This is a genomic window from Serratia marcescens (assembly GCF_001902635.1).
Taxonomy (GTDB): Bacteria; Pseudomonadota; Gammaproteobacteria; order Enterobacterales; family Enterobacteriaceae; genus Serratia; species Serratia marcescens_F.
Genome location: NZ_MJAO01000005.1, coordinates 1 through 57,267, shown reverse-complemented (window position 1 = coordinate 57,267; position 57,267 = coordinate 1). Strand labels below are relative to the sequence as shown.

Sequence of the window (57,267 nt, the reverse complement as noted above, 5' to 3'; positions counted from 1 at the left end):
AACGATTAAACCAGTGTTTTTAACCCGAAGAACTTCCGGGCCGTCACCACATCATTGGCGATTTGCTGCTTCAGGGCATCGAGCGAAGCAAACCGTTGTTCATTGCGCAATTTTGCGCGGAGCACCACCTCAATATGGCGCCCGTAAAGATCCATTGTGACATCCAGCAGATGCACTTCCAGCTGCTGGCGCACGCCGGCGACGGTCGGGCGCGTACCGATATTGGCCACGCCCGGCAGCGGCTGCGGCCCCAGGCCGTAAACTTCCACCGCATACACCCCTTTCACCGGCGCCACCAGGCGCTTGAGCGGCAGGTTAGCGGTCGGGAAGCCGATGGTGCGCCCTAGCTCGTCGCCGTGCACCACGCGCCCGGAGATGCTGTAAGGGTGGCCCAACAGGGTCTCCGCCAGCGGCAGATCGTCCTCGCTCAGCGCGGTGCGGATCGCGGTGCTGCTGATGCGCCGATCGCCTTCACGGAAGGTCGGGGTGCTGACCACCTCGAAGCCGTACTCTTTTCCGGCCTGCTGCAATAGCGGGAAATCGCCCTGACGCCCGGCGCCAAAACGAAAATCATCCCCCACCATCAGGAATTTAACGCCGAGTTTTTCCACCAGCAGCTCGGCGACGAACGCCTGTGCGGTGTTGGCGGCGAAACGCGGATCGAACTTGACGCACAGCAGGTAATCAACGCCCGCCTGCGCCAGGTATCTGGCCTTGTCGCGCAGGCGCGTCAGCCGGGCCGGCGCCTTGTCTGCGGCGAACATCTCCAGCGGCTGCGGCTCAAAGATCATGACCATCACCGGTAGCCCGAGGCGTTGCCCTTGCTGCTTCAACTGCTCCAGCAACGCCTGATGGCCGCGATGCACGCCGTCAAAGTTGCCGATAGTGAGCACGCAACCATGGTGGCGCGCCCGGATATTGTGAATGCCGCGAATTAGCTCCATAGCTGGCTCAAAACAGTGGAAATCGGCGGATTATACCTTGTACAGCCGGTAAGGTTAACCCGCGATTGGTGCCTTTATGTAATAGACATACCATACCGGAGATAATCTGCGCGTGAAACGGCTTCGCCGCAGTTTATCCGGCGCCGCCGAGCCGTTTCTCGACCGCGACCAACGGCTTGCATCCGCCGCGGCAATTCATTGGCGAATTTTCTCGCGAAACACTGTATTCCCAAGAGCGAAGCTGGTAAAATCCTGCGCCATCACAACGTAGCGAGTGCCGCCTGTACAAACGGCGCTTATTTGCACAAATCCATTGACAAACGAAGGCTAAAAGGGCATATTCCTCGGCCTTTGAATTGTCCTCAATAGAATATATTTGGGAGTTGGACCTTGGCTAATATCAAATCAGCTAAGAAACGCGCCGTACAGTCTGAGAAACGCCGCAAGCATAACGCTAGCCGTCGCTCAATGGTGCGTACCTTCATCAAGAAGGTAGACGCAGCTATCGCAGCTGGCGACAAAGAAGCAGCACAAACTGCATTCCTGGTAATGCAGCCACTGGTGGACCGTCAGGCAGCTAAAGGCCTGATCCACAAAAACAAAGCAGCGCGTCATAAGTCAAACCTGACTGCACGCATCAACGCAATGCAATAAGCATTTCGTTATCTGCTTGATAAAAGAACCGGCTCAGGCCGGTTTTTTTATGCCCTGCGTTCAGTGAACCGCTAGCAGGAAAACAGCGCCGAGAAGTCTTTGTTGCACACGCGCTGCACCGCCGGGTGCTGGATCATGCGCTCGGCGAAGATGATGTAATACTCCTCCTGCACGCTGTCGATACGCCCGATCTCCACCACGTTGTCATCGTTGTAGGTATCCTGCGCATACAGCGTCGGCGCCACGAAGATCGCATTGTGGTACATGCCGAAGGCCTTCATCAGCGCCGCATCGTCGAACTCGCCCAGAATCTCCACCTGAATGCCCTGCGTATTGAACCAGTTGAGCAGTTTGCGCCCCAGCATCGAGCGGCGGCCGGGGATCAGCAGCTTACGCTGTTCCAGACAGGCCGGAAACGGCAGCTCCGGCGCCGGCTGGCGGCAGAAGAAGCTGATGCCGCACTCGCCCAGCTTCAGCGAGAACAGCCCTTCCTGCTGGCTGGAGTCCACCGGGCAATCCGACAGGATCATATCCAGCTTGTGCTGGCTGAGCTGCTCCAACAGCATCTCGTGCGTCGATTCAAAACAGCGCAGGTGAATCTGTTCATTGTCCACCACCACCGCCGTTTCCAATACCTGGCTGACCAGCCGCTTCGACAGCGCATCCGCCACGCCGACGTCGAACAGCAGGTTGGACTCCTTGCGGTAGTTGACGATATCCAGCATTTCCTGGCTGAGCATAAACATCTTGTCGGCATAGCGGAAAACCAACTGCCCCAGCTCCGAAGGCACCAACCCACGCCCCTGACGCTTGAACAGCTTGCCGTCCAACCGCTCTTCCAGCGCCTTGATCTGGCCGGTGATGGTCTGCGGCGTCAGAAACAGCGCTTCGGCGGCACCGACCACGGAACCGGCCTTGCAGACCTGCCAGAAATAGTAAAGGTGATTAAAGTTGATATGCGACATCCTCACGAGCGGCTCTCCTTAACAACGTTTCGCAGCGGCAAACGGTGTGCCGTGACGAGCGACAAACTTCCTTTCCCTGCTTCAGACAACGTATAACCCCATTAGTCCCAACTAAAAACGGCCGGAGCTGCACATATTTTATACCGCACAGCTCCGACCAGCCATTTTATTGTGCGCCCCAGCCGGGCGCACTCAGGATTAACGCACGCGCGGCAACGCCAGACGCAGCAATCCGTACCCCGCCACCGCAGCGGCGGTGGAGCCCAACAGGATCCCCAGGCGGGAATAAGTGCTGAGCGCCGCATCTGCATCGCCGAACGCCAACGAAGCGATGAAGATCGACATGGTGAAACCAATACCACAGAGCACTGAAACGGCAAACACCTGTTTAAAACCGATGCCCTCAGGCAAGCGGGCGATGCCCATTTTCACCGCCACCAGGCTGAAGAGGAAAATCCCCAGCGGCTTGCCGATAAACAGGCCGGCTGCAATCCCCAGCGGCAGCAGCGACGTCAGCCCTTCCAGCGACACGCCCTGCAAAGAGACCCCGGCGTTGGCGAAAGCGAACAGTGGCAGGATCATAAACGCCACCCACGGATGCAGCTCGTGCTCCAGCGTCTCCGACGGCGATGGCCCCTTCTTGACGTTCAGCGGGATCATAAAGCCGACGATCACCCCGGCCAGCGTCGCGTGCACCCCGGACTTGAGGATCGCCACCCACAGCACCAGGCCGACCATCATGTACAGCGAAGTCTTGCCCACACCGCGCCAGTTCATCACCGCCAGCAACGCGATCGCCGCCGCCGCCACGCCCAGCGCCACCATCGACACTTCATGGGTGTAGAACAGCGCGATAATGATAATCACGCCCAGGTCATCGATGATCGCCAACGCCAGCAGGAACACTTTCAGGCTGGTCGGCACGCGGTTGCCCAGCAGCGCCATCACGCCCAGCGCGAAAGCGATGTCGGTGGCGGCCGGGATCGCCCAGCCCTGACGGGTGACGTCATCCGCGCCGTTGAACAGCAGGTAGATCAGCGCCGGCGCCAGCATGCCGCCCAGCGCGGCAATCGCCGGAAACACCGCCTTGTCGCGCCCGGACAGCGATCCTTGCATCAGCTCGCGCTTGACCTCCAGCCCCACCACCAGGAAGAAGATGGCCATCAGGCCGTCATTGATCCACAGCAGCAGCGGCTTGGCGATCTCCAGCGAAGCGATTTTCACCATCACCGGCAGGTTAAGAAATGCCTGATAGATCCCCTGCGCCGGGGTGTTGGCCATGATCAGGGCGACGATCGCCGCCGCGATCAGAATGATGCCGCCCGCGGCTTCCTGACGTAAAAATTGACGAATGATGTTGGTCACAATACGTCTCTCCAAATCTGTGCAGGGCGTAGCGCCCTGCGAACCACAGTCATGAAGTGAGTATAGATGCCGTTTTACTTCGAAAAAATAAGTTTATAAATGCTAAATAACTCGGAAAAACCGATCAAAAGCACAAATAAGTCACACTATTTTTATGGAATTAACGGGTGGCGCGCAAATAAAAACCCCGGGACAGAAGCCCGGGGTTCATATCTAAACCAAAAGAAACAGCACGTTAGCGAGTCAGGTCGTCAAAGAACTTCTTCACCCCGTCGAAGAAGCTCTTCGAACGCGGGCTGTTCTTGTCGCCGGACGGGCCGCCCAGGCTCTCTTCCAGCTCACGCAGCAGCTGCTTCTGCTTGTCGTTCAGGTTGACCGGGGTTTCCACCACCACGCGGCACAGCAGGTCGCCCTGGCTGCCGCCACGCACCGATTTCACGCCCTTGCCGCGCATGCGGAACAGCTTGCCGGTTTGGGTCTCCGAAGGCACCTTCAGCTTCACCCGGCCATCCAGCGTCGGCACTTCAATCTCGCCGCCCAGCGCCGCCATAGCGAAGTTGATCGGCACCTCACAGTACAGGTTGTTGCCTTCACGCTCGAAGATCGGGTGCGCCTTCACCTGCACCTGAACGTACAGATCACCCGCCGGTGCGCCGTGCTCGCCGGCTTCGCCCTCACCCGCCAGGCGGATGCGGTCGCCGGTATCCACGCCGGCCGGAATTTTCACCGACAGCGTTTTGGATTTCTCTACCCGGCCGTGGCCGTGGCACTTGTTGCACGGATCTTTGATGATCTGACCGCGGCCATGGCAGTGCGGACACGCCTGCTGCACGGTGAAGAAGCCCTGACGCATCTGCACCTGGCCCTGGCCATGACAGGTTGGACAGGTGACCGGCGAGCTGCCCGGCTTGGCGCCGCTGCCGTGGCAGACGTCGCACTCTTCCAGCGTCGGGATGCGGATCTCTTTGGTGACGCCACGTACCGCTTCCTCGAGGGTCAGCTCCATGTTATAGCGCAGATCGGAACCGCGGCTGGCGCGCTGACGGCGGCCCCCGCCGAAGATGTCGCCAAACACGTCGCCAAAGATATCGCTGAAGTCTGCGCCGCCGCCAAAGCCGCCGCCGCCCATGCCGCCTTGTTCAAAGGCCGCGTGCCCATACTGGTCGTAGGCCGCGCGTTTCTGGTCGTCGGTCAGCACTTCGTAAGCTTCTTTAACTTCTTTAAACTTGGTTTCGGCGTCCTTTTCCTGGTTGCGGTCAGGATGGTATTTCATCGCCAGGCGTTTGTACGCCTTTTTGATCTCACGTTCATCCGCCGTCTTGCTGACGCCGAGAATCTCGTAATAGTCTTTCTTCGCCATTCTTTCGCTTACCCTTAACATGCGTGCACGGGCGCAGAGTTGCCTCGACGCCCGTGCTGGTTTCCGGGAGCGGCCTCGCGGCCGCCCCGTGCCCGCTTAAGGGCGATTATTTTTTGTCTTTAACTTCTTCGAACTCAGCGTCAACCACGTCGTCGTCTTTCTGCGCCGCGTTGTCCGCGCCGGCGTCAGCACCCTGCTGAGCCTGCTGCGCCTGAGCCATTTCCAGCAGTTTGCCGGAAACCTGCACCAGAGCCTGGGTCTTCGCTTCGATCTCGGCTTTGTCTTCGCCTTTCACCGCCGCTTCCAGATCTTTCAGCGCCGCTTCGATCGCCGTTTTGTCTTCCGCCGGCAGTTTGTCGCCCGCTTCTTCCAGCTGCTTGCGCGTGCCGTGGATCAGGTGATCCGCCTGGTTACGCGTCTGTACCAGCTCTTCGAACTTGCGGTCGGCTTCAGCGTTCAGCTCGGCGTCGCGCACCATTTTCTGGATTTCGTCTTCGTTCAGACCAGAAGATGCCTTGATGGTGATCTTCTGCTCACGGCCGGTGTTCTTGTCTTTGGCAGACACGTGCAGGATGCCGTCGGCATCGATATCGAAGGTCACTTCGATCTGCGCCATGCCGCGCGGTGCCGCCTGAATGCCGTCCAGGTTGAACTGGCCCAGAGATTTGTTATCGCTGGCGCGCTTACGCTCACCCTGCAGCACGTGGATGGTTACCGCAGACTGGTTGTCTTCAGCGGTAGAGAACACCTGGCTGTGCTTGGTCGGGATAGTGGTGTTTTTGGTGATCAGCGGGGTCATCACGCTGCCCATGGTTTCGATACCCAGCGACAGCGGGGTCACGTCCAGCAGCAGAACGTCCTTCACATCACCAGCCAACACGCCGCCCTGTACCGCAGCGCCCACGGCAACCGCTTCGTCCGGGTTCACGTCTTTACGCGGCTCTTTGCCGAAGAAGTCTGCGACTTTCTTCTGCACCATTGGCATACGGGTCTGGCCGCCCACCAGGATCACGTCCTGAATGTCGGAAACCGACAGACCGGCGTCTTTCAGCGCCACTTTCAGCGGCTCGATAGAACGCGCTACCAGATCTTCAACCAGCGACTCGAGTTTGGCGCGAGTCACTTTGATGTTCATGTGTTTTGGACCGGTCGCGTCTGCAGTGATGTACGGCAGGTTAACGTCGGTCTGCTGAGCGGAAGACAGTTCGATCTTCGCTTTCTCAGCGGCTTCTTTCAGACGCTGCATCGCCAGCGGATCGTTGCGCAGATCGATACCTTGCTCTTTCTTGAACTCTTCCACCAGGTAGTTGATCAGACGGCTGTCGAAGTCTTCGCCGCCCAGGTGGGTGTCACCGTTGGTCGCCAGCACTTCGAAGGTTTTTTCGCCGTCAACGTCGTCGATTTCGATGATGGAAATATCGAAAGTACCGCCGCCCAGGTCATAAACCGCGATGGTGCGGTTGCCGACTTCTTTGTCCAGGCCGTAGGCCAGGGCCGCTGCGGTCGGTTCGTTGATGATGCGTTTTACTTCCAGGCCCGCGATGCGGCCGGCGTCTTTGGTCGCCTGACGCTGGGCGTCGTTGAAGTAAGCCGGTACGGTGATAACCGCTTCAGTTACCGGTTCGCCCAGGTAATCTTCCGCCGTTTTCTTCATTTTTTTCAGCACTTCCGCAGAGATCTGCGGCGGAGCCATTTTCTGGCCTTTCACTTCAAGCCAGGCGTCGCCGTTGTCGGCTTCGACGATTTTGTACGGCATGATCGCTTTGTCGCGCTGCGCTTCTTCATCCTGGAAACGGCGACCGATCAGGCGCTTGATGGCGAACAGGGTGTTTTCCGGGTTGGTCACTGCCTGACGCTTAGCCGGCTGGCCAACCAGAATCTCACCGTCTTGGGTATAGGCGATAATAGAAGGAGTGGTGCGGTCGCCCTCGGCGTTTTCCAGCACGCGTGCCTTGGCACCATCCATAATTGCTACGCAAGAGTTGGTAGTACCCAGGTCGATACCAATAATTTTGCCCATCTAAACGTCTCCACTAAAAAATTCATAATCAGTCAGGTTGCTAACCTATATGCGGGCGATTTTTTGCTTTTCAACTGCCCGATATCTCAGTGTGACCCGCGGTTAGCAACTGCGGTTGCAAATAAGATGGGGCCATCCAATCCGGCATCAAGGGGCAAGGCGAAAAAAATTTCTTTTTTTATCGTCATTCAGATCATTGTTTCCGGCTGCGGGGATCATTATGATGCGCGCGCTCTGATGGAAAACTTCGATTTTTTGGCCATTCAGACCATTTATTATTTTACTTCGCTGTTTCCGTTAATTTTCTGTTATCGCAGAGGACTTATGCACACCAACAAGTTGGCGAATCCCGGCCCTCTCGGCCTGATGGGCTTCGGGATGACCACCGTCTTGCTGAACCTGCACAACGCGGGCTTTTTCCCACTGAACTCCGCCATCATCAGCATGGGGATTTTCTTCGGTGGCCTGGCCCAGATCCTGGCCGGTCTGCTGGAATACAAGAAGGGCAACACCTTCGGCATGACCGCGTTCACCGCCTACGGCAGCTTCTGGCTGAGCCTGGTCGGCCTGCTGCTGCTGCCGCGTCTGGGCCTGGCGGAAGCCACCGAGGCGCACGTGCTGGGCATCTACCTGGCGCTGTGGGGCGTCTTCACCCTGTTCATGTTCTTCGGCACCCTGGCCGCCAACCGCGTGCTGCAGTTCGTGTTCGCCAGCCTGACGCTGCTGTTCGCCCTGCTGGCCGTCGGCAACATCACCGGCAACCACGCGCTGCTGACCTTCGCCGGCTATGAGGGCATCATCTGCGGCGCCAGCGCCATTTACCTGGCGATGGCCGAAGTGCTCAACGAGCAATATGGCCGCAAGGTGCTGCCGATTGGCGAGCCGGCTCCGGCCCGCGTCGCGGCCTCACCGATCACGGCGTAATTGCCCTCCCCTGACGAAAAAGCCCTGCAGTGCAGGGCTTTTTTTTAGCTGTAGGAATCGGCTCGCCGCTCCCCGGCTTCACTGTTTAGATCGCGATGCAGGTAGAGACCGAGCAGCAGCCCGATGAGCGACAGCGCCAGCACGTAGTAAGCGGGCGCTAACGGAGTCAATTTCATGATCAGCGTCACAAAAATAGGGGTTAAACCGCCAAAAATAGCGTACGAGACGTTATATGAGAACGAGATGCCGGTAAACCGCACTTCCGCAGGAAATGCCCGCACCATCACGTACGGCACGGCCCCCACCACGCCTACGCTGAACCCCACCAGGGCATAGCAGGCGAACAGCATTTCCGGGCGCACGCCCACCGTCTGATAGAACAGCCAGCTGCAGCCAGCCAGCAGTACACTGCCGACCACCAGCGTTTTGCTGGCGCCGAAACGATCGGCCGACAAACCGGCGACGATGCAACCGGCGATCAGCATGATGGTAGCGATACTGTTAGCCTGCAGCGTCAATGCCGGCGCGATGCCGAACTGCTTTTGCAGATAGGTCGGGGTCATCAGGATCACCACCACGATGCCGGCGGAGAGCAGCCAGGTCAGCAGCATCGACACCGCCACTTCCCGCTTGTGATTGAACACTACCGACTTCAGCGGCAGTTCCTCTGCCAGCGCTTTACGTGCCTGCATCTCGATGAAGATCGGTGTTTCCTGCAGCCAGCGGCGCAGGTACATCGCCACCAGGCCGAACATGCCGCCCAGCAGGAAAGGAATGCGCCAACCGCCGCCGGCGATGCTCTGTGGGCTGAGCGTGGTGTTGATCACCGTCGCCACCACAGAGCCCAACAGGATACCCACCGTCAGCCCGGCGGTCAGCGTGCCGCAGGCGAATCCGATGCGCCGGCGCGGCACATGTTCGGCAACGAAGACCCAGGCGCCCGGCACCTCACCGCCGATCGCCGCCCCCTGTAGCACGCGCATCAGCAGCAGCAACAGCGGCGCGGCGATGCCAATGCTGGCGTAGGTCGGCAGCAGGCCCATCGCCAGCGTCGGCAACGCCATCAACAAGATACTGAGGGTAAACATCTTTTTGCGGCCGACCAGATCGCCGAAGTGCGCCATCACGATGCCGCCCAGCGGGCGGGCCAGATAGCCGGCGGCGAAGATGCCGAAGGTTTGCACCAGCCGCAGCCACTCCGGCATGTCCGCCGGGAAGAACAGATCGCCGACCACAGCGGCGAAGAACACGAAGATGATGAAGTCGTAAAACTCCAGCGCGCCGCCCAACGCGGCCAACGTCAGCGTTTTGTAGTCTTGCCGGTTCAGCCGGCGATTATTGTCGTGAGGCATAGGGCACCGTCGGTAAAGGCTGTAAAAATAAAAGCCGCAGGCTTTCTGTAAAAGAATCCTTACTATAGCGGCAAATTATTTTCACACCAGACGGGCTGAGGCCAATCTCGCAGAATGCTGAAATTTAGAGGTTTATCTCGCGACGCGCGCTCTTTGGCCGAAATGCTGCTACCACTGCGGCATGCGTTTCGACGTAAGGCCCATCGAGCAGTTGAATGCAATAAGGCACGCTGGCGAAGATGCCGTGCACCACCGCATTGCCCTGTTCATCCTTCACCCCTTCCAGCGTTTCCTTGATCGACTTCGGCTGGCCGGGCAGGTTGATGATCAACGCCTGTTTGCGGATCGCCCCCACCTGGCGAGAAAGAATTGCCGTTGGCACATAGTGTAGGCTGATCTGACGCATTTGCTCGCCGAAGCCGGGCATCACGCGATCGGCGATCGCCAGCGTGGCGTCGGGCGTAACGTCGCGGCGCGCCGGCCCGGTGCCGCCGGTGGTCAACACCAGATGGCAACCCATTTCGTCCACCAGTTCGCACAGCGTCTGTTCTATCTGCGTTTGCTCATCGGGGATCAAGCGGGTTTCCAGCTTGAACGGCGTCGCCAGCGCGCCGGTCAGCCACTCTTCCAGCGCCGGGATGCCCTTGTCCTGGTAAACGCCGCCGGAAGCGCGGTCGGAAACGGAAACCAAACCAATACGTAAAATATCCATGCGTAACCTCTACAGCCTGATGGGGTTCGAACGGGTTCGTCTCCCGCTCTGTTGTCGTTGCCGAGAGTATAAGGGCTTCACCCGCCGCCGGGAGCCGCAGGCATAAAAAAAGGTGGCCTGAGCCACCTTTTTAGTGCGCGAGCTGCCGAAATTACAGCAGGTCAGCGATCATTTTTTCCAGTTTACCTTGGTCTACGGCGAACTTGCGGATGCCGTCGGTCAGTTTCTCAACCGCCATCGGATCCTGGTTGTGCTGCCAGTAGAACTCAGGTTCGGTCAGTGCGGCAGGACGCGCCTTCACTTCACCGGTATAAGACAGTTTACGCTCCAGCGCGCCTTCGCTCTCCGCCAGCTCTTTCAGCAGCGCAGGGGCGATGGTCAGGCGGTCGCAGCCGGCCAGTTCGATGATTTCGCCGACGTTACGGAAGCTGGCGCCCATCACCACGGTGTTGTAACCGTGCTGTTTGTAGTACTGGTAAATCTCGGTCACGGAGATCACGCCCGGATCTTCGTGCGGCGCGAACTCTTTCTTGTCGCCGTTGGCTTTGTACCAGTCGAGGATACGGCCGACGAACGGTGAAATCAGGTAAACGCCGGCTTCGGCACAGGCGCGAGCCTGAGCGAAGGAGAACAGCAGCGTCAGGTTACAGTTGATACCTTCTTTCTCCAGCTGCTCCGCCGCGCGGATGCCCTGCCAGGTCGAAGCCAGTTTGATCAGGATGCGATCGTTGCTGATGCCGGCTTCGTTGTACAGTTTGATCAGGCGCTTGGCTTTGGCCACGCTGGCGACGGTGTCGTAAGACAGACGCGCATCCACTTCGGTGGAGATGCGGCCCGGAACCAGTTTGAGGATCTCCAGACCGATGTTGACCGCCAGCTTGTCGGCGGCGTCGGCGATCTGCTGCTCGCGATCGCTGCTCTGGCCGCGCGCCCAGGCGATGGCTTCGTCAATCAGTTTGCGGTATTCAGGAATTTGGGCTGCATTGAGGATCAGCGAAGGGTTGGTTGTAGCGTCCTGCGGTTGATACAGCTTCATTGCCGCGATATCACCCGTATCTGCAACCACCGTGGTCAGCTGGCGCAGGGAAGTTAATTTGTCGGTCATGTTGGCATTATCTCATCGTGTGTGCATGAACTTTTGGCATTGTTCAACCATGCCCTACCCTGATAATAACATGCGCCAAGCCCGGTGCAAGGCTGGAAAACCGCGGCGCGCAAGCATCTGTTTTATCCTTGGGCGAGCAACCGTTTACGCCGATATCTTTCGCCATTGCCGAGCGGATGGAAAGGCAATAACGTGCTATTGTCCGAATAAATTATGTTAAATTCGAAAAAATTGATGCAATTCGTCCGCTAATCTGCGAAAAATCTTAATCGACTGACGCCGGACCGACTCCAGCTAAGCTCTTGTAAAAAATAGGCCAATGTTTTTCACCTGCGGTGGATGCTGCAAGGTGCGCATTAAATTTCGATTAGAGGAGGGATCCCTTGACGGACCTGATGAACTTTATAAACAACATTTTGTGGGGTTCGGTGCTGATTTATCTGCTGCTCGGCACCGGCATTTATTTCACGTTGCGCACCCGCTTTATCCAGCTCCGCCACTTCAGCCACATGTTCTCAGTGTTGAAAAACAGCAATAAAAGCGACAGCGCCGGCATTTCCTCCTTTCAGGCATTGTGCACCACGCTGGCGGCGCGCGTCGGCACCGGCAACCTGACCGGCGTCGCCATCGCTCTGACTGCCGGCGGCCCCGGCGCCATCTTCTGGATGTGGGTGGTAGCGTTTATCGGCATGGCCACCTCGTTCGTGGAAAGCTCACTGGCGCAGCTCTACAAAACCAAGGACGATAACGGCAACTATCGCGGCGGCCCAGCCTACTACATGGAAAAGGGCCTCGGCATGCGCTGGATGGGCGTGCTGTTCTCCATCTTCCTGATCATCGCTTTCGGCCTGGTGTTCAACGCCGTGCAGGCCAACTCCATCGCCCAAGCCTCTGCCGTCGCCTTCCACTTGCAGCCGCTGCACGTCGGCATCGGCCTGGTGCTGCTGAGCGGCGTGGTGATCTTCGGCGGCATCCGTTCCATCGCCAAAGTGGCCGAACTGGTGGTGCCGCTGATGGCCGGCGCCTATCTACTGCTGGCCCTCTGGGTCATTGGCCACAACATCGAACACATACCGGCGATCCTGATGCTGATCTTCAAAAGCGCTTTCGGCCTGCAGGAAGCGGCGGCCGGTGCCGTCGGTTACGGTATCTCCCAGGCGATGACCCAGGGCGTGCAGCGCGGCCTGTTCTCCAACGAAGCCGGCATGGGCTCGGCGCCCAACGCCGCGGCGTCCGCTTCGCCTTATCCGCCGCACCCCGCTTCGCAGGGCTACGTGCAAATGCTCGGCGTATTTATCGATACCATCGTCATCTGCAGCGCTACTGCGGCGATCATTCTCTCTTCCGGCATTCTCGATCAGCCGACCGACAGCATCAGCGGCATCGATTTGACCCAGCGCGCGCTGTCGGCCGCCGTCGGCAGCTGGGGGACACCGTTCGTCGCCATCGCCATTTTCTTCTTCGCCTTTACTTCGATCATCGCCAACTACGCCTATGCCGAAAGCAACCTGGTGTTCCTCGAGCGCAACCACCCGGGCGGCCTGCTGATTTTCCGCTGCGTGGCGCTGGGCATGGTGATGTTCGGCGCACTGGCGGAGCTGCCGCTGGTGTGGAAAATGGCGGATACGTCGATGGCGCTGATGGCGATCACCAACCTGACGGCGATCCTGCTGCTGTCCCGGGTGGCGCTGAAGCTGGCCGATGACTATCACCGCCAGCGCCGCTTAGGCAAGCTGCCGACTTTCGATGCCAACCGTTACCCGGAGCTGAAATCGCAGCTGGAGCCAGGCGTGTGGGACGATCAACAGCCGCCGCGCTGAGTTTGCGGGGCGCGTGCGATGCGCGCCCCACCTATTGGACCGATTGCCCCTTTTTCCCGCGCTTTTTGCTACAGTACCCGCACTTGGATAAACAGGATCTGGCCATGCTCGTTATTATTTCACCTGCAAAAACTCTCGATTACGAAAGCCCGCTGGCGACAGAACGCTTCACGCAGCCCGAACTGCTGGATAAGTCTCAGCGGCTTATCAAAATTTGCCGCGAGCTGACGCCGGCGCAAATCGCCAGTCTGATGAGCATCAGCGACAAGCTGGCCGGGCTGAACGCAGCACGCTTTAGCGAGTGGCAGCCCAAATTTACCCCAGACAACGCACGTCAGGCGCTGCTGGCGTTCAAGGGCGACGTTTACACCGGCCTGCAGGCGCAGGATTTCAGCGAAGCCGATTTCGACTTCGCCCAGCAGCATCTGCGCATGCTGTCCGGCCTGTACGGCGTGCTGCGCCCGCTCGATCTGATGATGCCATACCGGCTGGAGATGGGTATCAAGCTGGAAAATCCGAAAGGCAAAGACCTGTACAGCTTCTGGGGCGAGCAGATCACCCAAAAACTCAACGAAGCGCTGGAGCAACAGGGTGACGACGTGGTGGTCAACCTGGCGTCCGACGAGTATTTCAAGGCGGTGAAGCCGGCCAAACTGCACGGCGCACTGATCAAACCGGTATTCCTCGACGAGAAGAACGGCAAGTACAAGGTCATCAGCTTCTACGCCAAGAAAGCGCGCGGGTTGATGAGCCGCTTTATCATCAAAAACCGCCTGACGCGCAGCGAGCAGCTGGTGGACTTCAACCTGGAAGGCTACGCCTTCGACGAAGCCGCCTCGCAGGGCAATGAACTGGTGTTCAAACGCCCGGAGCAGCCATAAAAAAAGCCGTCGCAAGACGGCTTTTCGCATTCTAGCCTGCCGAACTTCAGGCCGGCAGCCCCATCAGGAACTTGCGCAACTCGCCGAAGCTGGCCGGCAGCGTGTGCGACAGCAGCGGCAGATCGGCCCGCAGCGCCAGCGCTTTCGGCAACGGCAGCTCCTGGCCGAGGATCGCTTCTACGCTCTCTTTAAACTTGGCCGGATGCGCGGTGCCGAGGAACAGACCGAACTCCCCTTCCTGCAGCTGATCGCGCAGCGCGCGGTAGGCGATGGCCGCGTGCGGTTCAGAGATATAGCCCAGCTCGGCCAATTCACGCATCGTTTCTTTGGTGGTCTCATCGCTAACCGCCGCGTGGCCCAACTCTTTCAGCTGCCAGACCTTGCGACGGAACAGCTCTTCCACGCGCGGCCAGTTGTTTGGCTGGCTGACGTCCATGGCGTTGGACAACGTCGCTACCGTGGCGTGCGGCTGCCACTGGCCGCTGGTCAGGAAGCGTGGCACGGTGTCGTTGGCGTTGGTGGCGGCGATAAAGCGCTTCACCGGCAGGCCCAGCGACTTGGCCAGCAGCCCGGCGGTCAGATCGCCGAAGTTGCCGCTCGGCACCGAAATCACCAGCTGGTTGCGCGCTTCCTGCGGCAGCTGCGCCACCGCTTCGAAGTAGTAGCAGATCTGCGCCAGCAAGCGGCTAATGTTGATCGAGTTGGCCGAGTTCAGGTGCAGCGCATCTTTCAATTCCTGATCGTCGAACGCCTGCTTCACCAGCGCCTGACAGGCATCGAAGTCGCCATCGATCGCCACGGTGTGAATGTTGCCGCCCAGGGTGCAGAACAGTTTTTCCTGCAGCGGGCTGATTTTGCCCTGCGGATAGAGGATCACCACCCGCACGTTTTTCAGGCCGTAGAAGGCATGCGCCACGGCGGCACCGGTGTCGCCGGAGGTGGCGGTTAAAATGGTCACCGGCTGCTCGCCGGCCACTTCCGCCAGCATCTGCGCCATAAAGCGGCCGCCAAAATCTTTGAACGCCAGCGTCGGGCCGTGGAACAGCTCCAGGCAGGAGACGTCCTCTGTCACTTTCGCCACCGGCGCCGGGAACTCAAAGGCGGCCTGCACGCGTTTCTTCAGCGCCGCTTCCGGCACTTCTTCGCCGATAAACGCCGACAGAATGCGGCTGCTGCGGGTAACAAAGTCCTGCTCCAGCAGTTGGTCGATCTCGGTCAGTTCGAACTCCGGCAGCTCCAGCGGGAAGAACAGCCCCTGCTGCTTGCCCAGGCCTTGTTTGATCGCCTGCGCGAAGCTGACCTGCTCGTTGTGATCCTTAAGGTTGTACAGTTTCATGCGTTATCCCAGTAGTCGAGCGCCTGCGGTGTCCAGACGGCAAATATGAACAAAACCTTCGTCGTTTTGCAGATAATGTTGTTGCAGCCAGGCAGCCATGCGTTGCGCGGTGGCGCCGTCGTTGCAAACGGCGAACAGCGTCGGGCCGGAGCCGGAGATGCCGCAGGCCAGCGCGCCGATCTCCTGCGCCGCCTTGCGCGCTTCGGCGAAGCCTGGCAACAGCCGGGTGCGGTACGGTTCGGCGATCACGTCCTGCATCAATTTGGCGGCCAGCTGCGGCTGCCGGGAGTGGCAGGCGTGGATAAAGCCCGCCAGGTAACGGCCGTGGCTGATGCAATCCTGACGACGGTATTGCGCGGGCAAAATCGCGCGCGCTTCGGCGGTGGAAACCTTGATGCCCGGATAGGCCATGACCCACAACCAATCGTCGAAGCACGGCACTTCCTGGCTGATGATGCCTTCTTCTTCCAGCATCAGCTGCAAACCGCCCAGGTAGCAAGGTGCCACGTTGTCGTAATGCACGCTGCCGGAAATGCGGCCTTCCAGCTCGCCCATCAGGCCGAGCAGCGTCATCTTATCCAGCGGACGATCGCAGAATTCGTTCATCGCCATCAGCCCGGCGACCACCGAACAGGCGCTGGAGCCCAGCCCCGATCCGATCGGCATGTTCTTTTCCAACCGCATCGCCACCGGCACTTCGCGGCCAATCTCCTGGCAGAAGCGCTCCCAGCATTGATACACGATGTTCTCTTTCGGCTCGGCCGGCAGCTTGCTGACGAAGCGCCCGGCATTTTGCAAACTGAACGTCTCGGCGGCTTCAACGCTGACGCAGTCGCCCAGCAGCGTGCCGTCGATCGGCGAAACCGCCGCGCCCAGCACATCGAAACCGACGCTGACGTTACCGATCGAGGCCGGTGCATACACCTTAACCATATTAAACTCCCAACTTCCATGACAGTGTGCGCAGCAGATCGGCGAACACGCCCGCTGCGGTCACATCGTTACCGGCGCCGTAGCCGCGCAGCACCAACGGCAGCGGCTGGTAGTAGCGGCTGTAGAAGGCCAGCGCGTTCTCGCCGTTCTTCACTTTATACAACGGATCGTTGCCGTCCACCGCCTCAATGCGCACCTTGCAGCGCCCTTCGTCGATCAGGCCGACATAGCGCAACACCTTGCCCTGCTCGGCGGCGTTGGCCACGTTACGCGCGAACTCTTTATCCAGCTCCGGCAGCCGCGCCAGGAAATTGTCCACGTCGCCCGAGGCGTCGAAGGACGGCGGCAACACCGGCTCGACCTCGATATCGCTCAGCTCCAGCTTGTAACCGGCCTCGCGCGCCAGGATCAGCAGTTTGCGCGCCACGTCCATACCGGACAGATCGTCGCGCGGATCCGGCTCGGTGTAGCCGTTGGCTTTGGCCTGCAGCGTCGCCGCCGACAGCGACAGCCCTTCGTCCAGCTTGCCGAAGATAAACGACAGCGAACCGGACAAGATGCCGGAGAAACGCACCAGCTCATCACCAGCATTCAGCAAGTTTTGCAGGTTCTCAATCACCGGTAAACCGGCGCCGACGTTGGTGTCGTAGAGGAACTTGCGATGCGAACCGGCCGCAGCGGCGCGCAGTTGCTGATAATAGTTCATCGACGAGGTGTTGGCCTTTTTGTTCGGCGTCACCACGTGGAAACCGTCCGCCAGGAAGTCCACGTATTGATCGGCCACCGCCTGGCTGGAGGTGCAATCGACGATCACCGGGTTCAGCAGGTGATACTCCTTCACCAGCCGGATCAAACGGCCGAGGTTGAACGGCTCCTGTGCGCCGGCCAATTCGTCGCGCCAGCTGTCCAGCGCGATGCCGTGCACGTTGGTCAGCATCACCCGCGAGTTGGCGATGCCGCACACCCGCAGGTCGATATGTTTTTGCTTCAACCACGGCTGCTGACGGTAGATCTGCTCGATCAGCGCCCCGCCGACGCCACCGACGCCGATGACGAACACTTCGATCACCTGGTCGGTGTTGAACAGCATTTGGTGGCTGACACGCACGCCGGTGGTGGCGGAGTCATTGCTGACCACCACCGAGATCGAGCGCTCGGAAGAGCCCTGGGCGATGGCGACGATATTGATGTTGGCGCGCGCCAGCGCGGAGAAGAAGCGCGCGGAGATGCCGCGCAGGGTGCGCATGCCGTCGCCGACCACCGAGATGATCGCCAGGCGCTCCATCACGTCCAGCGGATCCAGCACGCCGTCTTTCAGTTCCAGATAGAACTCCTCTTCCAGCGCACGGCGGGCACGCTGCAGTTCGCCCTGAGGCACGCAGAAGCTGATGCTGTATTCGGAAGAGGATTGGGTGATCAGCACTACCGAAATGCCGGCACGCGACATCACGGCGAACACCCGCGCGGCCATGCCGACCATGCCCTTCATGCCTGGGCCGGAGACGTTGATCATCGCCATGTTGTTCAGGTTGGTGATGCCTTTCACCGGCATCTCGTCATCGGTGCTGTCTTTGCCGATCAGCGTGCCGGGGGCCTGCGGGTTAGAGGTGTTTTTGATCAGGCAAGGTATTTGGAACTGGGCAATCGGGGTGATGGTACGAGGGTGCAGCACTTTGGCACCGAAATAGGAGAGCTCCATCGCCTCCTGGTACGACATCGATTTCAGCAACCTGGCGTCCGGCACGGTGCGCGGATCGCAGGTATAGACGCCGTCGACGTCGGTCCAGATCTCGCAACAGTCGGCGCGCAGGCAGGCGGCCAGCACGGCGGCGGAGTAGTCGGAGCCGTTGCGGCCCAGCACCACCAGCTCGCCCTTGTCGTTACCGGCGGTGAAACCGGCCATAAGCACGATGTGGTCGGCCGGGATCGCCGCGGCGGCGATGCGCAGCGTGGACTCGGCGATGTCCACGGTGGACTCCAGATAGTGGCCCTGCGCCAGCAATTTCTCTACCGGGTTGATCACCGTGACCGGGTAGCCCTTGGCGCGGAACACACCTTCCATGATGGCGATGGAGAGCTTTTCGCCACGACAGATGATCGCCGCGTTCACGCTGTCCGGGCACTGCCCCAACAGCGAGACGCCGTGCAGCACCTGTTTGAGCTGAGCGAATTCCTGATCGACCACGCCCTTCAGACGAGCATACTCGAAGCCTGGCAGCACCTGCGCCAGGCCGCTCAGCAGATCGGCGAAGATGCGTTCGGCGTCGCTCATATTCGGCAGAATGTCCTGGCCCGCCACCGTTTTGTCGATCATCGCCACCAGATGGTTGGTGATCTTTGCGGGGGCGGACAAGACCGTAGCCACCTGTCCCTGACGCGCGTTACTCTCCATGATGTCGGCGACGCGCAGAAAACGTTCCGCATTCGCCACCGAGGTTCCGCCAAATTTCAGCACTCGCATTTGTCATCTCTCCGAATTTAAGCCGAAAAAAAAGCCCGCACTGATTAGGTGCGGGCTTTTTTCTGTGTTTCCTGTGCGCGTCAGCCCGCCCCGTTACCTGTGGTATCGGTGGTGGTAATAATTGTGGTATTCAGGCTGATATTGCGCATGTTGTCTGTCTGTCTCATGAAATACTCTGTCCCCTCTATTGGTTAAAGCAATCGTGATCCCAAGTCAAACTATTTCTTTTTTTTGCTTATTTTCCATTCAGCGGCGACATTGCGCGATGCAACAGGCGAAAAGCAAAATGACAGGACAAAAAAACAGCTTAAAGCCGATTTAATAGTGGATCACACTGGATAACCGGCTGATGTAGCCGCTATCACTTGGCGAGTTTTTTTTCGATGTCGTGCAGCAGCGTGTGCAACATCGCCGTATCCCGCTGTTGCAACGCGCCGAGGCGCTGGTGCAGCCAGTCGCGCAATTTTTGGTCATCGCCGACATCCAATGCGTTCAACAAGGCGTCGGCGCGGCGGCGCAGCGCCTTCAGCTGCCCTTCAGATGCCATCGTTTCCTGCGGCGTGCTGACGCCCATCAGGCTCGCCAGCTGGTAACAGTACACCATCACCGCCTGACCCAAATTGAGCGACGGATAATCCGCCTGCATCGGCACACCGGTCAGCAAGTCCGCCAACGCCAGCTCTTCGTTGGTCAGGCCGGAATCTTCGCGGCCAAACACCAGCGCCGCCTGGCCGACCCACTGCCGGCGCTCGCTCAACTGCTCCAGCAGTTCAGGCGGCGTGCAGTAGTAGTGAAAACGCGCACGGCTACGGGCGGTGGTAGCGACGGTGAAATCCACGTCCGCCAGCGCCTGCTCCAGCGTGGCGAACGTTTGCACGCCATCGAGGATTTCGCCGGCTCCGTGCGCGACCCAGCGCGCCGCCGGTTGCAGGTGCGCCTCGCTGTCGACGATGCGCAGCGAAGCAAAACCCATGGTTTTCATCGCGCGCGCCGCGGCGCCGACATTTTCCGGCCGTGCCGGAGCCACTAAAACAATATGAAGCTGCATCACTCTTCCACCGAAGGCGGGCCTGCACTTTTGACTGTTCCGCAGCGCCCGCTAATATTCACAATTACGTAACAATAAACGCGTCAATAGCAACAAACAAGTTTAAACGGCTCGTTGAGCTAATAAACCCGTCGTAATAGTCATTATTCTCGCTTATGTTTTACTACTTTTATTTATCAAAGAGTTAAAACAACACAATGATCAATAAGCGAATAATTGTATCCTATCGGGCCGGATATTGCTGAATCGTTCACAGAATTTGAGGTTCTGTGACTTAAACTGGCATTTCTGTAAGTGTTTTTCACAAATCTGTTAACGTGCTACAATTGAATTTGATATATGTCAACAAAGCGTAGTTTTGTTGGGTGATGAATTCGGCACGCGCTGTTATATTGCTGTTAATGGGGTTAGGATATGCGCCGTTTTGGCACCCAAGGGGTTGTAGGGAACGGCGTCCCCACCAGGCTGGCGATCTTGTTGACATAAGATGGAAAGTGCATCAAGAACGAGTTTACGTACTTTAGTCATTTGCTGAGAGGGAACGTGGCGCTATCTCTGCCCTCCTCTAAGAAAACAGAGACTTCTGTACTTCCGATTTTCTATTTTGTTGGCAATTTTAGGTAGCAAATATGCAGACCCCGCACATTCTGATTGTCGAAGACGAGTTAGTCACTCGTAACACCCTGAAGAGCATTTTCGAGGCGGAAGGCTACATTGTTCATGAAGCCAATGATGGTGCAGAAATGCACAATATCCTGTCTGAAAATGATATCAACCTGGTCATTATGGACATCAACCTGCCAGGCAAAAACGGCCTGCTGTTGGCCCGCGAACTGCGCGAACAGGCCAGCGTCGCATTGATGTTCCTGACCGGTCGCGATAATGAAGTGGATAAAATCCTCGGCCTGGAAATCGGCGCCGACGATTACATCACCAAACCATTCAACCCGCGTGAGCTGACCATCCGCGCGCGCAACCTGCTGTCGCGCACCATGAATCTGGGCAGCCTCGGCGAAGAACGCCGTCTGGTTGAGAGCTACAAGTTCAACGGTTGGGAGCTGGACATCAACAGCCGCTCGCTGATCAGCCCGGCCGGCGAGCAGTACAAGCTGCCGCGCAGCGAATTCCGCGCCATGCTGCACTTCTGCGAAAACCCGGGCAAGATCCAGTCCCGCGGTGAACTGTTGAAGAAGATGACCGGCCGCGAGCTGAAGCCGCATGACCGCACCGTGGACGTCACCATCCGTCGCATTCGCAAGCACTTCGAGTCGACGCCGGACACGCCGGAAATCATCGCCACCATTCACGGCGAAGGCTACCGCTTCTGCGGCGATCTGGAAGAGTAATTCCAGCCTGCCGTGATGAAAACGGGGTTCAGCATGCTGAACCCCGTTTTTTATTTCGTCTCAGCCCACGGCATGATCGGCACCGCGCTCAGTGCGTTCTTCGGTGAACCGTCAATCACCTTGTCGGAATAGCTCAGGTAAATCAGCGAATTGCGCTTGGCGTCGTAGAAGCGTACCACCTGCAGCTTCTTGAACACCAACGAGGTGCGTTTCTGGAACACGACCGTTCCTTCTGCCTTGCCGTTCTTGATCTTGTCGCTCAGTTCGATCGGCCCCACCTGTTGACAGGAAATGGCCGCGTCGGCGGTGTCTTCCGCCAGCCCCAGGCCACCTTTAATGCCGCCGGTTTTGGCGCGACTGATATAACAAGTTACATTTTTAACATCCGGATCGTCGAATGCTTCCACCACGATTTTGTGGTCGGGGCCCAACAGTTTAAACACCGTATCCACGGAACCTACCTGCTCCGCCTGCGCACCGCCGATGGTTGCGCAAACCAAACCGAATAAAAATATCCAGCCTTTTTTCATTTACTTAACTCCGATATAACCTTGCCGCGAAAATAGGCCCGGCGTTCACCATTATTTATGTCTAAGCTCACGGAATCGGGCTTTTACGGGCCCGCACCGTTCGTTTTAGCACAGAGCGTGAAAAAAATCTTTGGGAGTCGCGGAGGAAAAAAATTGCTATGATGCGGCGTCGTTATTTCTTTGCGCCCACTACGGTGTACCCCAATCCAACTCTGGCGCAGCATGCGCAGCAGAGGCAAAGAGTGCAACGCATAATGGCTCATGGATCGGTCTGATAGCGCAGCACCAGCGTGACGAATCAACAGTTCGGGTTCCTACCCCCAAGCTTTACGAGGAAGATCTATGGATCAAGCCGGTATCATTCGTGATCTGCTTAGCTGGCTGGAAAGCCATTTGGACCAACCCTTGTCGCTGGATAACGTAGCGGCCAAGGCTGGCTACTCCAAATGGCATCTGCAACGGATGTTCAAAGATATTACCGGTAACGCCATCGGTGCTTACATCCGGGCAAGGAGGCTGTCCAAAGCCGCCGTCGCGCTGCGTCTGACCAGCCGGCCGATTTTGGATATCGCCCTGCAATATCGCTTCGACTCGCAGCAGACCTTCACCCGCGCCTTCAAAAAACAGTTTGCGCAAACGCCGGCGCTGTATCGCCGTGCCGAGGACTGGAACGCATTCGGCATCTGCCCACCGATTCGCCTGGGCGCCTTCACTCTGCCGCAGCCGGAGTTCGTCTCGTTGCCGGATCAGCACCTGGTCGGCCTGACCCAAAGCTACTCCTGTACGCTGGAACAGATCACCACCGTCCGTACTGAACTGCGCTCGCAGTTCTGGCGCCAGTTCCTAGGCGAAGTCGACACCCTGCCGCCGGTGCTGTACGGGCTGCATCACTCGCGCCCGAGTCAGGAGAAGGACGACGAACAAGAAGTGCTGTACACCACGGCATTGGAGCCGGATCACGTGCCTGACAAGGTGCAGGAAGTACAGCCGCTGGTCCTGCAGGGCGGTGAATATGCGACGTTCAGCTATGAAGGGCCCACCGAGGGCCTGCAAGACTTTATTCTGACGGTCTACGGCACTTGCCTGCCGGCGCTCAAACTGACGCGCCGCAAGGGGCACGATATCGAACGTTTCTATCCGAAAGGCGAGCGCCGTCCGCATCAGGCGCCTATCGAGATCAAGTGCGATTACCTGATCCCGATTCGGCGTTAACGCTGCAGTTCGTCCAACGCGGGCATGTCCAGATGCGTGACATCGCCCGCCGTTTCAACGATCCAGCCGGAAGCCAACCACGGGCTCTGCTGATGATCGACGCGCGACAGTGAGCAGTTGCGCAAGCGCAGGCGGCGTTCGGCATAGGCCGGCAACCCCAACACCGTACTGATCAAACACCCCAGCGCGATGCCATGGCTGACGAGCAGCGGCTTGCTGCCTTCCGGCAGCATCAGGCAACTCTCCAGCGCGGCGCGCATGCGCTCACCCAGCTCCTCCATGGATTCGCCTTGAGGGATACGGCCGTCAGGAGTACCATCGACCATCTGTTTGCGCCACTGCTCTTCCTGCGGCGTCAAACTGTCGATCAGGCGTTCTTCCAGAACCCCCATGTGCAGCTCGCGCAAACGCGGATCGCAAATCACTTCGCAGCCACAGGCCTCGGCGATGATCTGCGCGGTGCGCCGCGTGCGCCCCAGATCGCTGGTAATGATGTGCGTAATGCCTTCTTTACTGACGCGCCTGGCGACCAGACGGGCCTGGTGTTCCCCCATGGCGGTTAACGGGCTGTCGGACTGACCCTGGATGCGGCGCGCCGCGTTCCATTCCGTTTCGCCATGGCGAACGAGGTATACCTGTAACATTTTTGTTTTCCGTTATACTGCGTGAAATTTGCGTTTATCCCCGGCCGGCGGCGCTTTTGCCGCTGCCCGGCGTATCGGCCAGAAGGATATCAAACCCGTTATGTACCATGTTGTCGCTGCAACTACCAACCCGGCAAAGATCAAGGCTATTCAGCTGGCCTTCGATGACGTCTTTGGCGCGGGCCAATATCGCATTGAATCCGTCGACGTCGCCAGCGGCGTCTCTCTGCAACCGATAGGCAATCACGAAACCCGCACCGGCGCGCGTCAACGCGTGATGGAAGCGCGCCAGGTCAGGCCCGAGGCCGATTTTTGGGTCGGCGTGGAAGCCGGGATTGAAGAGAATATGACCTTCGCCTGGATGACCATCGAAAACCCGCACATTCGCGGCGAATCCCGCTCGGCAAGCCTGATGCTGCCGGAGGCCATCTTACAAGGTATTCGCGCCGGTCGCGAATTGGGCAACGAAATGGCGGCGATCACCGGCAACGCCGACGTGAAACGCCAGGGTGGCGCCATCGGCGTCTTCACCGACGGACGGCTGAGCCGCACCAGCGTTTATCATCAGGCGCTGCTGCTGGCGCTGGTGCCGTTCCATAACGCCATCTACCAACACTGAGCGCGCGGCTAGGGCGCGTCGTGCAGCAGTTGCTGCTCCAGCCACTGTTTCAGCGCGGGCGAAGCCGCTTTCAGGCTGTTCGAACCGCGGGTTATGGTGGCGATCCCCGCGCCCAGTTCATTTTTCAGTTCGCGCTGGCTCATCTCGCCGCGCATCAATTCCTGAATGATCCGCACCCGGGTGCCCAGCGCGGTGCGCTCGTCCGGCGTCAGCATCAGCTGCAACAGCGGTTGATGCAGCTCTTGCGCAAACGAATTCTGCAACAACGCGACAAAGCGCAGCCAGTCCTCATTGCCTTGTTCTGAAAGAGCGGGGTCGTTTAACGATAATTGCGTCATGGCAGCCACCATACTATTTAACTAGTACGGCAGCATACCATAGGGCCGTCAAAATCAATAACGTCTCTGCCACTCGGCGTCGGTCAGCACCTTGGCCGGCCGGTGCGTCAGATAGCGATAAAACGCGTCATAGGCCAGCACATTCTTGACGTAACCGCGGGTTTCCGAGAACGGGATGCTCTCGATAAACGCCACCGGATCGATCCGCCCCGCGCTGTTGCCCAGCCAGGTGTTCACCCGCGACGGGCCGGCGTTATAGGCGGCGGTCGACAGGATGCGGTTGCGGCCGAACTGCTGATAAACCGACTCCAGATAGCTGGTGCCTATGGTGATATTGGTCTGCGGATCGAACAGCTGGCTTGGGCCGACATAGCCGGGAATGTTGAACATCTGCACCGTGTGCTGCGCGGTGCGCGGCATCACCTGCATCAGGCCGGAAGCGCCGACCGGCGACTGCGCCTTCGGATTCCAGGCGCTCTCCTGACGTGCGATCGCCATTGCGTAGCTGGTGGTGATCCCCTTGTCATCGGTAGCGCGGCGGAACTCCTGCGGCCAAGCGACCGGGAAACGTTCTTCCAGGTGATCCCACAGCTTGCCGACGATGGTCGCCTGCACGCTCAGGTCTGCCCACTTTTGCTCGAAGGCGTAGCGCGCCAGTGCCTCTTGTTCCGGCCGGCTGCGGCTGGCGACGTAAGAGCCCCACTCGCTGCGGGCCAGGTTGTCCATATTCCAGTACATCAGCTCACGGACCCGGGCGATTTCCGGCCCGTCGACCAGCGACGCGCGCGGCTTGGCCGCCACCGCTACCATCACCGGGTAAGTGGCGTTCAGCTTCTGCGCCGCCACCATCGGATAGAAGCCGCGCTCAGTCATCAGGTTACGCAACATCTCCTCGCCTTCCGCACGCTTGCCATCGTCCATCAGCTGGCTGGCGCGCCAGTAGCGCCATTCATCCTTGTTGCGCGACTCTTCCGGCAAGCGGGCCAGCCAGGTCGCTACGCCCTGCCGATCGCCGTTGCCCAACGCCATGCGTACCCGGCGCTCCAGCAGCGAAGGCGCATGGCTGCGCAGAATCACCTGATCGCGCCATTGCGCCTGTTCATAGGTGGCGTCGCTGCCCATCAGGCGCCAGGCGACGGCCTCTTCCAGCCCCAGCCGCTCGCCTTCGCTCATTTTCTGCAATCGCGCGAGCGTCGGGATCATCGCCCGCGCGTTTTCCACATCCTGGCGCGCCAGGCGTTCAAAGGCGATGGCGGTGGCGGCGCGGGTAAAGTCAGTCGGCCCTACGCTGCGGGCGAAGGCTTCCACGGTGGTTGGATCGTTTTGCAAGCGCACCAGGGCGTTGCCCATCGTCTGGTAGTCGGCCGGCAGCTGGCTGTAGAGGTTGCTGACCAGCGCACTGTTACCCTCTTTCAGCGCCAGCTTCATACGCGCCAGAATATCCAGCGGCGTCTGCTTGCCTGCGCCGCGCCACACGCTGAACAGCCGCTCGCAAGCGCCCGGCAGCGTTTTGCCGTTCAGCCACAGCTCATCGGCGCCGTGCCAGGCAGCCTGCTGATCGCCGGTGGCCCATTTGGCGTAGTAGTAATTGCAGCGAGCCGCCGCCGGTTTGGGCGGCTGCGGGCTGAAGGCCAATAGGGTGCGCCAATCTTCGCGGCGCGCCAACTCATTGACGAAGCGCGGCGCCAGTGATTTCGCCGGCGGCAGCGTCGGGTTGCGTTTGATAAAATCGTTCACCTCGGAGAACCCCGCCTGGCTCAGATCCTGCGTCAGCTCGCGGTATTCCAGGTAAGGATAAAGCGGGTAATCGCGCAGCGTCGGCATCAGCAGCGCCACCACGTCCATCTGATTGCCGTCCCACGCCTGCTTGATCTGCTGGTAGCGCTGGCGTTGCGCATCCAGAGAATCCGCCAGCGCCGCGCCTGAAAACGCCGTCAGGCACAGCCCCATCGCCAACAGCCGTCGCTTGTCCACCTTGACCATCCTCGCTCTTTCCTCACTGGTTGTACCGCAGGAGCCGCCCAGCTCCCCGGCTACCGCCGCGCCACGGCGCCGCGGGACAAAATAAAGCCGGGCGCACGGCCCGGACGAAGGTATCTCTCATAGACAGCGCAATCGCTTATCCATTCAATACTGTAGAAGAAGAAGTGTATCGCCATGATAGGAACAAGGTAAAAAACGTTTACCTTGGCTGACAAATCAGGTCGGCGGGATATTTTCGCCCGCCGGATTTTTATTAGCCGCATCCGGGTTTATTGGCGAAGTAAAAGACTTTTTAATTATTACCTATCACATTATTGCATTTAGCGAATGTCGCCGCCGTTGCGCAAATCGCCTGACGCCTGGCCAAACGCGCCAACTTTGCAGAAAAGCGGTGGCAAACCCGGGTAGGCGTTTTTATACTATCAAAAATAAGTAGGATAATTCCGAGAAAACAGCACATAAAGCGCCCAACGAAGACATCTTATAATACAATCCGCGCCAATTATGGATTAGATAGTGTTCATTAGGCAGTGCGACTGACAGCTTTCAGCAAAACGATTGTCCCTTCAAACGGGCCGGATTTTCCATTGCCAGGCCGCGGCCTGCGGGCGGTGGATCAGGCCGGAATGGCGGATGAAGATGGCGAATAATACCGCGATATTGATACGTTGCGCAAAAAGGCCCGCGTCGGGCTTCCTTGCCGCACGTCTGAATATCGGCCGCCTGTTGCTGATCGTTCTGCTGCTGCTGACGTTGCCCAAGCCTGCGCGCGCCGCCGATGATCCTTATCAAAAGCGCACGCACGCCGTCACGACCGTGGTGGTCGGCATCATCAGCTACGCTCGCTGGTCGCGTGAACCCAATCCGATCCGGTTGTGCGTGACCGCACCCACCCACTATGCCGAAGGACTGTTCGATCCGATCCTGCTCAGCGCGCCGCGTCCGATTAAAACCGAGCGCGTGCCGTTCGACAGCCCAAAGCTGAGTACCGGCTGCGATGTCATCTATTTAGGGGACATCACCGCCGCGCAGAGACAAAATTTCATGCAGCGCATTTCCGGCAACTCCATTCTCAGCATCAGCGAGAACGATAGCGAATGCTCCGCCGGCAGCGCATTTTGCCTGCAGATCGAGGGGGACCAGGCCAGCTTCAAGGTTAACCTGGACGCCTTGGCGCGCAGCGGCGTGCGCGTCCACCCCAACGTGCTGCAACTGGCACGCAAGCAGGCGCCGCCGCTATGAGGCTGTTGCGTAAAAACCGTTCCGGCAATGCGCGCCCGACGCTGGGCCGGGTGCTGCAGCGGGTGCATCTTGGGTTGGCGCTGATCGCTGTCGGCACCGCCGGCATCTTTTTGACGCTGGTGGCGCTGTTCGCGTTGCGCGCCTACGCCAACCACAACCTGCACCTGATTGCGCGTTCCATCAGCTATACCGTCGAGGCCGCCGTGGTGTTTGAAGACCGCGCCGCCGCGCTCGAGGCGCTGATGCTGATCGCCTCCAACGAGGAGGTGTCGGACGCGCGGATCCTCGACAACAACGGCAAGATGCTGGCCAACTGGCGCCACCCCACCGATGGGCCGTTGCACGGTCTGGAGCAGATCGTCGCGCACTGGGCGCTACCCGAACCGGTCATCCTGCCCATCACCCATGAGGGCAAGCAGGTCGGCCAGGTGTGGCTAAGCGGCAACGGCGGCAGCCTGCTGCGTTTCCTGCTGCGCGGCATGGTCGGCATGATCGCCTGCCTGGTGCTCAGTACCCTGTGCGCCCTGGTGTTGTCGCGGCGCATGCTGGTCGGCATCGTCAGTTCGCTGGACGACATCGCCAACGTGGCACATGCGGTGCGCCGCGATCGCGCCTTCGGCCTGCGGGTGCCGTCGGCGCCGATCGCCGAGCTGCATGAGCTCAGCAACGACTTCAACGGCTTGCTCGACGAGCTGGAAGCCTGGCAGGCCCATCTGAAACAGGAGAACGACTCGCTGGCCCACCGGGCGACGCACGACAGCCTGACCGGCTTGCCGAACCGCGCCTTCTTCGAAGGCCGACTGAGCCGCGCCCTGGGCGATATCGAACCGCCGGAAAAATTGGCGGTGCTGTTTATCGACGGCGATCGCTTCAAGGAAGTGAACGACAACTACGGCCACGCCGCGGGCGATGCGGTGCTGACCACCATCGCCGGACGCATTCGTGCGCAGCTGCGCGAGAGCGACCTGGTCGCACGCCTGGGAGGGGATGAATTCGCCGTGCTGCTGGCGCCGGTACACAGCACGGAAGATGTCTTGCAGATCGCCGATAATATTATCGACTGCATGACGCAACCGGTCATTTTGCCGAACGACGAGACGATCATCACCTCTCTGAGCATCGGTATTGCGCTGTACCCTGATCACGCGGCGACGCCTCAGGGTCTTTTGCACGAAGCTGACGATGCAATGTATCAGGCAAAGCATCGTTATAACGGAGGCTGGCGGCTGGCTATACATAAATAAGAGCCCCGGCTATAACACTTGAACTAGGGATTTTGACTATGATACAGCAACTACTTAAAGGCCGTTTTTCACTGCTGACGATGATGTTCGTCGCGCTGCTGACCCTCGCAGGCTGCCAGAGCAAACCGCAGGGCCTGACGCCCGAGCAGATCGCGCTGCTGCAGTCGCAGGGCTTTAAACTGACCGACAACGGCTGGGAGTTCGGCCTGTCGGATAAAGTGCTGTTCGGCAACAACATCGGCAAGCTCAATCCGGAAAGCACCGAGACGGTGCAGAAGATGGGCCGCGCGCTGCTGAGCGTCGGCATCACCAAGTTCCGCCTGGACGGCCATACCGATAACTACGGTGAAGACAGCTATAACGACCAGCTTTCCCTGCGCCGCGCCGATGCGGTGGCCGACCTGCTGGCCAGCGTCGGCATTCCGCGCGCCAATATCGAAACCCGCGGCATGGGCAAACGCGATCCCGTCGCCGACAACCGCACCTCCAGCGGCCGCGCGGAAAACCGCCGCGTCGCGATCGTCGTCACGCCATAAGCCGCCAATATGCGCCTTTATCGGCGCATAAACGGTTATACTTAGCGCTCGCTGAGCGATGTCTGGGATCCGAGATCGAAACGGGCTACACTCATGCCGCCAGACATCCTATAAATACTGATATAGAGAGGCTTAGAGCAACGTGGCTCAATACGTCTATACCATGCACCGCGTCGGCAAAGTGGTACCGCCGAAGCGTCATATTTTGAAAAACATCTCCCTGAGCTTCTTCCCTGGGGCCAAGATCGGCGTGCTGGGCCTGAACGGCGCCGGTAAGTCCACCCTGCTGCGCATCATGGCCGGCATCGATACCGATATCGAAGGGGAAGCGCGCCCGCAGCCGGGCATCAAGATCGGTTATCTGCCGCAGGAACCGCAGCTTAACCTCGAACACACCGTGCGTGAATCGGTGGAAGAAGCGCTGGCGGAAGTGGTCGGCGCGCTGAAACGCCTGGACGAAGTGTACGCGCTGTACGCGGAAGAAGGCGCAGACTTCGACAAGCTGGCCGCCGAACAGGGTCGTCTGGAAGAGATCATTCAGGCGCACGACGGCCACAACCTCAACGCGCAGCTGGAGCGCGCCGCCGATGCGCTGCGCCTGCCGGAGTGGGACGCCAAAATCGCCCACCTGTCCGGGGGTGAACGCCGCCGCGTGGCGCTGTGCCGCCTGCTGCTGGAAAAACCGGACATGCTGCTGCTGGACGAACCGACCAACCACCTGGACGCCGAGTCCGTGGCCTGGCTGGAACGCTTCCTGCACGACTTCGAAGGCACCGTGGTGGCGATCACCCACGACCGTTACTTCCTGGATAACGTGGCCGGCTGGATCCTCGAACTGGACCGCGGCGAAGGCATTCCATGGGAAGGCAACTACTCTTCCTGGCTGGAGCAGAAAGACGCGCGTCTGGCGCAGGAAGCGTCCGCCGAAGCCGCTCGTCGCAAGTCGATCGAGAAAGAGCTGGAGTGGGTGCGTCAGGGTGCCAAAGGCCGTCAGTCCAAAGGCAAGGCCCGTCTGGCCCGCTTTGAAGAGCTGAACAACACCGAGTACCAGAAACGTAACGAAACCAACGAACTGTTCATTCCACCTGGCGCACGCCTGGGCGATAAAGTGGTCGAAGTCAGCAACTTGCGCAAGTCCTATGGCGACCGCCTGCTGATCGATGACCTGTCGTTCGCGGTGCCGAAAGGAGCGATCGTCGGCATCATCGGCCCGAACGGCGCGGGTAAATCCACGCTGTTCCGCATGATGTCCGGTCAGGAGCAGCCTGATTCCGGCAGCATCGTGCTGGGCGACACCGTCAAGCTGGCGTCCGTCGATCAGTTCCGCGACAGCATGGACGGCTCGAAAACCGTCTGGGAAGAAGTCTCCGGCGGGCAGGACATCATGCGCATCGGCAATACCGAAATGCCGAGCCGCGCCTATGTCGGCCGCTTCAACTTCAAGGGTGTCGATCAGGGCAAACGCGTGGGCGAGCTGTCCGGCGGTGAACGTGGCCGTCTGCACCTGGCCAAGCTGCTGCAGGTTGGCGGCAACGTGCTGCTGCTCGATGAACCGACCAACGACCTGGATATCGAAACCCTGCGCGCGCTGGAAAACGCCCTGCTGGAATTCCCTGGCTGCGCCATGGTGATCTCGCACGACCGTTGGTTCCTCGACCGCATCGCCACCCACATCCTGGACTACCAGGACGAAGGCAAGGTGGAATTCTTCGAAGGCAACTTCACCGAGTACGAAGAGTACAAGAAGCGTACGCTGGGCGCCGATGCGCTCGAGCCGCACCGCATCAAGTACAAGAAGATCGCCAAGTGATCTGAAAGGCGCCGCAAGGCGCCTTTTTTCATGCCCGCGCGGCGCACCAACCGAAGGCCTTAGGACGATGGCGACAGAAATTCGGCCTCTGCATCACCCGCCCCCCTTCGCGTGCCGTCTCAGCGGGCCTACTCCAGCGCCAGCTCGCGGGCGTAATCGTCGAACGTCGGGTGCTGCAACACCACATCGATGAAACAGGCCAGCGCCGGGGAATTCAGCTTGCGGCTCGGGTAGACCAGATACAGTTCGTTGCCCTCCGCGCGCCACTCAGGCAGCACCTCCGCCAATAGCTTCTGCGCCACCACCTCGCGGCTGAGAAACGCCGGCAGCAGCGTAATGCCGGCGCCGGCGATGGCGCATTCGCGCGCATACAACAGGTTATCGGTGGTATGTCCCTGCGGCAGTTGCCAACGGAAATAATCGTCGCCGCAGCGCAGGTTCCAGGCCGTCCAGGCGCGGTGGGCGATACAGCGATGCTGCTGCAGCTGCTGCGGATGTTCGATCGGCGGGTACTGCGCCAGATAAGACGGCGCGGCCAACAGATAGCGCGGCGCGTACCCGAGGCGGCGGCCGATCAGCGAAGAATCCTGCGGCTTGCCGGTGCGCAGCGCGGCGTCGAAACCTTCCTGCACCAGATCCACCATGGCGTCGGACACCGACACCTCCAGCAAAACGTCCGGGTACAGGCGCTGAAAGTCCGCCGCCAGCCGCGCCACCAGGGTCGCGCCCAACCCCGCGGGCGTCGAGATGCGCAGGCGCCCGCTCGGGTTGTCGCGCAGCCGCTGCAGCGCCAAATCGGCCCGCTCGGCGGCGGACATCATCGCCTGGCAATGTTCCAGATAGCGTTCACCGGCGAAGGTCAGGTTCAACTGGCGCGTGGTGCGGTTAAGCAACCGCAGCCCCAGCGTCTGTTCGAGATGGCTGATGCGCTGACTGACGCTGGACTTCGGCAACCCGACGCGTTGCGCGGCGGCGGTGAAGCTACCGCACTCCGCCACCAGCGCGAACAGCGCCATATCCTGCAGCTGTTTGAATTTCATTGTTCACCTTAGACGAACACTCCGTTAGATATTGTCCATATTATCACTCTACTGCCGTGGATCTACACTGAGGGCATCATTTGAAAGGAGTACAATCATGTCGATAAAAGCCATTGCCGTAGACCCGAAAAACCCCGCCGGTTTCATCGAAATCGCCCCGGAGATGCAGGTCCCCGGTCAGTACGACCTGCTGGTGGAGATAAAAGCGGTGTCGGTCAATCCGGTGGACACCAAAGTGCATGCCGGTTTGCAAAAGAGCGGCCTGCAGCAGCCGCGCATCCTCGGCTGGGACGCCAGCGGCGTGGTGGTGGAAGTGGGCAGCGCCGTCAGTGGCTTCAAGCCCGGCGATGAGGTGTGGTACGCCGGCGACATCACCCGTCCCGGCAGCAACAGCAGCCACCAATTGATCGACTCGCGCATCGCCGCGCACAAACCGCGCAGCCTGAACTGGGCCGAGTCCGCCGCCATGCCGCTGACCGCCCTCACCGCCTGGGAGGCGCTGTTCGAGCACCTGAACATTCAGAACGCGCCGGAGCACAAGACGCTGCTGATCATCGGCGGCGCCGGCGGAGTCGGTTCGCTGGCCATCCCGCTGGCCGCGCTGCGCAGCAAGGTGAAAGTGATCGCCACCGCATCAAGGCCGGAGTCCGCCGCCTGGTGCCGTGAACGCGGCGCCGATCTGGTAGTGGATTACCGCGATCTGAAGGGCAACCTGGCGCAGCACGGCATCGAGCAGGTGGATTACATCCTGTGCCTGAACGATACCGACGGCCACTGGCCGGTAATGGCCGAGCTGGTCGCGCCGCTGGGCCATATCTGCACCATCGTCGAGAACGCGCAGCCGCTGGACCAAACCGCACTGAAGCTGAAGAGCGCCGCACTGCACTGGGAACTGATGTTCACCCGTAGCATGTTCACCACCCCGGATATCGCGCAGCAGGGCAAGATCCTGCAGCAGGTGGCGCAGCTGCTGGACGACGGCAAACTGAGCACCACGCTGAGCGAAACCCTGCACGGGTTGACGGTGGAAATGCTGACCGCCGCGCATCAACGGCTGCTCGGCGGCCATATGCAAGGCAAGCTGGTCATCGCTTACTAAACCGACCCGCGGCGGCGCCCTGCGCCGCCGTTACTGCGGCCGGACGAAGCCGACGCACAGCGTTTGCTCGTCGGCGCGCGGATCGGCGCGGAACGTCAGATTCTGCTGCCAGTCGAGGTGCATCTTCGGCCAATGGGCCAGCTCGCCGCCAAAGTCGCTGTGCGTGCAATCCTCTCCCAGCCGCCCGAACAGAGCGACGCCATGCTGCACAATCTGCGGATAGCTGATATTGACGTTGTAGATATTCGGCCGCGTATGATTGGACCAGCGCGTAATGATCTGCGGACGGGAGCCGGCGTACACCGTCATCCACTGCGACAGGTATTCGCCGCCGACATAGCGCAGACTGACGCCATACCGCTCCTGCCACTGCCGTTCCACGTCGACGCTGAACGCCTTGATGCCCACCATCTTCTGGCCGGCGTTGCGCACGTTGCCCAGCATCACCGCGGCATAACCCAGATAGACCGCCAGCGCCGCACACATCAGCCCAATGGTCGCCGCACGCAGCGAACGCACCGGCGGTTGACGCACACAGCCGACCAGCAGCGCGGGCGCCAACATAAAGAACGGCTGCAGCCATTCGGTCAACCGGCCGCCGACGTTGAAGGAGAACCAGAAGGTGATGATACCGAGCGGCAACAGATAGACCCACAGCAGCACCCGCATCGGCAACGCCTTCGGCCAGGCCAGCACCGCCCCGCTGCGCCGCAGGATCAGCCACAGCACCAGCGAAGGATAGAACACCAACAACAGCGACTGCAGCATGTCGAGGTTGAACTGCATTTTGATCTGCGAATCCACCCACTTGAAGGCGGCGAAGTCATGATTCCACAACCAGAACACGTTCGGCAGCACCAGCGCCAGCCAGATCGCCACCGCCAGATAGAACTGCGGCTGGCGGTAGCAGCGGCGGATCTGCGGCACGAACAACGTCGACAGCGCCGCGAAATAGACGAAGGCGAAGGTCGAATACTTCGCCATCATCGCCAGACCGGCGGCCAGCGCGAAGGCCGGCCACCAGTTGGCCGAACGGGTGATCGCCATATGGAAGAACAGCGCCATCCACGGCCACAGCATCACCAACAGGTAGTTGTCGTTGTAGGGAATAATATCGAAATTGATGATGCCGGACAGGTTAAGCGTCAGCAGCGCCATCCAGGCCAGCGCGGTGCTGCCGCTCAGGCGCCGCGCCAACAGCCAAACGCCCAACATGCCGATGGCGATGGCGACGAAATGCCCGCCATACCAGTAAACGTTCAGCGGCAACCACGACAGCCAGATCGCCGGATGCATCGCCGCACCGACCAGCCACGGGTTTTTCGGTGAACCCCATTCGCCGTTGAGGCCCCAGTTGAGCGCCTCGACGGCGTCATAAGGCAGGGTAGGGTCGAGATAGACAGTCAGCAGCGTCCAGGCTGCGGCATAGCAGAGCAACCAGAGAGTCAGTAAGCGATAAGACATGGCTTCTTCAGATTGTTTTATAGTAAAGAAAATCTTAACTTAGCCGCTACTGAATGAACCATAACTAAACGAGGGTTTAAATATGCAATCGAGCCTCCGTTTCTGCCGCCTCGATCGCACATTAGGCTAATTTCGTCGCCGCGCCGGCGCTCAACCGGCAGCGTGATGGGGGATGGGCGCACTCGCCAACCGGCCGGCGTCCGCCGCCAGCAACTGTTGCACCAGCTCGACGCAGCGCAGGAAACGCTCTTCGTAATCGCTGGACTCAACGTGAACGTATTCGATGTTGTTGGTGCGCAGCATCTCTTCCAGCAGGCGCTGGAACGCCAGACGGTCGGCGGTGCTGCCAAGGCTGCGCAGGCCGTCCGCCACCCACGGCGTGTTGTTTTCCAACAGGATCACCAGATCGAAACGGTATTCGTCGATCAGCGCCTGCACGAAGGGGTGTTCACGCCCCTCGTACTTTTTGCAAAACGCCTGCGTCGTCACGAAATCGGTATCGATAAACGCCACCTTGTTGGCGTACTTGACCGCGAAGTCCACGTATTGCGCCTGCCCGAGGGCAATTTTGTCGTAGTCGGAGTATTGCAGCGCCATCTCGTCGCCGCCCAGATGCGAAAACACATAATCGCGGCCATATTCCCAGGCACTGGTGGTGTTGAAGATGTTGGCCAGCTTGTTGACCAGCGTCGACTTGCCGCTCGACTCGCCACCGAGGATCGCCACGGTGCGCACGAAGAACGGCTTCACCTCTGTCGGGATGTAATCCCAATAGCGGAACGGATCCTGGCGTATCTGGTTACCGCTGATGTTCATGAACGAACGCTCGGGATCGACCAGAATGGTTTCGATGCCCAGATGCTCGCGGTAGCGCGGGGCGTCCTGCGCTTCGCTGGAGTAGATGAAGCTCGGCACGATGCCCTTCTGTTCCATGAAAGCCTTCATGCCATCACTCCACACGTTCCAGCCGTGCGGATACGGCTCGATGCCCTGCTCGTCGAACGAGTGGATATGGATGTTTTTCTGGTACTTGAAGGTCTGCAGCAGCCAGCGCAGGCGATCGCTGACCGTCGGCTGTTGCGACATCGAACTGTTCTCGAACAGCTCGCGGTCGCGCGGCTCGTCGTGGCACAAGATGACGTGCAGCTCATCCACCTGGCTGCAGGCGCGCTGGATCAGGTAGATATGGCCGGTGTGCAGCGGGTAAAATTTACCAAACACCACGCCGACTTTGACCTCTTTACGCGGGAACTCCAGCCCGAGAAAACGGTGCAGCGCCTCAAGCTTTTGCGCGCTCGGGCTTTTGATCTTGTCGTTCAACAGCTGGCTGAGATAGCCTTTGGTCATGCCGCTGGCATCCGCCACCTGCTGCAAAGTACAGCCCTTTTGCTTGATGGACGTCTTCAGGTAATCAAATTGCGGCATGGCCACCTCCGTTTAGTATGCTAAACAAAATAGCATATCTTTCTCGCCGTCGGCGACATTAATAAAACTCTTCCAGCACGTCGAGCGCGTCCGCCAGCTTCTTGACCCCGAACACCTGCATGTTGGCCGGCGGCTTCTTCGGCATATTGCCGTGCGGCACGATGGCGCGCTTGAAGCCGTGTTTGGCCGCTTCAGAGATGCGCTCCTGGCCGCTCGGCACCGGGCGGATCTCCCCCGCCAACCCCACTTCGCCGAACACCACCAGATCGTTCGGCAGCGGCCGATCGCGCAGGCTCGAGACCAGCGACATCAGCAGCGCCAGATCGGCGCTGGTCTCGCTGACCTTCACCCCGCCGACCACGTTGACGAACACGTCCTGATCCGACATCTGCAGCCCGCCGTGGCGGTGCAGCACCGCCAGCAGGATCGCCAACCGGTTCTGCTCCAGGCCGACCGCCACGCGGCGCGGGTTGGACATCATCGAGTGATCCACCAGCGCCTGAATCTCCACCAACAGCGGCCGGGTGCCTTCCCACACCACCATCACCGAGCTGCCGGAGGTCACTTCATCGCCGCGGCTGAGGAAGATCGCCGACGGGTTGCTGACTTCGCGCAACCCCTGCTCGGTCATGGCAAATACGCCCAGCTCGTTGACCGCGCCGAAGCGGTTCTTGTGGCTGCGCAAGGTGCGGAAGCGGGAATCGGCGTCGCCGTCCAGCAGCACCGAACAGTCGATGCAGTGTTCCAGGACTTTCGGCCCGGCCAGCGAGCCGTCTTTGGTGACGTGGCCGACCATCACAATCGCCACGCCGCGCGTCTTGGCGAAGCGCGTCAGGTAGGCGGCGGTTTCCCGCACCTGCGCCACGCTGCCCGGCGAAGACTGAATGTCCGCCATGTGCATCACCTGGATCGAGTCGATCACCATCAGCTTCGGCTGTTCCTGCTCGGCGATCAGGCAGATCTGCTCGATGCTGGTTTCTGACAGCATGTTCAGGCCGCCGGTCGGCAGCCCCAGACGGTGAGCGCGCATCGCCACCTGCTGCAGCGACTCTTCGCCGGTGACATACAGGGTTTTCATCTGCTCGGACAGTTTGCACAGCACCTGCAGCAGCAGGGTGCTCTTGCCGGCGCCGGGGTTACCGCCGATCAGAATGGCGCTGCCGGGCACCACGCCGCCGCCCAGCACGCGGTCGAACTCGAGAAAGCCGGTGGTGAAGCGCGGCAGCGCCTCAAGGCTGATTTCCGACAGTTTCTGCACTTTGCTGACGCCGGCGTCGCCGGCATAGCCGCTGAGGCGATCGTTGCGCGCCGCAGCGGGCGACGCGGCCAAACGCACTTCCGTGATGGTATTCCAGGCATGGCAGGCGCTGCACTGCCCCTGCCAACGCGGGTAGTCCGCTCCGCACTCATTGCACACAAATGCCCGTTTTACCGCTTTTGCCACGTCTTACCTCAATCTTTCTTTATGCCCTCAATCATTGGAGCCGCATCAAAGCGGCTGCAAGTATGACGGGGTTATCGCACTTCGTGTTTCAGGCTGCCGGTGAGAATGCACAGCACGCCCATCAAATCCGCATGCCGGATCGACACCTGCGCCTTTTCATACACTTTCGGTTTGGCGCGGTAAGCGATGCCTAACCCCGCCGCCTGCATCATTTTCAAATCGTTGGCGCCGTCGCCGATGGCCACGGTTTGCGCCAGCGGGATATCCAGCTTCTCCGCCAGCCGCAGCAGCGTATCGGCTTTGAACTGCGCGTCCACCACCGGCCCCAACACTTCACCGGTCAGCATGCCGTCGCGGATCTCCAGCTCGTTGGCCGCCGCCGCCACCAGCCGCAGCCGGTTGCGCAGGTATTCGGCATAGTAGGTAAAGCCGCCGGAGGCGATCGCCACATGCCAGCCCATCGCCTGCAGCTTACCCACCAGGCTGGTCAGCCCCGGCATCAGCGGCAGCTCGTCGCGCACCTGCTTGAGGATATTGGCGTCGGCGCCCTTCAGCGTACCGACCCGTTGGCGCAAGCTGTCGGTAAAGTCCAGTTCGCCACGCATCGCGCGCTCGGTGACTTCCGCCACCTGCTCGCCAACGCCCGCCAGTTTGGCGATCTCGTCGATGCATTCGATCTCGATCGCCGTCGAATCCATGTCCATCACCAGCAGCCCCGGCGTGCGCAGGTGCGGGATCTTGCCGAGCGGCGCCACGTCCAGCCCGCTCTCCGCCGCCAATTGCTTGGCGCGCGGCGTCAGGGTGCCCGCCAGACGCACCACCTGATAGTCATCCACTCCCCAGGCGGTGACGATCACCATCGCCGCACCCAGCTTGCGTTGGAATTGCGTAATGCGCGCTTTATCCAGCTCTCTGCCGTACAACAGCCACCCGGTATTGCCCGCCCGATAGTCCAGCGGCATCACTTCGTCGCCGCTGAGCGAAAGGGGAAGACCCGGCCATTGAGAGATCTCCGCCGGAAGATCGCAATAGGTCAGACTGTTTGACATCATTGACTCCTGAATGGACAAAAACGCTGCATGATAAAACGACGCATCAAGCTATCCTATCGCCGACGGTTCTGGCAACATAAAGTGTCCCCGATGCCCAAGGAACCTGCATGGCTCGCGCTAAACTGAAATTTCGCCTGCACCGCACCGCTATTATCCTGATTTGTCTGGCTTTACTGGTGTTGCTGATGCAGGGCGCCTCTTATTTTAGCCTGAGTCACCAAATGGCGCGATCCGAGCAGGTCGAAGAGCTGGCGCAGACGCTGACCAAACAGGTCGCCTACAGCCTGGCGCCGCTGCTGGACGACGACGGCAACAACCCGCGCATCGACGCCATCCTCAAGCAGCTTACCGATCACAGCCGCATTCTCGACGTCAGCGTTTATCAGTTGGATGGCACGCTGGTCTCCCACGCCGGGGAACAGATAAGTATACGCGATCGCCTGTCGCTCGACGGCAAACGCGCCGGCAGCTACTTCAACCACCAGTTAGTCGAGTCGATCCAGGGTAAAGACGGCCCGATCGGCTTTATCCGCATCACCCTTGACACCCACGTGCTGGCGACCGAATCCAAGCAGGTGGACAACACCACCAACCTGCTGCGCCTGATGATCCTGCTGGCGCTGGCGATCGGCATCATTCTGGCGCGAACCCTGCTGCAGCACCGCCGCAGCCGCTGGCAGCAGTCGCCGTACCTGCTGACCGCCAACACGCCGTTGGCAGAAGGCAATACGGTGGAAGACGACGAAGAGGATACGCCGGAGAAAAAGCAGGAAGCGCCGAAGAAGGGGTAACTCAGGCCAGGCGCTGAATGCGCTCGTGCAGCTTCTGCAGCTGCACCAACATTTGCTCGGCAATCGCCCGGAACGCCTCGCTGATGTCGTCATGTTGCGCCGTTCGCCGCCAGAACTCGAGAGCCAATAGCTCCGCTTGCCGCCAGACGGCGCCGCTCACCTCGTTGCTCAAACGGATCTCCACCGCGTCGCGGCGCAGATTACCGCTGCTTGCCGGGGCAAAAGCCATCGGCAACATATCATACAAAGGCGCCAACATGACCGGCCGCTGGGTTATTCGCAAGAACGACAGGTTGCCCTGGTGCATATCGCTGTTGGCGATCAACCGACCGAAGGCCCAATACAGGGCAATCCGTTGGTAGACTGAGTGATTGATCACCCCTTGCTGCAATAGCCGCTCGGCGGCCACAACCCAGTTGGCGTGGCCGCTGCCGCTGAACTCGGCATCCAGCGCCTCCAGCGACACCATCGCTACCCGCCCTTCTTCACCGATGCGATCAAAACGCTCGATCTCTAAAAAGCATTGCCGGTCGGCGCCGAACAGGATTTGCGCCGATGCGGCAGGCAATCCTGCAGCGGCGACCGTCTGCAACGCCAGCGACTCGGCGATCAGCAAATCGCTCCAGCGCTGTGCAATGACATGCGTCGGCGCCAGGCTGAACTTCACCAACACATGCGCACGGCGCCCAGGCGCCAGCTCAGCATAGGCGGCAAATTTGGGTTGCTCGCCACCGGCGGAAGAGCCCACCAGTTCCCCGGCCAGCGCCTGGACAGACAATGCGGCGTAACGCTCGGTTTTATCTTCCACCGTGATGGCGACGGCAGTATCCCGCATTAACCAACGCTGATAGCTGTCGGCACCAGGCAGTAGATCGCCGGTCATGTCTTCGCCATAACGGCAGAGCGCCAACAAGCGTTGGCCTTCATCCCATCGCCGCACATCCTCCGGCAAATTCAACTCGCGCGCCGCTGCTTTTCCCCAGGCTCGCCCAAGAAAGCCAATCGGCCGCAGGTCGTTCAAATACCATGGCATGCCGTCATAGAGCTGCCACTCTCCGCTGCGCTCATCGCACACCGCGCAGTTATCGGCAGGATACAGCGGGCAAAGCGTGGCAAACAGGTGCGCCTTACCCCGTTCATCAACCCGATACAGCGGAAACTGCCTCTCACCGCCGATCCCGCGCCGCAATACATAGCGCGTCGCTTTACCTTTACCGAGGATCAATACTGCGCCCGCCAGTTCGCGGATACGGCGCGATAGCGTCGGCTGGCTGATGCCTAACGCTGCTGTCAGTTGACGAGCCGTAGCCGGCCCATGACGCAAGACTTGTTCAACGGTGATCATCGGATGAATAGATTGGTGAATAGATTGATAGAGGAAGTAATAGCGTTAAACGGCAGAAAGGTAAAGCGTTAGCCAAAACTGGCCAAGCGGAATGAATAGATTGGATGGGCGGGCGCCATGATGACGCCCGCCGGGGTATTACGCTTTGTCGCCCAGCAGCACGGATTCCAGCGCGATAACGATCATTTCGTTAAAGGTGGTCTGGCGTTCCGCCGCGGTGGTCGCTTCGTGACGCAGGATGTGGTCGGACACGGTGCAGATGGTCAGCGCTTTACAGCCGAACTCTTCATACAGCTCCGCCGCCACGCCGTAGATGCCGGCCGCTTCCATTTCCACGCCCAGGATGCCGTACTTCTTCATCACCTGGAACATGTCCGGATCCGGGGTGTAGAACAGATCGGCGGAGAAGATGTTGCCCACACGCGCCGGGATGCCCTGCGCCGCCGCCGCGTCGACCGCGTTGCGCACCATATCGAAGTCGGCGATCGCCGCGTAGTCGTTGTCCTTGAAGCGCAGACGGTTCACCTTGGAGTCCGTGCACGCGCCCATGCCGATCACCACGTCACGCAGTTTGATATCGTCACGCACCGCGCCGCAGGAGCCAACGCGAATGATCTTCTTCACGCCGAATTCGGCGATCAGCTCGCGTGCGTAGATCGAGCAGGACGGGATGCCCATGCCGTGGCCCATTACGGAGATGCGGCGGCCTTTGTAGGTGCCGGTAAAGCCCAACATGCCGCGCACGTTGTTCACTTCCACCGCGCCTTCCAGGAAGGTTTCGGCGATGTATTTTGCACGCAGCGGGTCGCCCGGCATCAGTACTACGTCAGCGAAATCACCCATCTCAGCATTAATGTGCGGCGTAGCCATAATTTTCTTCCTTTAGAAATCTTATTTAATAAAAACGTCAAACATCTAAGCCTTGAATTTCGAGTTGCAGCTAGGCAGCTAGCGGGTGAATCCCCAGGAGCTTACTTGAGTAAGTGACTGGGGTTCACGCGTGAAGCTAACAACGCTGCGGCTTGAAAGACAGGGCTTAGAACATGCTCTTACCGTAATCCATCGGTGACACGCCAAAGTAATTGGCGACGGTCTGGCCGATGTCGGCGAAGGTCTCGCGGTGCCCCAACGAGCCCGGTTTCACTTTCGGGCCGTAAACCAGCACCGGGATGTGTTCACGGGTATGGTCAGTGCCCGGCCAGGTCGGATCGCAGCCGTGGTCGGCGGTGAAGATGATGATGTCTTCGTCTTTCACCAGCTTCAGCAACTCCGGCAGGCGACGGTCGAACAGCTCCAGCGCGGCGGCGTAGCCCGCCACGTCGCGACGGTGGCCGTAGGAGGAGTCGAAGTCCACGAAGTTGGTGAACACGATAGTATTGTCGCCGGCCTTTTCCATTTCAATCAGGGTCGCGTCGAACAGCGCGTCGATGCCGGTGGCCTTCACCTTCTTGGTGATGCCGACGTTGGCGTAGATGTCGGCGATTTTGCCGATCGACACCACTTCACCGCCCTTCTCGTCCACCAGCTTTTTCAGCACGGTCGGTGCCGGCGGCTCTACCGCCAGGTCGTGACGGTTGCCGGTGCGCTGGAAGTGGCCCGGCTTGTCGCCGACGAACGGACGCGCAATCACGCGGCCGATGTTGTACCCGCCTTCGGTCAGCTCTTCACGCGCGATTTCGCACAGCTCATACAGGCGATCCAGGCCGAAAGTCTCTTCATGGCAGGCGATCTGGAACACCGAGTCGGCGGAGGTGTAGAAAATCGGCTTGCCGGTTTTCATGTGCTCTTCACCCAGCTGATCGAGGATCACGGTGCCGGAAGAGTGGCAGTTACCCAGGTAACCCGGCAGCTTGGCGCGCTCCACCAGCTTGTCCAGCAGTGCCTGCGGGAAGCTGTTGTGCTCGTCAGTGAAGTAGCCCCAGTCGAACAGCACCGGCACGCCGGCAATTTCCCAGTGGCCCGACGGCGTGTCTTTACCGGAAGAGAGCTCGCTGGCGTAACCGTAAGCGCCGATGATGTCGGCGTTGCGATCCAGCCCCTGCGGGAAGTTGCCGGTGGACTCTTCCGCCGCTTTGCCCAGGCCCAGACGGCTCAGGTTAGGCAGCGTCAACGGGCCCTGACGGCCCACGTTGGCGTCACCGCGCGCGCAAACCTCGGCGATGTGGCCCAGAGTGTCGGAACCCTGGTCGCCAAAACGTTCGGCGTCTTCGCTGGCACCGATGCCGAAGGAGTCCAATACCATAATAAATGTGCGTTTCATCTGTGCTCTCCTGTATACCCGTCGTCTTTCAAGCCGCAGGGGTGTTGGTTGCCTTCACTCACCCCAGTCACTTGGTTTACCAAGCTCCTGGGGATTCTTCAGTTACCGCCTACCTGCATCTTGAAATCCATTGGGTATAGCGGCAGCGAGTTTGGCTACCGCTATAATGTTGTAAAGGTACTACTTATTCCGAAATTCGTTTGTAGACTACCGGCGTCGCCTCCGGCGCCTTGTCGCTCAGCGTCATCGCGCTGAGCACCGCATCGGCCGCCTGCTGCCAGCTCTCTTCATCGTTGGCGTGGATCATCGCCAGCGGCTGCTGGGTATCCACCTTATCGCCCAGGCGCGCCACCTCGGTCAGGCCAACGCTGTAGTCGATGGCGTCGCTCGCCCGACGGCGGCCGCCGCCCAGCGACACCACCGCCATGCCCAGCGCGCGGGTATCCATAGCGCTGATGATGCCTGGCTTTTCAGCATACACCGGCTTGCTCAGCGTCGCCGCCGGCAGATAGCTATCGTAGCGTTCGACGAAGTCTATCGGCCCCTGCTGCGCCGCCACCATGCGGCCAAACACTTCCGCCGCCTTGCCGTTGTCCAGCACCGCCTGCAGTTTGGCGCGCGCTTCAGCCTCGTCTTGCGCCAGGCCGCCGGACAGCAGCATCTCCACGCACAGCGCCAACGTCACTTCCAGCAGGCGCGGATTACGGTATTCGCCGGTCAGGAAGCGCACCGCTTCGCGCACTTCCACCGCATTACCGGCGCTGGAAGCCAGCACCTGGTTCATGTCGGTCAGCAGCGCGGTGGTCTTGCAGCCCGCGCCGTTGGCCACGCCGACGATCGCCTGCGCCAAATCTTGCGACAGGGCATAGGTCGGCATAAAGGCGCCGGAACCGGCCTTCACGTCCATCACCAGCGCATCCAGCCCTTCCGCCAGCTTCTTCGCCAGAATGGAGGCGGTGATCAGCGGAATGGAGTCCACGGTAGCGGTGATGTCACGGGTGGCGTAAAAACGTTTGTCCGCCGGCGCCAGCGAGCTGGTCTGGCCGATGATCGCCACGCCGACGTCCTGAATGATTTTGCGGAAAGCGTTATCGTCCGGGAAAATATTGAAGCCCGGAATGGCTTCCAGTTTGTCCAGCGTGCCGCCGGTATGCCCCAGGCCGCGGCCGGAGATCATCGGCACATAGCCGCCGCAGGCCGCCACCATCGGGCCGAGCATCAGCGACGTGACGTCGCCCACGCCGCCGGTCGAATGCTTGTCGACGATCGGGCCGTTCAGCGCCAGACTCTTCCAGTCCAGCACGGTGCCGGAATCGCGCATTGCCATGGTGAGCGCCACGCGCTCCGGCATGCTCATGTCATGGAAATAAATGGTCATCGCCAACGCGGCGATCTGCCCTTCCGACACCACGTTGTCGCGAATACCGTTGATGAAAAAGCGGATTTCCGCTTCGCTTAACGGCTGGCCGTCGCGTTTTTTACGAATAATTTCTTGAGCCAGGAACAAGGCATCCCCCTGTGTCGCCGAGAGTCGGTGCAGACGGGCGCGCCTGGCGCCCGCCAACGAAATCGATCAGTAGCCGCCGCCGGCGGCCTGGGTCTGGTGGCCCAGCGTGGTCAGCAAACTGGCCAGCAGACTGGAAGCGCCAAAGCGGAAATGCCGCGCATCGGCCCAGCCCTCGCCCAGAATACGATCGGCAAGTTGCAGATAATGCAGCGCGTCTTCCGCAGTACGCACGCCGCCGGCCGGCTTGAAGCCCACCGTCTTCGCCACGCCCATATCGCGGATCGCTGACATCATCAGCTCGGCGCTTTCCAGCGTGGCGTTGACCGGCACCTTGCCGGTGGAGGTCTTGATAAAGTCCGCCCCGGCCTTGATGGCGACCTCGGACGCCTTGCGGATCAGATCGGCCCGCTTCAGCTCACCGGTTTCGATGATCACTTTCAGCAGCACGTTGGCCGCCTGGCAAGCCTGCTTGCACTGTTTCACCAGCTCGAAACCGACCTGCTCATTACCGGCGATCAGCGCGCGGTAAGGGAACACCACGTCCACCTCGTCCGCACCATAAGCGATGGCCGCGCGGGTTTCCGCCAACGCGATGTCGATATCGTCGTTGCCATGCGGGAAGTTGGTCACGGTGGCGATACGGATGTCCGGCGTGCCTTGCTCGCGCAGCGCCTTACGCGCCACCGGGATAAAACGCGGGTAGATGCAGATGGCCGCCGTGTGGCCGGCCGGGCTGTTGGCCTGACGACAGAGCGCGATCACTTTCTCGTCGGTGTCGTCATCATTCAGCGTGGTTAAATCCATCAAGTTCAGCGCACGTTGCGCTGCTGCGGTTAATTCGGTCATAAAACTCTCCAACTGAGCACCTGAGTGTTGGCGAGCGGACTTGGTTCCATGAAGATAGCGCTGGGGAACGGCGTTCCCACGGCGGCAACTGAGATCCTTCTCACCGCACATGGCCACCGCCTTGCGGCCGGCCAGTAATAGCTATTTGAACACGAAAGCCAGGGGCAATTCGCGTTCATCGTCACACTATATGAAATAACACTGTAACAGACCGGAATTATATGTGAAGAGCATCACAAAATAACGCGATATCGTTCACAAATTCGCTAAAGAAGCGGCTGAAGATCGCGGGTGCGGCAAGCACCCGCGTTGCTTAGAGTATAGGCAGAGTCCCGCGATCGATCGCGCCGTCGCGGGCTCAGTGATGACTTACAGCGCCAGGAAGAAGCCGGCGATGGTAGCGCTCATCAGGTTGGAGAGCGTGCCCGCCGCCACGGCCTTCAGGCCGAAGCGCGCGATGTCATGGCGACGGTTGGGCGCCATGCTGCCCAGACCGCCCAGCAGGATCGCCACCGAAGAGAGGTTGGCGAAGCCGCACAGCGCGAAGGAAATGATCGCCTTGGTGTGGGTCGACAGCACCTGCAGGCCTTCCGCCGCCACCACGTCGTCCGGGCGCAGATAAGCACCGAAGTTCATGTAGGCGACAAATTCGTTAACGATGATCTTCTGGCCGATAAACGAACCGGCGGTCATCGCCTCGCTCCACGGTACGCCGATCAGGAAGGCAATCGGTGAGAACACCCAGCCGAGGATCAGTTCGAGCGACAGCTGCGGATAGTCGAACCAGCCGCCGATGCCACCAAGAATGCCGTTGAGCAAGGCGATCAGGGCGATAAACGCCAGCAACATTGCGCCGACGTTCAGCGCCAGCTGCATGCCGGAGGCCGCACCGGAAGCCGCCGCGTCGATCACGTTGGCCGGACGGTCATCTTCGGCGATCAGCTTCATCGCGTCGTCTTTATCGTGGGTCTTCTCGGTTTCCGGCACCATCAGCTTGGCGAACAGCAGCCCGCCCGGCGCGGCCATAAAGGACGCGGCAATCAGGTACTCCAGCGGCACGCCCATCTGCGCGTATCCCGCCAGCACCGAACCGGCCACCGAAGCCAGGCCGCCGCACATCACGGTGAACAGTTCGGACTGGCTCATGGTGGCGATGTACGGACGCACCACCAGCGGCGCTTCGGTCTGGCCGACGAAAATGTTGGCAGTCGCCGACAGCGACTCGGTGCGCGAGGTGCCCAGCAGCTTGTGCAAGCCGCCGCCCAACACGCGGATCACCAACTGCATGATGCCGAGGTAGTACAGCACCGCGATCAGCGAGGAGAAGAACACGATCACCGGCAAGACGCGCAGCGCGAACACGAAGCCGCCGCCGCCGAACACCTCGAACATCTTGTCGGAAACCAGCCCGCCGAAGATAAACGAAATGCCCTGGTTGCCGTAGGCGATAACGTTAGCCACGCCGTTGGACATGCCGCCGAGGATGCTGCGGCCCAGCGGCACATACAGCACCAGCGCGCCAATGCCGACCTGAAGAATGAACGCCCACACGACGGTGCGCAGTTTGATGGCCCGGCGGTTGCTGGAGAGCAGCACCGCGATGGCGATCAGCACCGCCATGCCGACCAGACTCATGATGAGTTGCATGCAAAGTTTCCCTGTTGCAAAAAATAAAAATACATCCCTGCTCATGAAGAGAGGTCTGCTATTGGAGAGTTTCGGGGGGATTATACTGAGCGAGGTCACCCTCGCACCGTTTTATGTCACAAATGTATACAACGAGACGCAAATGAAAACCTTATAACGTGATGCAAATCACGTTATGACCGCGTCAATTCGGCAGAGCGAACAGCGCCTGGGTATTGCGTTGCAAATGAGCGGCGATCTCGTCGGCCGGTTCCGGCCGCAGTTCACACAGCGTCTGAAACACCTCGGCGGCGCGTTCGGGGCGATTCGGCTGCCCCTGATAGCCGGCCAGCGGCATATCCGGCGCATCGGTCTCCAGCAGCAGCGCCTCGAGCGGCAGCTGCGCCATCACGCCGCGCGTTTTCTGCGCCCGTTCGTAGGTGATGGTGCCGCCCACGCCGAGGTAATAACCGAGGCGGATAAACGCCTGCGCCTGCGACAGGCTGCCGGCAAAGCCGTGCACCACGCCGCGGCGCGGCAGCTGCATGCGCCGCAACGCCGCGGCCAGCTGATCGTGAGAACGGCGCGAATGCAGGATCACCGGCAGGTCATGCTGTTTCGCCAGCCGCAGCTGGGCGAGCAGCACGCTTTGCTGCCGCTCGTACTGCGGGTTGTCCATATACAGATCGAGGCCGATCTCCCCCACCGCCACCAGTTTGCGCGGCCGTTCGGCCAGCAGCGCCGCCAGCCGCTCCAGCTGCGGCTCATGATGCTGCGCGATATACAACGGGTGCAGCCCCAGCGCGGCGAACAGCGGCGCGTGCTCGTGCGCCAATTGCAGCACCCGTTCGAAGCGATCGGCGGTGACCGTCGGCACGATGATGCGCTGCACGCCGGCGCTTGCCGCCCGCGTCAGGCTCTCGGCCTCATGCCCGGTGAAGGGCGGAAAATCAAAATGGCAGTGGGTATCAGTAAAAGCGTAGCTCACAGCGCGCCCCCCTCACCCGGTGGCAGATCGCCCGGCAAGATAAGTTTCGGCACCGCTGCGGCAGCCTCCGGCTGCGCCCCCAGCTCGTGCGGCATGGCGAGGTCGGTGATAATCGGCGAAGGCATTCTGACGTTTTCCGGCTGGATCAAACGGCGCGACAACGCTTTTTGCACCTTCATGCCGTCCGGCTCCCGCTGCGCCATCCAGTGGCCGACGGTGGCCAGGAAGTAGCGGCCGCAACGGCGCCCGAGGTGATAATCCTGATTAAGTGAGCCCAATCGGCTGCCCAGCGCATTGCTGGCCAGCGGCTTCGGCGGGAAGATCTCGAAGATGCGCAGCTTGCCCGGCGGCTTTTCGATAAAACGCTGGATGCGGTGATAGCTCTTCTCGTGGTGCTGCAGGATGCGCACCATCTGCTGCAGGCTGCTCTCGCTCAGCCAATGCTCCATGCGCTTCATCCACTGTGGGGTGTAATACATCTGCGAAGGCACGGTGCGGATCACCACGATGGTGTCGGCGCCGCGGCGATAAGCCTCCTCCACCGGGATCGCATCGCTGATACCGCCGTCCTGATAGCTGACGCCGTCCAGTTCCACGCCCTGACGATAGAAACCGGGAATGGCGCTGGAGGCCTTGAGGGCCGGCAGCCAACGCTCACGCTGCGCCGGCAGGTAGGTCGGTTCGAAGTCGTCGCTGCGGCAGGCGCACAGCAGAAATTCGCGCCCGTCGGTAAAGTGCCGCTCCGCCACGTCTATCGCCAGCGGCATCTGCTGTGCCGCGGTATCAACCAACCAATCGAGGTCGATCAGATGCCCGCCGCGCACGAAGCGCAGCGGATTGAAGAACTGGGCCGAAGTGGTGTAACGGGTGATCACCCGGCGCGCGTAGCCCATCTGCCCGCAGATGTAGGCCGACAGATTCTGCGCACCGGCCGACGTGCCGATCAGCAAATCGAAGGGATTGAAGCCCGCACGCTGAAACTCGTCCAGCACGCCGGCGGTGAAAATACCGCGCTGCCCACCGCCTTCGCAGACCAGCGCGATTCTTCCAGGCCGAAATGGTTTAGACGCCAGCGGTTCTATATTGCCGAGCGTGATGGGTATTCTGTATCCCAACTTGGCATCCTCAGTGAGACGTTTTCTCCGAGGATAGCGCGTCTCGCTCTCTTCCGTAATCCTCTCGCCGTATGCCGACGAGGAAATGACCGCCTCCGCGAGGCCGGGCGCAGCCGCTGCCGGCTGCGCGGCCCGCGCTTGCCCTGCCCGGCCGGTCTGCGGTTTCCCGCGCCCGACGAGGGTGCCGCGGTTTATGGCAGGCGCTCCCCGGCGTGAAAAAAAGCATTAAGCTTTGTTACATTTTTCGGGAAAATGCCGAGGGCTAAGGACGCTGGCGGCCGGTGAACAGGCTGACCAGAAACAGAATGATGCCCACGACGAACACCACTTTGGCGGCCCAGGCGGCGGTGCCCGCCAGCGAACCGAACCCCAACGCCGCGGCGATAAGCGCGATGATTAAAAAGATAATGCCCCAACGAAACATAAGCTTCTCCTTACCATGAGTGAAAAAATTCGGCGCTGCCGGCCGCCCCGATAGCGCGGCGCCGACGGCGAATCAGTTTCTTTTTCTGGTGGTGCATGCCGGACCGCCTGCACGGCCCGGCGGTTGCCGCTTGTTGTTGCGGGCGCCTGGCGGGATTACTGCTTGACCACCAGATCGTTTTTCACGCTTTTCACACCGTCGATGGACTTGGCGATGCTTTCCGCACGCTCAGACTGCGCCTGCGTTTTCACTGCGCCGGAAAGCTGCACCACGCCGTCGGTGGTTTCCACTGTCACATTGCGCGACGGCACGATGTCATCGGCCAACAGTTTGGCTTTCAGCTCGCCGGTGGTGGCGGTGTCGCCGGCATACGATTTGATCGACGGTGCAGCGTCATCTCTCACATGCAGCTTGTCGCTGACGGTTTTCACGCCTTCCACCTTACCGGCGATCGCGACCGTATGCTCCGCCTGCGCCTGGCTGCCGACGAATCCGCTCAGGGTCACCACGCCTTTTTCCGTGTTCACCGAGATATCAGAGCTTTTGATGGTTTTATCTTCCACCAACACACTTTTAACTTTAGCCGTTGTCGCACTGTCATCCATGTACGCGTCAACTTTTTTCATGGAGCTATCGATTTTGGCGCCGGCACTGTCTGCAGCGTCAGACGCCTTGTTGAGCAGACTGTCTTCGGCCAGCGCACTGCCGCTTACCAAGACAGAACCCAAAACGACAGCCATCAGCGAGCGTGCAAATTTGGTCTTTTTCATCGATCTCTTCCTTTTGTTGGGGGCTCGCAGCACCAGAGCCCTTCAGCCGCCGTCACGCGGCCCAGTCGGTAAATACTTCATCATCGCTATACGATTAAGCGTTCACGACAAGAGTGTTGCAACGGCCATGCCAAATTATTAAAACCATTAAAAATCAAAAGCAAAAAAACCATAATCTGACTTTTTGGCCATAGAACCGTCGCTTATTGGCGACACTCTAAGCGACACAACACCGAAAAATAGCTATGTCATTGATATTAAAAAATATGACCTGTCGCCTATCGGCAACACGCCAGAATATCTCACTAAACAAAAAGTATATTGCAGTGATTTACTCTCAAATAGTGTGCGGACATCTTGTTAAAGATAGACCATCAGGCAGAAAGTGCAGATCAACGGACACCGCCTGGCAGTGACCATTCGCAGAATAAGAGATGAGAAAGGTTTATTAATTAGCGGAATTAGGATGCTGTAAGCGTGCAGGGCGCGCCGGGCGCCCTGCAGATCTGTCAGTGTTCGCGTGTCTTGCGGAAGGTCACGTCAGGATAGCGTTCCTGCGTCAGGTTAAGGTTCACCATGGTCGGCGCGATGTAAGACAGGTTGTCCCCACCGTCCAGCGCCAGGTTCATCTCGTTCTTGCGCTTGAACTCTTCGAATTTCTTCACGTCGCCGCACTCGACCCAACGCGCGGTCGACACGTTGACCGACTCGTACAGCGCTTCCACGTTGTACTCGCTCTTCAGACGCGCCACCACCACGTCGAACTGCAGCACGCCGACTGCACCGACGATCAGATCGTTGTTGGCGATCGGGCGGAACACCTGCACCGCACCCTCTTCGGACAGCTGCACCAGCCCCTTCAGCAGCTGTTTCTGCTTCAGCGGATCGCGCAGGCGAATGCGGCGGAACAGTTCAGGCGCAAAGTTCGGAATACCGGTGAACTTCATGTCTTCACCCTGGGTGAAGGTATCGCCGATCTGAATGGTGCCGTGGTTGTGCAGGCCGATGATGTCGCCCGGGTAGGCTTCTTCCACGTGCGAACGGTCGCCGGCCATAAAGGTCAGCGCGTCGGAGATCACCACGTCTTTGCCGGTGCGCACCTGGCGCAGCTTCATGCCCTTCTCGTAGCGGCCGGAGACCACGCGCATAAAGGCCACGCGGTCGCGGTGTTTCGGATCCATGTTGGCCTGGATCTTGAACACGAAGCCGGTGAATTTCTCTTCCGCCGCCGTCACTTCGCGGGTGTCGGTTTTGCGCGGCATCGGCGCCGGCGCCCAGGCCACCAGCCCATCCAGCATGTGATCCACGCCGAAGTTGCCGAGGGCGGTACCGAAGAACACCGGGGTCAGCTCGCCGCTCAGGAAAGCCTCCTGATCGAATTCGTGGGAAGCGCCCTGCACCAGCTCCAGCTCATCGCGCAGCTGCGCCGCCAGATCTTCGCCCACCGCCGCATCCAGTTCCGGGTTGTTCAGGCCTTTGACGATGCGCACTTCCTGAATGGTGTGGCCTTTACCGGTCTGGTACAGGTAGGTTTCATCCTTGTACAGGTGGTAAACGCCCTTGAACAGCTTGCCGCAGCCGATCGGCCAGGTGATAGGCGAGCAGGCGATCTTCAGTTCGCGCTCGACTTCATCCATCACTTCCATCGGATCGCGGATGTCGCGGTCCAGTTTGTTCATGAAGGTCAGGATCGGCGTGTCGCGCAGACGGGTGACTTCCATCAGCTTGCGGGTACGATCCTCAACGCCCTTGGCGGCGTCGATCACCATCAGACAGCAGTCGACGGCGGTCAGGGTACGGTAAGTATCTTCGGAGAAGTCTTCGTGCCCCGGGGTATCCAGCAGGTTAACCAGGCTGTCGCGGTACGGGAACTGCATTACGGAGGTGGTGATCGAGATCCCACGCTGCTTTTCCATTTCCATCCAGTCGGATTTGGCGTGTTGGCTGGAGCCACGGCCTTTTACCGTACCGGCGGTCTGGATCGCCTGTCCGAACAGCAGCACTTTTTCGGTAATGGTGGTTTTACCGGCATCGGGGTGCGAGATGATGGCGAAAGTTCTTCTTTTGGAGACTTCGCGGGCAAATTCACTAGGAGACATGGTTTTCAGGTTCTACGGTTAGTCCGCCCTGCGACATCATCAGAACGCGCCGATCGCGGCGCCGGGCAAAGCGGTGAATAAAAGATAACAGCCGGGCATTTTCGCCGATTTGCCAACCGGTGACAATCAATGCTTTTACCGGCCGGGCGGATTACGCCAGCGGCAGCGCCATCACGATCGCGTCTTCGCGGCCTTGGGCGCTCGGGTAATAATTGCGGCGTACGGTGACTTCGTTGAAGCCGAGATCTTCATACAGTGCGATCGCCGCCTGGTTGGAAGCACGGACCTCCAGCCACAGCGTAACCACGCCGCGGCTCTCCAACTGTTCGATCAACGCGTTGAGCAGCGTGCGGCCAAAGCCCCGGCGCTGCCACTGCGGATGAATGGCGAGGTTGAACAGCGTGGCTTCGTCCAACACGATCTGCGTGATGGCGAAACCTGCCATCTCCCCTTCTGCGCTCAGCTTCAGGTTAAGGTAGCGATCGCCCTGATTGCCGGCGAAGGTAGTTTCCGTCCAGGGAAAGGCGTGGCTGGCCTGCTCAATCTTGAAGGCCGTGGCCAGATCGGCCGCCGTCAGGGTAGAAATCGTGTTCATGATGACAAATCTGCTGCCAGAGGGCGCGTTTGGCGCCCGCGTCTTGGGAAAGCTCGGCCAGCGCCGGGCTGTGTAGCTGCGCGCCGGCGACCGCGAGCGGTTCCGCCACGCCCAGCCGCCAACTGTTGCATGTGGTCTCTTCAGGCAGCATCGCCACCTGTTCCGGCGTCAGGCCGCAGGTTTGCGCAGGTGTCAGCCCCAGGCTGCGCAGCACGTCGCAAAACAGCGGATCGTCGGGTGCAGGCAGCGTCTGCGCCACCACCAGCAGGCGCGCCTCGGGCGGCAAGCTGACCGCCACTTCGCCCTGCAACACGCCCGGGCGGCGCAATGTCCACTGCGTAATACCCAGTTGTTGTAACAGCCAGTCGCGTTTTGATGCCATGCCGATTCCTACCCGTTGTGGTGCGCCATGCCTGCCATGCGCCGCGCTATGCTAACAAACCCGCGCAGCCCGCGCCAACAAACCCGTCGAACATATCGCCACAAAGCTCTATAATCCCCGGTCTCATTTCCAGGAGCCAATATCTGATGTCTGCATTAACCCCCGCCAGTGAAGTCATGCTGCGCCACAGTGATGAATTTATCGAACGCCGCGTGCTGTTTGCCGGCGACCTGCAGGACAGCCTGCCGGCCCAATTCGAGGCCGCGGACGTGCGCGTCCACACCCAGCAATACCATCACTGGCAGTTACTGAACCGGACGATGGGCGACAACGTGCAGTTCGGTTTGACCGTCGATCCCGCCTTTGTCGCCGCATGCGACACGCTGGTTTACTACTGGCCGAAGAGCAAGCAGGAAGCGCAATTCCAGCTGTGCAACATCCTGGCGCTGTTGCCGGTGGGCGCGGACGTGTTCGTGGTCGGTGAAAACCGCAGCGGCGTGCGCAGCGCCGAGCAAACGCTGGAAGGTCACGCCACGTTGGTTAAAATCGACAGCGCGCGCCGCTGCGGCCTGTATCACGGCCGCCTGGATGCGCAGACCGAGTTCGACCTGAACGACTGGTGGGAAAGCTACCAGCTGCACGATCTGGAAGTGAAAACGCTGCCGGGCGTGTTCAGCCGCGACGGCCTGGACGTCGGCAGCTCGCTGCTGCTGTCGACGCTGGAAAAACACATGAAAGGCAAGGTGCTGGACATCGGTTGCGGTGCCGGCGTGATGGCCTCGGTGATGGCCAAGCTGTCGCCGAAGGTCAAGCTGACCCTCAGCGACGTCAACGCCGCCGCGGTGGAATCCAGCCGTGCGACGCTGGCCGCCAACGGCATCGAAGGCGACGTGATCGTCAGCAACGTTTACTCCGACATCACCGGCCGTTTCGACATGATCATCTCCAACCCGCCGTTCCACGACGGGCTGCAGACCAGCCTGACCGCCGCCGAAACCCTGATCCGCGGCGCGGTGAAACACCTGCCGATCGGCGGCCAGCTGCGCATCGTCGCCAACGCCTTCCTGCCGTACCCGGACATTCTGGACGCCACCTTCGGCAGCCACGAAGTGCTGGCGCAGAACGGCCGCTTCAAGGTGTATCAAGCCACCGTCGGCCGCCCGCCGCGCGCGCCGAAGAAGAAATAATTCGCCGTTGGCGGAAAGCGACAGAGCGCGGCCTGAGGCCGCGCTTTTTTTTAGCCGTTGATATAGGTCATCGACTCCGCGCCGTAGCGATCGCCGGCTGCCACACTCAGCGGGAACACCGCTTCGATTGCCGCCAGTTCGGCCGCGCTCAGCGTTATCTCCGCCGCCGCGACGTTCTCTTCCAGATAGCGACGGCGTTTGGTACCGGGGATCGGCACGATGTGCTCGCCCTGCGCCAATACCCAGGCCAGCGCCAGCTGTGAAGGCTGGACGCCCTTCTGCGCCGCCAGCTCACCCACTTTCTCCACCAGCGCCAGGTTGCGGGCGAAGTTTTCCCCCTGGAAGCGCGGGTTGCCGCGGCGGAAGTCGTCCTCGGCCAGATCCTCCGGCCGCCGGATAGCGCCGGTGAGGAAACCGCGCCCTAACGGGCTGTAAGGCACAAAGCCGATGCCCAGACGCTCACAGGCCGCCAGCACGCCCTGTTCGGCATCGCGCGTCCACAGCGAATACTCGGTCTGCAGCGCCGTGATCGGATGCACCTTGTGCGCCCGCTCCAGCGTGACGACCGACGCCTCGCTCAGGCCGATATGGCGGATCTTGCCTTCGCGGATCAGATCCGCCATCTTGCCCACGACGTCTTCGATCGGCACCTGCGGATCGACCCGGTGCTGATAATAGAGATCGATCTCCTCCACGCCCAAGCGCCGCAGGCTGCCTTCCACGGATCGCCGGATATACTCGGGCCGGCTGCTGACGCCGCGCGCCGAAGGATCCGCCGGATCGCGCAGGATGCCGAACTTGGTGGCCAGGAACACCTGTTGCCGTTTGCCCTTGATCGCTTCCCCCACCAGCTCTTCATTGGTGTGCGGGCCATACATGTCGGCGGTGTCGAGCAGCGTGACGCCCAGCTCCAGCGCCCGGTGCAGCGTGGCGATGGCCTCCTGCCGATCGGCGCCGGTGGAGTAGAAATCGCTCATGCCCATGCATCCCAGCCCCAGGGCGGAGACGACGGGGCCGTGGGAACCCAGTTTACGTTGTTGCATTGTGCTGCCCTCATGCGATGAACGGATAACGCAGCAAAGTCTGGTTGTTTACGCTACAAAGATAAATAATGCAGATTGCACATCACTGTTCAAAAATCACCAACAATATGGAGTGAACATGGATCAGGTTCAGGCCATGCGCATTTTTACCCGCATCGTTGAGCTGGGCAGCTTCAGCCGGGCGGCCGAACGCCTGCAGCTACCGCGCGCCACGGTCAGCAACGCGCTGAAACGGCTGGAGCAGCGGTTGGGCGTGCGCCTGCTGATCCGCACCACCCGCCAGGTGCAGGTAACCAGCGAAGGCAGCCTCTATTACCAGCGCTGCGTACAGTTGCTGGGGGCGCTTGAGGAAGCGGACACGCTGTTCAGCCACCATAAGCTGCAACCGTCCGGCAAGGTGCGCATCGATATGCCCCATTCGCTGGCGCGCGAGATCGTCATTCCTGCGCTGGACGACTTTTACCGGCGCTATCCCGACATCACGCTGGCGCTGGGTGCCAATGACACCCACGTCGATCTGTTGCGCGAAGGCGTGGACTGTGTGCTGCGCGCCTGGGAAACCGAAGACGACAGCCTGGTGGCGCGGCGCATCGCCCAACTGCCGCAGGTCACCTGCGCTTCCCCCGCTTACCTGCAGGCCTACGGCACGCCACTCGACATCGATCGGCTGGGGGCGCACCACGCGGTGGGCTATTTTTCCCTGGCCAGCAACCGCGACTATCCGCTGGAATTCTGCCGCAGCGGCAAGCTGGAACTGCGCGAACTCCCCGCCCGGCTGAGCGTCAGCGGCGCCGACGCCTACATCGCCGGCGCACGTGCCGGCATGGGATTAATTCAGGCGGCGCGCTATTCACTTGCCCCTTGGCTGGAACAGGGCGAATTGGTCGACGTGTTGGCGGAAACGCCGCCTCCGCCGATGCCGATTTACATCATGTATCCACCCGGTCGCTTCCTGGCGCCCAGGGTCAGAGTGTTGATTGATTGGCTGATTTGGCTGTTTGACCAGCAGAAAAGCGGCGATATGGCTGTTTTTCCAGCAAACGCCCGCAAAGCGGGGAAATAACTGTTGACGTGCCCGCCAAAATCACTAGAATTCGCCTCCGTGGTAACGTTACTCCGGTAATGTTTCTGGTACGCGAAGGTGGCGGAATTGGTAGACGCGCTAGCTTCAGGTGTTAGTGTCCTTACGGACGTGAGGGTTCAAGTCCCTCTCTTCGCACCAAATAACCACATGATTTATATTGCACTCAGCATCGATGCGAAGGTGGCGGAATTGGTAGACGCGCTAGCTTCAGGTGTTAGTGTTCTTACGGACGTGAGGGTTCAAGTCCCTCTCTTCGCACCAAGCTGGCGACGTAATATAAATCAAAGCAACAACATC

51 protein-coding genes, 2 tRNA genes and 1 other annotated feature are annotated in these 57,267 nt (G+C 60.1%); of the genes, 17 read left to right on the top strand and 36 right to left on the bottom strand.

The window, feature by feature from the left end:
- Window positions 1-5 precede the first annotated feature (5 nt).
- Window positions 6-944: a bifunctional riboflavin kinase/FAD synthetase gene (gene ribF / locus BHU62_RS06205; protein ID WP_073529706.1), complete on the bottom strand. Its 939-nt coding sequence runs from the start codon at window positions 942-944 to the stop codon at window positions 6-8.
- Between the two features lie 390 nt (window positions 945-1,334).
- On the opposite strand from ribF, the gene rpsT reads away from it, so the two are divergent.
- Window positions 1,335-1,598 (top strand): 30S ribosomal protein S20, encoded by a 264-nt coding sequence (gene rpsT / locus BHU62_RS06200; RefSeq protein ID WP_033637053.1) that lies wholly within the window; start codon window positions 1,335-1,337, stop codon window positions 1,596-1,598.
- 71 nt (window positions 1,599-1,669) lie between these two features.
- Here the strand turns inward: rpsT and nhaR are convergent, their stop codons facing one another.
- The 4 genes from nhaR to dnaK form a co-directional block, all read right to left on the bottom strand.
- A complete protein-coding gene (nhaR, locus tag BHU62_RS06195) occupies window positions 1,670-2,569 on the bottom strand; it encodes a transcriptional activator NhaR (RefSeq protein WP_004932962.1) in 900 nt (299 codons plus the stop codon).
- 192 nt (window positions 2,570-2,761) lie between these two features.
- Window positions 2,762-3,928, bottom strand: a complete 1,167-nt coding sequence (gene nhaA / locus BHU62_RS06190) for a Na+/H+ antiporter NhaA (protein ID WP_073529705.1) — start codon at window positions 3,926-3,928, stop codon at window positions 2,762-2,764.
- 235 nt (window positions 3,929-4,163) lie between these two features.
- Complete coding sequence (gene dnaJ, locus BHU62_RS06185; protein ID WP_073529704.1) at window positions 4,164-5,288, bottom strand: molecular chaperone DnaJ; 1,125 nt, start codon at window positions 5,286-5,288, stop codon at window positions 4,164-4,166.
- Window positions 5,289-5,394: 106 nt separating this feature from the next.
- Window positions 5,395-7,308, bottom strand: a complete 1,914-nt coding sequence (gene dnaK / locus BHU62_RS06180; RefSeq protein ID WP_073529703.1) for a molecular chaperone DnaK — start codon at window positions 7,306-7,308, stop codon at window positions 5,395-5,397.
- A gap of 324 nt (window positions 7,309-7,632) precedes the next feature.
- On the opposite strand from dnaK, the gene satP reads away from it, so the two are divergent.
- Window positions 7,633-8,232: an acetate uptake transporter gene (satP, locus tag BHU62_RS06175; RefSeq protein ID WP_139282251.1), complete on the top strand. Its 600-nt coding sequence runs from the start codon at window positions 7,633-7,635 to the stop codon at window positions 8,230-8,232.
- A gap of 44 nt (window positions 8,233-8,276) precedes the next feature.
- On the opposite strand, the gene BHU62_RS06170 is transcribed toward satP, so the two are convergent.
- The 3 genes from BHU62_RS06170 to tal all read right to left on the bottom strand — a co-directional run bounded on the left by BHU62_RS06170 (window position 8,277) and on the right by tal (window position 11,401).
- Entirely contained in the window at window positions 8,277-9,584 is a 1,308-nt protein-coding gene (locus BHU62_RS06170; protein ID WP_073529701.1) for an MFS transporter, read from the bottom strand.
- Between the two features lie 124 nt (window positions 9,585-9,708).
- Window positions 9,709-10,296, bottom strand: a complete 588-nt coding sequence (mog, locus tag BHU62_RS06165; protein WP_073529700.1) for a molybdopterin adenylyltransferase — start codon at window positions 10,294-10,296, stop codon at window positions 9,709-9,711.
- Window positions 10,297-10,447: 151 nt separating this feature from the next.
- Window positions 10,448-11,401 carry a transaldolase gene (gene tal / locus BHU62_RS06160; RefSeq protein ID WP_004932982.1) on the bottom strand — a complete coding sequence of 318 codons (954 nt, stop codon included), beginning with the start codon at window positions 11,399-11,401 and terminating at the stop codon, window positions 10,448-10,450.
- 383 nt (window positions 11,402-11,784) lie between these two features.
- Here tal and BHU62_RS06155 point away from each other — a divergent pair, with 383 nt between their 5' ends.
- Together BHU62_RS06155 and yaaA are read left to right on the top strand one after the other, a co-directional pair.
- On the top strand, window positions 11,785-13,221 hold the full coding sequence (locus BHU62_RS06155) for an alanine/glycine:cation symporter family protein (protein WP_073529699.1): 1,437 nt from the start codon (window positions 11,785-11,787) through the stop codon (window positions 13,219-13,221).
- A gap of 104 nt (window positions 13,222-13,325) precedes the next feature.
- Window positions 13,326-14,102, top strand: coding sequence for a peroxide stress protein YaaA (gene yaaA, locus BHU62_RS06150; RefSeq protein ID WP_073530581.1), 777 nt, complete (start codon window positions 13,326-13,328; stop codon window positions 14,100-14,102).
- Between the two features lie 46 nt (window positions 14,103-14,148).
- Here yaaA and thrC read toward each other — a convergent pair whose 3' ends face one another.
- The 5 genes from thrC to BHU62_RS06125 form a co-directional block, all read right to left on the bottom strand.
- Complete coding sequence (gene thrC, locus BHU62_RS06145) at window positions 14,149-15,438, bottom strand: threonine synthase (protein ID WP_073529698.1); 1,290 nt, start codon at window positions 15,436-15,438, stop codon at window positions 14,149-14,151.
- 3 nt (window positions 15,439-15,441) lie between these two features.
- On the bottom strand, window positions 15,442-16,371 hold the full coding sequence (thrB, locus tag BHU62_RS06140; protein ID WP_073529697.1) for a homoserine kinase: 930 nt from the start codon (window positions 16,369-16,371) through the stop codon (window positions 15,442-15,444).
- 1 nt (window position 16,372) lies between these two features.
- The gene (gene thrA / locus BHU62_RS06135) at window positions 16,373-18,832 is read right to left on the bottom strand and encodes a bifunctional aspartate kinase/homoserine dehydrogenase I (RefSeq protein ID WP_073529696.1); all 2,460 of its coding nucleotides are present in this window, start codon (window positions 18,830-18,832) and stop codon (window positions 16,373-16,375) included.
- Between the two features lie 24 nt (window positions 18,833-18,856).
- Window positions 18,857-18,974: a sequence feature (Thr leader region), on the bottom strand.
- Window positions 18,913-18,981 carry a thr operon leader peptide gene (thrL, locus tag BHU62_RS06130; protein WP_071998276.1) on the bottom strand — a complete coding sequence of 23 codons (69 nt, stop codon included), beginning with the start codon at window positions 18,979-18,981 and terminating at the stop codon, window positions 18,913-18,915. (Overlaps the previous feature by 62 nt.)
- 212 nt (window positions 18,982-19,193) lie before the next feature.
- On the bottom strand, window positions 19,194-19,880 hold the full coding sequence (locus BHU62_RS06125; protein ID WP_073529695.1) for a tRNA/rRNA methyltransferase: 687 nt from the start codon (window positions 19,878-19,880) through the stop codon (window positions 19,194-19,196).
- 629 nt (window positions 19,881-20,509) lie between these two features.
- Between BHU62_RS06125 and arcA the strand changes: the two genes are divergently transcribed.
- Window positions 20,510-21,226, top strand: a complete 717-nt coding sequence (gene arcA, locus BHU62_RS06120) for a two-component system response regulator ArcA (RefSeq protein ID WP_004933003.1) — start codon at window positions 20,510-20,512, stop codon at window positions 21,224-21,226.
- A gap of 50 nt (window positions 21,227-21,276) precedes the next feature.
- Here the strand turns inward: arcA and creA are convergent, their stop codons facing one another.
- Window positions 21,277-21,756: a protein CreA gene (gene creA / locus BHU62_RS06115; protein WP_073529694.1), complete on the bottom strand. Its 480-nt coding sequence runs from the start codon at window positions 21,754-21,756 to the stop codon at window positions 21,277-21,279.
- 342 nt (window positions 21,757-22,098) lie between these two features.
- Here creA and robA point away from each other — a divergent pair, with 342 nt between their 5' ends.
- Window positions 22,099-22,968: an MDR efflux pump AcrAB transcriptional activator RobA gene (robA, locus tag BHU62_RS06110; protein ID WP_073529693.1), complete on the top strand. Its 870-nt coding sequence runs from the start codon at window positions 22,099-22,101 to the stop codon at window positions 22,966-22,968.
- Here robA and gpmB read toward each other — a convergent pair.
- The gene (gpmB, locus tag BHU62_RS06105; RefSeq protein WP_038878534.1) at window positions 22,965-23,612 is read right to left on the bottom strand and encodes a 2,3-diphosphoglycerate-dependent phosphoglycerate mutase GpmB; all 648 of its coding nucleotides are present in this window, start codon (window positions 23,610-23,612) and stop codon (window positions 22,965-22,967) included. The two genes, robA and gpmB, sit on opposite strands and share 4 nt — an antisense overlap.
- Window positions 23,613-23,712: 100 nt before the next feature.
- Between gpmB and yjjX the strand changes: the two genes are divergently transcribed.
- Window positions 23,713-24,231, top strand: a complete 519-nt coding sequence (yjjX, locus tag BHU62_RS06100; protein ID WP_073530532.1) for an inosine/xanthosine triphosphatase — start codon at window positions 23,713-23,715, stop codon at window positions 24,229-24,231.
- Window positions 24,232-24,239: 8 nt separating this feature from the next.
- Here the strand turns inward: yjjX and trpR are convergent, their stop codons facing one another.
- Window positions 24,240-24,569 (bottom strand): trp operon repressor, encoded by a 330-nt coding sequence (gene trpR, locus BHU62_RS06095; RefSeq protein ID WP_016929152.1) that lies wholly within the window; start codon window positions 24,567-24,569, stop codon window positions 24,240-24,242.
- A gap of 54 nt (window positions 24,570-24,623) precedes the next feature.
- A complete protein-coding gene (gene sltY / locus BHU62_RS06090) occupies window positions 24,624-26,552 on the bottom strand; it encodes a murein transglycosylase (RefSeq protein ID WP_073529692.1) in 1,929 nt (642 codons plus the stop codon).
- 633 nt (window positions 26,553-27,185) lie between these two features.
- Between sltY and BHU62_RS06085 the strand changes: the two genes are divergently transcribed.
- The 4 genes from BHU62_RS06085 (at window position 27,186) to ettA (ending at window position 31,384) form a co-directional block, all read left to right on the top strand.
- Window positions 27,186-27,794, top strand: coding sequence for a YfiR family protein (locus BHU62_RS06085; protein ID WP_073529691.1), 609 nt, complete (start codon window positions 27,186-27,188; stop codon window positions 27,792-27,794).
- Window positions 27,791-29,038 (top strand): diguanylate cyclase domain-containing protein, encoded by a 1,248-nt coding sequence (locus BHU62_RS06080; RefSeq protein ID WP_073529690.1) that lies wholly within the window; start codon window positions 27,791-27,793, stop codon window positions 29,036-29,038. The genes BHU62_RS06085 and BHU62_RS06080 overlap by 4 nt, the downstream gene beginning before the upstream one ends.
- Before the next feature lie 38 nt (window positions 29,039-29,076).
- Window positions 29,077-29,574, top strand: a complete 498-nt coding sequence (locus BHU62_RS06075) for an OmpA family protein (protein ID WP_073529689.1) — start codon at window positions 29,077-29,079, stop codon at window positions 29,572-29,574.
- Between the two features lie 142 nt (window positions 29,575-29,716).
- A complete protein-coding gene (gene ettA / locus BHU62_RS06070; protein ID WP_073529688.1) occupies window positions 29,717-31,384 on the top strand; it encodes an energy-dependent translational throttle protein EttA in 1,668 nt (555 codons plus the stop codon).
- A gap of 128 nt (window positions 31,385-31,512) precedes the next feature.
- Here the strand turns inward: ettA and BHU62_RS06065 are convergent, their stop codons facing one another.
- Window positions 31,513-32,424, bottom strand: coding sequence for a LysR family transcriptional regulator (locus BHU62_RS06065; RefSeq protein WP_073529687.1), 912 nt, complete (start codon window positions 32,422-32,424; stop codon window positions 31,513-31,515).
- Between the two features lie 97 nt (window positions 32,425-32,521).
- On the opposite strand from BHU62_RS06065, the gene BHU62_RS06060 reads away from it, so the two are divergent.
- The gene (locus BHU62_RS06060) at window positions 32,522-33,523 is read left to right on the top strand and encodes a zinc-binding alcohol dehydrogenase family protein (RefSeq protein WP_073529686.1); all 1,002 of its coding nucleotides are present in this window, start codon (window positions 32,522-32,524) and stop codon (window positions 33,521-33,523) included.
- A 30-nt stretch (window positions 33,524-33,553) separates the two neighbouring features.
- Here BHU62_RS06060 and BHU62_RS06055 read toward each other — a convergent pair whose 3' ends face one another.
- The 4 genes from BHU62_RS06055 to serB all read right to left on the bottom strand — a co-directional run bounded on the left by BHU62_RS06055 (window position 33,554) and on the right by serB (window position 38,905).
- Window positions 33,554-34,987 (bottom strand): glycosyltransferase family 39 protein, encoded by a 1,434-nt coding sequence (locus BHU62_RS06055; RefSeq protein ID WP_073529685.1) that lies wholly within the window; start codon window positions 34,985-34,987, stop codon window positions 33,554-33,556.
- A gap of 150 nt (window positions 34,988-35,137) precedes the next feature.
- A complete protein-coding gene (gene nadR, locus BHU62_RS06050; protein WP_073529684.1) occupies window positions 35,138-36,412 on the bottom strand; it encodes a multifunctional transcriptional regulator/nicotinamide-nucleotide adenylyltransferase/ribosylnicotinamide kinase NadR in 1,275 nt (424 codons plus the stop codon).
- A gap of 58 nt (window positions 36,413-36,470) precedes the next feature.
- Window positions 36,471-37,856, bottom strand: coding sequence for a DNA repair protein RadA (radA, locus tag BHU62_RS06045; RefSeq protein WP_073529683.1), 1,386 nt, complete (start codon window positions 37,854-37,856; stop codon window positions 36,471-36,473).
- Between the two features lie 71 nt (window positions 37,857-37,927).
- Window positions 37,928-38,905 (bottom strand): phosphoserine phosphatase, encoded by a 978-nt coding sequence (gene serB, locus BHU62_RS06040; protein ID WP_073529682.1) that lies wholly within the window; start codon window positions 38,903-38,905, stop codon window positions 37,928-37,930.
- Window positions 38,906-39,015: 110 nt separating this feature from the next.
- Here serB and BHU62_RS06035 point away from each other — a divergent pair, with 110 nt between their 5' ends.
- Window positions 39,016-39,699: a YtjB family periplasmic protein gene (locus BHU62_RS06035; RefSeq protein ID WP_073529681.1), complete on the top strand. Its 684-nt coding sequence runs from the start codon at window positions 39,016-39,018 to the stop codon at window positions 39,697-39,699.
- Between the two features lies 1 nt (window position 39,700).
- Here the strand turns inward: BHU62_RS06035 and yjjJ are convergent, their stop codons facing one another.
- From yjjJ to BHU62_RS05965, 13 genes are all read right to left on the bottom strand, one after another.
- A complete protein-coding gene (gene yjjJ / locus BHU62_RS06030; protein ID WP_073529680.1) occupies window positions 39,701-41,044 on the bottom strand; it encodes a type II toxin-antitoxin system HipA family toxin YjjJ in 1,344 nt (447 codons plus the stop codon).
- A gap of 138 nt (window positions 41,045-41,182) precedes the next feature.
- Entirely contained in the window at window positions 41,183-41,914 is a 732-nt protein-coding gene (deoD, locus tag BHU62_RS06025; RefSeq protein ID WP_004933059.1) for a purine-nucleoside phosphorylase, read from the bottom strand.
- Window positions 41,915-42,080: 166 nt separating this feature from the next.
- Window positions 42,081-43,304: a phosphopentomutase gene (deoB, locus tag BHU62_RS06020; RefSeq protein WP_073529679.1), complete on the bottom strand. Its 1,224-nt coding sequence runs from the start codon at window positions 43,302-43,304 to the stop codon at window positions 42,081-42,083.
- Between the two features lie 184 nt (window positions 43,305-43,488).
- Window positions 43,489-44,811 carry a thymidine phosphorylase gene (deoA, locus tag BHU62_RS06015; protein WP_073529678.1) on the bottom strand — a complete coding sequence of 441 codons (1,323 nt, stop codon included), beginning with the start codon at window positions 44,809-44,811 and terminating at the stop codon, window positions 43,489-43,491.
- Window positions 44,812-44,877: 66 nt separating this feature from the next.
- A complete protein-coding gene (gene deoC, locus BHU62_RS06010; RefSeq protein ID WP_073529677.1) occupies window positions 44,878-45,657 on the bottom strand; it encodes a deoxyribose-phosphate aldolase in 780 nt (259 codons plus the stop codon).
- A gap of 369 nt (window positions 45,658-46,026) precedes the next feature.
- The gene (locus tag BHU62_RS06005) at window positions 46,027-47,304 is read right to left on the bottom strand and encodes a NupC/NupG family nucleoside CNT transporter (protein ID WP_073529676.1); all 1,278 of its coding nucleotides are present in this window, start codon (window positions 47,302-47,304) and stop codon (window positions 46,027-46,029) included.
- Between the two features lie 184 nt (window positions 47,305-47,488).
- Window positions 47,489-48,271, bottom strand: coding sequence for a TatD family hydrolase (locus BHU62_RS06000; RefSeq protein ID WP_073529675.1), 783 nt, complete (start codon window positions 48,269-48,271; stop codon window positions 47,489-47,491).
- Window positions 48,268-49,386 carry a patatin family protein gene (locus BHU62_RS05995; RefSeq protein ID WP_073529674.1) on the bottom strand — a complete coding sequence of 373 codons (1,119 nt, stop codon included), beginning with the start codon at window positions 49,384-49,386 and terminating at the stop codon, window positions 48,268-48,270. Before BHU62_RS05995 ends, BHU62_RS06000 begins: the two co-directional genes overlap by 4 nt.
- Before the next feature lie 262 nt (window positions 49,387-49,648).
- Window positions 49,649-49,810 (bottom strand): DUF1328 domain-containing protein, encoded by a 162-nt coding sequence (locus BHU62_RS05985; RefSeq protein WP_073529673.1) that lies wholly within the window; start codon window positions 49,808-49,810, stop codon window positions 49,649-49,651.
- A 155-nt stretch (window positions 49,811-49,965) separates the two neighbouring features.
- A complete protein-coding gene (osmY, locus tag BHU62_RS05980) occupies window positions 49,966-50,580 on the bottom strand; it encodes a molecular chaperone OsmY (protein ID WP_073529672.1) in 615 nt (204 codons plus the stop codon).
- 509 nt (window positions 50,581-51,089) lie between these two features.
- Window positions 51,090-52,679, bottom strand: coding sequence for a peptide chain release factor 3 (prfC, locus tag BHU62_RS05975; RefSeq protein ID WP_073529671.1), 1,590 nt, complete (start codon window positions 52,677-52,679; stop codon window positions 51,090-51,092).
- A 151-nt stretch (window positions 52,680-52,830) separates the two neighbouring features.
- Window positions 52,831-53,274, bottom strand: coding sequence for a ribosomal protein S18-alanine N-acetyltransferase (gene rimI, locus BHU62_RS05970; protein ID WP_073529670.1), 444 nt, complete (start codon window positions 53,272-53,274; stop codon window positions 52,831-52,833).
- Complete coding sequence (locus BHU62_RS05965; RefSeq protein WP_073529669.1) at window positions 53,219-53,656, bottom strand: DNA polymerase III subunit psi; 438 nt, start codon at window positions 53,654-53,656, stop codon at window positions 53,219-53,221. The genes rimI and BHU62_RS05965 overlap by 56 nt, the downstream gene beginning before the upstream one ends.
- Before the next feature lie 146 nt (window positions 53,657-53,802).
- Between BHU62_RS05965 and rsmC the strand changes: the two genes are divergently transcribed.
- A complete protein-coding gene (rsmC, locus tag BHU62_RS05960; RefSeq protein WP_073529668.1) occupies window positions 53,803-54,843 on the top strand; it encodes a 16S rRNA (guanine(1207)-N(2))-methyltransferase RsmC in 1,041 nt (346 codons plus the stop codon).
- 50 nt (window positions 54,844-54,893) lie between these two features.
- On the opposite strand, the gene BHU62_RS05955 is transcribed toward rsmC, so the two are convergent.
- Window positions 54,894-55,886 (bottom strand): aldo/keto reductase, encoded by a 993-nt coding sequence (locus BHU62_RS05955; RefSeq protein WP_073529667.1) that lies wholly within the window; start codon window positions 55,884-55,886, stop codon window positions 54,894-54,896.
- Between the two features lie 118 nt (window positions 55,887-56,004).
- Here BHU62_RS05955 and BHU62_RS05950 point away from each other — a divergent pair, with 118 nt between their 5' ends.
- The 3 genes from BHU62_RS05950 (at window position 56,005) to BHU62_RS05940 (ending at window position 57,231) form a co-directional block, all read left to right on the top strand.
- Entirely contained in the window at window positions 56,005-56,949 is a 945-nt protein-coding gene (locus BHU62_RS05950; protein ID WP_073529666.1) for a LysR family transcriptional regulator, read from the top strand.
- Between the two features lie 72 nt (window positions 56,950-57,021).
- Window positions 57,022-57,108 (top strand) — tRNA-Leu (locus BHU62_RS05945).
- Window positions 57,109-57,144: 36 nt separating this feature from the next.
- Window positions 57,145-57,231: transfer RNA gene (locus BHU62_RS05940), tRNA-Leu, on the top strand.
- Window positions 57,232-57,267: the final 36 nt, after the last annotated feature.

Bases quoted from the DNA above. Each gene is read 5' to 3' on its own strand.
- ribF (WP_073529706.1), bottom strand. From the start codon at position 944: ATGGAGCTAATTCGCGGCATTCACAATATCCGGGCGCGCCACCATGGT.
- dnaJ (WP_073529704.1), bottom strand. From the start codon at position 5,288: ATGGCGAAGAAAGACTATTACGAGATTCTCGGCGTCAGCAAGACGGCG.
- dnaK (WP_073529703.1), bottom strand. From the start codon at position 7,308: ATGGGCAAAATTATTGGTATCGACCTGGGTACTACCAACTCTTGCGTA.
- satP (WP_139282251.1), top strand. From the start codon at position 7,633: ATGCACACCAACAAGTTGGCGAATCCCGGCCCTCTCGGCCTGATGGGC.
- BHU62_RS06170 (WP_073529701.1), bottom strand. From the start codon at position 9,584: ATGCCTCACGACAATAATCGCCGGCTGAACCGGCAAGACTACAAAACG.
- mog (WP_073529700.1), bottom strand. From the start codon at position 10,296: ATGGATATTTTACGTATTGGTTTGGTTTCCGTTTCCGACCGCGCTTCC.
- tal (WP_004932982.1), bottom strand. From the start codon at position 11,401: ATGACCGACAAATTAACTTCCCTGCGCCAGCTGACCACGGTGGTTGCA.
- yaaA (WP_073530581.1), top strand. From the start codon at position 13,326: ATGCTCGTTATTATTTCACCTGCAAAAACTCTCGATTACGAAAGCCCG.
- thrC (WP_073529698.1), bottom strand. From the start codon at position 15,438: ATGAAACTGTACAACCTTAAGGATCACAACGAGCAGGTCAGCTTCGCG.
- thrB (WP_073529697.1), bottom strand. From the start codon at position 16,371: ATGGTTAAGGTGTATGCACCGGCCTCGATCGGTAACGTCAGCGTCGGT.
- thrA (WP_073529696.1), bottom strand. From the start codon at position 18,832: ATGCGAGTGCTGAAATTTGGCGGAACCTCGGTGGCGAATGCGGAACGT.
- BHU62_RS06125 (WP_073529695.1), bottom strand. From the start codon at position 19,880: ATGCAGCTTCATATTGTTTTAGTGGCTCCGGCACGGCCGGAAAATGTC.
- arcA (WP_004933003.1), top strand. From the start codon at position 20,510: ATGCAGACCCCGCACATTCTGATTGTCGAAGACGAGTTAGTCACTCGT.
- creA (WP_073529694.1), bottom strand. From the start codon at position 21,756: ATGAAAAAAGGCTGGATATTTTTATTCGGTTTGGTTTGCGCAACCATC.
- robA (WP_073529693.1), top strand. From the start codon at position 22,099: ATGGATCAAGCCGGTATCATTCGTGATCTGCTTAGCTGGCTGGAAAGC.
- gpmB (WP_038878534.1), bottom strand. From the start codon at position 23,612: ATGTTACAGGTATACCTCGTTCGCCATGGCGAAACGGAATGGAACGCG.
- yjjX (WP_073530532.1), top strand. From the start codon at position 23,713: ATGTACCATGTTGTCGCTGCAACTACCAACCCGGCAAAGATCAAGGCT.
- trpR (WP_016929152.1), bottom strand. From the start codon at position 24,569: ATGACGCAATTATCGTTAAACGACCCCGCTCTTTCAGAACAAGGCAAT.
- sltY (WP_073529692.1), bottom strand. From the start codon at position 26,552: ATGGTCAAGGTGGACAAGCGACGGCTGTTGGCGATGGGGCTGTGCCTG.
- BHU62_RS06085 (WP_073529691.1), top strand. From the start codon at position 27,186: ATGAAGATGGCGAATAATACCGCGATATTGATACGTTGCGCAAAAAGG.
- BHU62_RS06080 (WP_073529690.1), top strand. From the start codon at position 27,791: ATGAGGCTGTTGCGTAAAAACCGTTCCGGCAATGCGCGCCCGACGCTG.
- BHU62_RS06075 (WP_073529689.1), top strand. From the start codon at position 29,077: ATGATACAGCAACTACTTAAAGGCCGTTTTTCACTGCTGACGATGATG.
- BHU62_RS06065 (WP_073529687.1), bottom strand. From the start codon at position 32,424: ATGAAATTCAAACAGCTGCAGGATATGGCGCTGTTCGCGCTGGTGGCG.
- BHU62_RS06060 (WP_073529686.1), top strand. From the start codon at position 32,522: ATGTCGATAAAAGCCATTGCCGTAGACCCGAAAAACCCCGCCGGTTTC.
- BHU62_RS06055 (WP_073529685.1), bottom strand. From the start codon at position 34,987: ATGTCTTATCGCTTACTGACTCTCTGGTTGCTCTGCTATGCCGCAGCC.
- nadR (WP_073529684.1), bottom strand. From the start codon at position 36,412: ATGCCGCAATTTGATTACCTGAAGACGTCCATCAAGCAAAAGGGCTGT.
- serB (WP_073529682.1), bottom strand. From the start codon at position 38,905: ATGTCAAACAGTCTGACCTATTGCGATCTTCCGGCGGAGATCTCTCAA.
- BHU62_RS06035 (WP_073529681.1), top strand. From the start codon at position 39,016: ATGGCTCGCGCTAAACTGAAATTTCGCCTGCACCGCACCGCTATTATC.
- yjjJ (WP_073529680.1), bottom strand. From the start codon at position 41,044: ATGATCACCGTTGAACAAGTCTTGCGTCATGGGCCGGCTACGGCTCGT.
- deoD (WP_004933059.1), bottom strand. From the start codon at position 41,914: ATGGCTACGCCGCACATTAATGCTGAGATGGGTGATTTCGCTGACGTA.
- deoB (WP_073529679.1), bottom strand. From the start codon at position 43,304: ATGAAACGCACATTTATTATGGTATTGGACTCCTTCGGCATCGGTGCC.
- deoC (WP_073529677.1), bottom strand. From the start codon at position 45,657: ATGACCGAATTAACCGCAGCAGCGCAACGTGCGCTGAACTTGATGGAT.
- BHU62_RS06005 (WP_073529676.1), bottom strand. From the start codon at position 47,304: ATGCAACTCATCATGAGTCTGGTCGGCATGGCGGTGCTGATCGCCATC.
- BHU62_RS05985 (WP_073529673.1), bottom strand. From the start codon at position 49,810: ATGTTTCGTTGGGGCATTATCTTTTTAATCATCGCGCTTATCGCCGCG.
- osmY (WP_073529672.1), bottom strand. From the start codon at position 50,580: ATGAAAAAGACCAAATTTGCACGCTCGCTGATGGCTGTCGTTTTGGGT.
- prfC (WP_073529671.1), bottom strand. From the start codon at position 52,679: ATGTCTCCTAGTGAATTTGCCCGCGAAGTCTCCAAAAGAAGAACTTTC.
- rimI (WP_073529670.1), bottom strand. From the start codon at position 53,274: ATGAACACGATTTCTACCCTGACGGCGGCCGATCTGGCCACGGCCTTC.
- BHU62_RS05965 (WP_073529669.1), bottom strand. From the start codon at position 53,656: ATGGCATCAAAACGCGACTGGCTGTTACAACAACTGGGTATTACGCAG.
- rsmC (WP_073529668.1), top strand. From the start codon at position 53,803: ATGTCTGCATTAACCCCCGCCAGTGAAGTCATGCTGCGCCACAGTGAT.
- BHU62_RS05955 (WP_073529667.1), bottom strand. From the start codon at position 55,886: ATGCAACAACGTAAACTGGGTTCCCACGGCCCCGTCGTCTCCGCCCTG.
- BHU62_RS05950 (WP_073529666.1), top strand. From the start codon at position 56,005: ATGGATCAGGTTCAGGCCATGCGCATTTTTACCCGCATCGTTGAGCTG.